Origin of the sequence: Bartonella bacilliformis KC583 (assembly GCF_000015445.1) — a bacterium.
In the GTDB taxonomy this organism is placed as follows: Bacteria; Pseudomonadota; Alphaproteobacteria; order Rhizobiales; family Rhizobiaceae; genus Bartonella; species Bartonella bacilliformis.
Genome location: NC_008783.1, coordinates 947,058 through 1,004,728, shown reverse-complemented (window position 1 = coordinate 1,004,728; position 57,671 = coordinate 947,058). Strand labels below are relative to the sequence as shown.

Below are 57,671 nucleotides of genomic sequence, written 5' to 3'. Positions count from 1 at the left end.
AGGGTAGCTGTTTGTTGTTCAGGAGAGGTTCTTAAGCGAGAACTTTGCAATAGTCCCTGTTCTTCTAAAACAGGATAGACCATGGAGGTTAGAAGAGAATTAATTTGTTCAAGATCATGTATAGTGTTAAGATGAAGGTTAGATGCTTCCACGTTTAGGGCCTCACCTTCACGTAAGCGTTTAAAATATTTTAAGCTTGTTTCTTTTTCTAAATTACGTAACCGGTCTTTTTTCTGTACCAACAAATGTGCAGTATGGGTATCACGTGAAACAAGAACATTAAATGCAATGTGTGCATTATCCAAAACAATGGTGTGGAAGTGAAGCAAGTCATTCCAGCTGTCAGTGGTGAATTCTAAGCCTTTTTGCTGTTTCTTTTTAACAAGTGTCAGCATATGGATAATAATATCTCCTGCTTGATCTAATTTTATACATGCACTTAAGAGCTCTTGTGTGCGAAGAGCTTTTTGATCAGATAGTTTTTGTCTGGCAAGCTGTGCGAGATATAGTTTAATTGCGATATGTTTTTTATCTAAAATGGTATTGAGTTGGTTGAGCTCATGTATGACCGCAGGATCAGAATTGTTGTAAAGTCTTATAATTTTTTCCAGCATTATATCAACAAGATTACAAATATGGATTACTTCACGCGTAACATTAGAGAGTGCTAACGTTGGGCGAGTTAGCACACTATCATCAAGAGCTGTTTGATTAGCTAGATCAAGAGTATTATCGGTTTGCGGTGTTTTTGTACTCATATGGACGATGATTGTGGTCAGTTTTAAAATCCATTTTGATAGTGGAATGCCAGCAAGAAGAATAAGAATATTAAAAATAATGTGAGCATTGATGACTTGAGTAGCAGCATTGTCGCCAAGCCATGCAGTTGGTGATTGAAAAAAGAGGAATAAGACCAGGATCACGATTGAACCAGCACCGCGCATTAGTAAATTACCCAATGGGATAAGACGGGTATCAGGAGCGGCATTACGTGTTAGAATTGGTGCAATAAGAGAAGAACCCAGATTGACGCCTAGGACCATCACGATACATAATTGAGATTGAATCAAGTCATAATTAGCAAAATTAACGAGCAAAATAATTCCTGCAATGGATGAATGTAAAAAATACGTTAAAGCTGCTGCTAACAAAAAAGCCGAAATAGGGTCTGTTGAGAGATAGCTAATGATATTAGGTAGGATCGCACTATCACGTAGAGATTCTGTCGTAGCGCTTGTCATTTGTAAAGATAGAATTAAAAGTCCAATACCAATAATGATACGCCCCATTTGGCGCCAATTATGTTTTTCAGTTGTCATAAAGATGGAAGTGCCAATCAAAAGACATAAAGGGACAACGAGGGTAAGATTATAAGAGAGAATTTTAACAACAAGGGCTGACCCTAATTCTCCTCCACGTACTGCCATAAGCCCTGCTAAACTAGAAACAAAACCAGAGCCAACAAAAGAGCCAACAAGGAGTGTCACTGCTGTCGAGCTTTGTAGGATCACGGCCATGAAAAGTCCAAAACTTACAGAGAAAAATGGATTAGACATGACGTGACGTAATTTAGATTTGAGTTTGTCACCATAGGCACGCTCAACTCCTGTTCTTACCATGCGTGTAGACCAAAGCAGTAAAGAAACAGCGCCTGCAAGATGAAGGAGTATCAGCGAGCCATTCATGATACTTTTTCTTTCTTTTTTGTTTGAATGTAGGTTTATTCAAAGGATTAATATCAGAGGGGCTTATTATTTTACTTTGTTTCAAATGCATGAATAAAGTCGTAACCACTTGGATTTTGAAAGATTTTTAGACCAAAATCAGGGAGGATAGAATAAAGATGATCAAAAATATCAGCTTGAATTTGTTCATATTCTGCCCAAATAACTGTGTTGGTAAAGCAGTAGATTTCCAAGGGTAAGCCATCCGGTGTTGGAGGTAATTGCCGTGTCATGAGAGTCATATTTTTTTTGATGTGAGGATGCTCTCGTAAATAAGATAAAATATAAGCACGGAAAGTTCCAATATTCGTCAAACGTCGGGTATTGGCGGGGACATTTGGGTTTTTACTCAGTTGGGTATTCCATTTTTTGATTTCCGGTATTTTTTTTGCAAAATAGTTTTCTAATAAGTTAAATTGCGCAAGGTATGCTTGCTCTTCTTCTGTATGAAAGCGGATACTCGATTGATCAATGAATAAAGGTCGCTTAATGCGTCTGCCACCTGATTCTTGCATACCACGCCAGTTTTTGAAAGGATCTGTAACCAGCTTACGAATGGGAACTGTAGTAATTGTTTTATCAAAATTTTGAACTTTGACGGTATGCAGGGCAATTTCAATGACATCACCGTCTGCACCGAGATTTGGAATTTCAATCCAATCGCCGACGCGTACCATATCGGTAAATGAAATTTGGATGCCTGCAACAAGAGAAAGCAGTGTATCTTGAAAGATCAGAAGCAAGACAGCTGCCATCGCACCAAGACCAGAAAAGAGGATAAGGGGCGAGCGATCGATCAACGTGGCTAGCATTAAAACAGTAGCAACAGCAAAAAGTGCAATTTTAGCAATTTGAATATAACTTTTTATCGGTTTTAATCGTGCTGCTGGTTGTTGTTCGTAAAGAGTGTTGATGACATTGAAAAGAGCAGAAATTGTTAAGACAACAATAAAAATAATAAAAGCATTGGAAACATTGCGGATAATAGTACCGAGCACGTTGGGCAATGTTGGTATAAAATTAACACCGGTTGAGATAATAAAAGCTGAAGCAATACTCGCTATGTACCTAATAGCACATTCAGTATCATTGGTTGTACTCTCGGGGAGAAAGGAAGAGAGCCGTTTTTCTCCATGAATGAGAAGTTTTCGTGCTAAAAGATTAACTAAAAATGCAACAAAAGTGAGAACAATTAACCAAGCAATAGTTTCTAGCAATGGATATTTAACAAAAAAATTGGTCACTTTTTTATCTCCATTTTTGAATTATTCTCGGTGGATTATTGAAAATTTGGCAAACTCTCAAGAGAGGTATTGGCATTATGTTCCAAAGTCGTTAAACATGCAAAAAAGAATTTTAAGAATTTGTGAAAGATGATGCGTTTTCCCCCTGATTTCCTTGATGAGATCCGCACAAGATTGCCAATTTCAACAGTTATTGGTCAAAGGGTGACATTTGATCCCCGAAAAAGCAAGTCCTCACGAGGAGATTTTTGGTGTTGTTGCCCATTTCACGGTGAAAAAACTCCAAGTTTTCATTGTGATGATCGTAAAGGCTACTACCATTGTTTTGGTTGTGGTGTGAGTGGTGACATTTTTAATTTTCTTTGTGAACTTGATGGATTACAATTTTCAGAATCTGTAGAACGCTTAGCTGATTTGGCTGGTATGAAATTACCCGTTCTTGATCTACAAAGTTATAAACGTGAAATGCAAAAAGCAGATCTGTATGATGTTATGGCAATAGCTACAGATTTTTTTCAAAATAATTTGTATGATAAGGGAGGAGCACAAGCACGCCAATATCTTGATGAACGTGGTATAACACCAGAACTTGCAAAACGTTTTCGGATTGGTTTTGCGCCAGCAAAGCGCACAGCCTTGAAAGAGGTTTTGAGCGCACGTGGTGTTTCAGTTAAGCAGATGGAGGATTGTGGTCTTCTCATATCAGGTGAGGATATTGCGGTTCCCTACGACCGATTTAGAAATCGTATTATATTTCCTATTCAAGATTTACGCGGGCGCGTTGTCGCTTTTGGAGGACGTACGCTAGATCAAGATGTCCAGGCAAAATATCTCAATAGTCCTGAAACGGTGCTGTTTCATAAGGGAAATATACTTTATAACGCAGCTTCTGCTCGCAAAAATAACTCCTTCACGAGTGGAGAAAAAGCACCTTCCATCCTTGTTGTTGAAGGTTATATAGATGTTATCAGTTTAATTAAGGCTGGTTTTGAGAAAGTGGTTGCTCCTCTGGGGACAGCGTTAACAGAGGCTCAAATTGAGCTTTTGTGGAAGATGAGTTCTGATCCAATTTTATGCTTTGATGGGGATGATGCTGGTTTAAAAGCTGCTTTTCGTGTTGCCGATCGTGTCTTGCCTCTTTTGAAAGCAGGGCTGTCTGTGCGCTTTATTTTGTTGCCACAAGGACAAGATCCTGATGAGATTGTTCGTGTTGGTGGTGCAAAATTTTTTGATTCTTATGTGCAAAAATCAATTCCGCTAATTGAACTTTTATGGTTGCGTGCCACTTATGGAAAGCGTTTTGAAACACCAGAAGAGCGAGCAGCGTTAGAACGAGAACTGAAACAGGAGATCTTTAAGATTAAAGATGAGAGTGTACGTCGTTATTATTTGCAAGATATAAAAAAGCGACTTTTTGATTTTTTTCGTTCATCTTTTTCAAAAAAGAAGAGTACAGAAGGGTACAGTGAAAATCAAAAAAATGGGATATTTCAGGGAAAAATTTTTTCTGCTTTAGAAAATTCCGACATGGTGCGCACTTCGTCACACTCTATTCCTTTACGAGAAGCAGTTATTTTGCTAGTTTTAGCACACTATCCTGATCTTTGGCATGAAAATTTTGAAGTTCTTGCTGAGTTAGAATTGAAAAATACTCAATTGATGAATTTTCATCAATCTATGTTAGAAATTCTTGGTAGTCAGTGTCTTCTTGCTGAAGAGACGATGATCATAGCTTTAGAAAAAAAAGGACAAAAGATTATTTTAGAGCATATGATGAATCTTGTACAAAAGGTTGGTATGCGTACTTTCTTCGCTAGAGCTCCTATAGAAGATGCTCGTTCTGTGTTGAAACAAGCTATCTACTTGCATCTTCAAGAACACCACCTACATAAGAGATTGCAAGATATTGAGGAGCAACTCTTGAATAATCCTAGTAGCGAAATTTTTGATCTGTTGCGTGAAACAAAGGTTGAATTAGAGCAGACACACGCAACAGAAGCTTTAATTGAAGGATTTGGCTGTTGGTTTAATGAAAGAACAGACGAGAGTGAGGAAAATAAGATAAAATGATTCGCTTTTTAAAAGAGAATCAGTCACCAAAGCCTCATGATAGGATTAATCTATTGTGGAAATAGTATTTTAAAGAATGGTGACTAAATTTCAGGAATAATCAAAAAGTGACTCTTAAGCTATGTAGTGTAAAGGTTGTCTCAGAAAGGCTGAGAGTACCGAGGGAAACTTTTGAAGTTTTTCAATATTTTTATGCAAATAAGAGTGTATATGAAGATGTATTCATTTTCAGTAAGAGATTACCTTAAGAAGATGAAACATGATTGATGCGCTAAGTGAGAATGCAAAAGAATTTGATCACACGAAGTCTGTGTAGTGGTCAAGTTGGAGTGACAGTATGGCAAAGGTTAAAAAGAAAGACAATCTAGAAGTAATGGGTCAAGGAAGCTTAGACAATGCTCCTCTTGATTTTTCCGATGACGCCATCAAAAAAATGATAAAGCTTGCCAAAAAAAATGGCTACGTAACAATGGATGAATTAAATGCGGTTCTTCCCTCTGATGAAGTTACATCCGAACAAATTGAAGATATATTGATGATGTTTTCTGAGATGGGTGTTAACGTTGTAGACGATGAAGATGAAATAGAAGCTGAGCATTATGAAGGGGAAATTACGGTAGAAGGTGGTGATTTGGTAGAGGCCACTAGCCGTGAAGTTGCGACGATACCTAAACGTGAAGCAACAGATAGAACAGACGATCCGGTGCGTATGTATTTGCGTGAAATGGGAGCAGTTGAGCTTCTTTCTCGTGAAGGGGAAATTGCCATTGCTAAGCGCATTGAGGCAGGACGTGAAACAATGATTTCGGGGCTTTGTGAAAGTCCTTTAACATTTCAGGCGCTTATTATTTGGCGTGAAGAATTGAGAGAACAGCGTATCCTTCTTCGTGAAATTATTGATCTTGAAATGACTTACGCTGGACCAGAAGCCAAGCAAGCCCCAATTATTGAGCGGAGTGAAGTAGAAAAAATTAAAAAAGAAGCATCCCCGTCTGATAAAGATGACGTGGACATTATTGCAGAGGATATAGGTGCTGAAGATGATGAAGATGATGAGGTTAATTTGTCATTTGCAGCAATGGAAAATGAATTATATCCTCAGATTATGGAAACTTTGAACTTTATTGCTGAAACTTATGTCAAATTGAGGAAATTGCAAAATCAGCATGTTGAAAGTAGTTTAGCTGCTTGTAAAGCAAGTGATCTCTCTTCTGCTCAAAAGAAGAAATCTACTCAATTGAAATCTGATTTGATTCAAGCAGTAAAATCTCTTTCCCTGAACCAAAATCGTATTGAAGCCTTAGTTGAACAACTGTATGATATTAATAAAAGGTTGGTTCATAATGAGGGTAAATTAAAGCGGATTGCGAATAGTTATGGAATTGGGCACGAAGATTTTCTAAAAGAATATCAAGGCCGTGAATTGGATTCAGATTGGGTTAATTATATTGCAACTTTACCAGGATCTGGTTGGAAAGAATTTTCAACTCGTGAAGTTGAGGTCATTCGTAATTTGCGTAGTGAGATACAAAATCTTGCGCAAGAAACTGCTATTTCGATAGGAGAGTTTCGTCGGATTGTTACCCAAGTACAAAAGGGTGAGCGCGAAGCGACGATTGCTAAAAAAGAAATGGTAGAAGCGAATTTGCGTCTTGTTATTTCAATTGCAAAAAAATACACAAACCGTGGTTTGCAGTTTCTTGATCTTATTCAGGAAGGTAATATCGGTTTGATGAAGGCCGTTGACAAATTTGAATATCGGCGTGGATATAAGTTTTCAACTTATGCAACATGGTGGATTCGTCAAGCAATTACGCGTTCAATTGCTGACCAGGCACGTACCATTCGTATTCCTGTTCATATGATTGAAACTATTAACAAAATTGTTCGTACATCGCGCCAAATTTTACATGAAATTGGGCGCGAACCTACACCAGAAGAATTATCCAGTAAACTTTCTATGCCTTTAGAAAAAGTGCAAAAAGTTCTTAAAATTGCGAAAGAGCCTATTTCACTTGAAACGCCTGTTGGTGATGAAGATGATTCTCATTTAGGGGATTTCATTGAGGATAGAAATGCTTTATTGCCAATTGATGCAGCTATTCAGGCTAATTTGCGTGATACAACAACTCGCGTACTCGCTTCATTAACGCCACGTGAAGAGCGTGTTTTAAGAATGCGTTTTGGTATTGGGATGAATACTGATCATACGTTAGAAGAAGTTGGTCAGCAATTTTCAGTCACACGTGAGCGTATCCGTCAGATTGAAGCAAAAGCACTTCGTAAATTGAAGCATCCTAGTCGTTCACGTAAATTGCGTAGTTTTCTTGATTCATAATGTAATGAAAGCGTGCTTTTTTATGGTCAGTTATCCTTAAATCAGCTGTAAAAGATTGTATATTTTCAATTTTGAATGATTGAAGCAGTTCACGTTCATCTCTGGAAAGTTATATTTGTTGGTTTATTGATGAAAGTGAAGATGTTCAGTTACATCACTCGGTCGGTATTATGAAATTTCAAATAGTATATCAAACACAATTTTGCGCGTAGGAAAATTAAAATTCATGAAGGTGGTTTATTGAAACTAGCTTCAATGCTTTACTTCTTCCAACGTATCACGAGCATTTTATCGAGAGAGCCTGTAACTTGATAAGGAATGTTTCAAAAAAATCAGAGATTGAATGTGTTTCAGTCGATAGCAAATGTTACAGTGACAGTAACACTATAGTTCAATTCACCACTTGAAAAATGTGTATCCGCATAGCTTGCAGTTTGTGCTCTGCTGATAAGGCGTGGCATGAGATGAGGAGGATCATTACTTTCATTAATCTCAATAATTTTCCCCAATTTCACACTGGCTGCGTGAGCTAGAGTTTCTGCTTTTTCAATAGCTTCAGCAATAGCTTGTTTACGCGCTGCTGTATAAAATGGTTTTGTATCAGTATTAGTAAAGGTAATGTCTCTAACAGAATTAATACCGAGCGCCATTGCTTGGTCAAGTATCATGCCAGCATTTAAAAGATCACGGATGCGCACTGTCAAAGAATGTGAAACTTGATAGAGGTTTTCATCACCTCTTTGTTCTTGATGTTTATCAGAATTGATGTAATGAATAAATAAATTTGATGTTTGTATATCCTTTTCTTGAATACCCTCCTTTTTAAAAGAATCAATAATGTTATTTATAGATTTATTATTGGCTTCTAATGCTTTTTGAGCTGTTTTATTATGTGTAATAACGGCTAAATTCATAATCGCCATATCTGGAGTTGCTTGGCTTTCACCGGTTGCAGTAACAGTAATAGTGGAATTTTTTATTGTGCTTTTTTCAGCGTATACAGACAGAGAGCTGGTTAACAGTGCCAGAATTGTCAATATAGTGATTTTTGTCCAATAGATATTAAAAAGTTGGGAAATTGCTTTTGTCATATTCATTCGTCTCATTTGTGTCTTCATTACTTTCTCATTTTCAGGAATTATTGTAAAGTAATTAGGGCGCTGAAAGAAAAAAAGCGAGAGGAAAGAAAAAAATATGAATTATAATTGAGGCAATCTCTTGTATTATAAAGTATTTTAGTTTAGAGAGAAGCAGTCTTGTGGGGCCTGTAGCTCAATTGGTTAGAGCCAGCGGCTCATAACCGCTTGGTTGGGGGTTCGAGTCCCTCCGGGCCCACCATTTTCTTTAGGGAGAATTTTCTAGTCTATAAGGAAAAATTCTCATATGCGCTAGAGTTTGATAGATCTGCTTAGAGCTAATACTAAAGTTATATGTATTACTGCAGTAGTCCGTTGCTTATATTCACTCTCTGAGATAAAAATTTTCATTTAGACAGCAAAAAACATTAAGATTTTAATTCTACGACAGATGTACGACGTGTAACTTTTTTGATTTGTTCGATACCTATCAGGATATCTTCTTTTGTTGGGTAACCTATACTGGAAAAAGCAATTTTCTGCTCATCTGTTGAAATTAAACGCCAATACCACTGATTGTGGACACCCCGAAACACCTCAAAATACATGTTTTACCTCATAAACAACAACTAGCTTGCAGGATAAGCACTCAGTTTCTAACATGAGTGCCAAACACGCTTTCAATGAAAGATCAACATCCCCCTTAAGTTTTTCTTGGTTTGCAAGAATACATTTCGCAATATATGTCAGTGTTTCAAAAAGAAAACAATATTTTGTGCTATTGAGTAGATTGTTGGAAAATTATAGCAATACCGCCTTCTTCCTAAATAGAAGGAGGCTTCTCTTGATCATGGTGTGCAGATACGCTCAAGCTTTCATGACAAAATAATAAAGCGTATTAAGCTCTATCAATACAGCAAAAATTTTTTATATTGATAGAGTTTAAGTTCTAGTGTTTTTTGTAATAAAATCTTATTGATTAGCTGTAGTATCTTTATGCGATATGCTTCGAATAAGGAGCTCTATAAACAAACTAAGAGCATAAGAATTTGCCATATTTGCTTTCATATTGACCAGGGAAGCGATTGCTTTTGGATTAAGATTATTCGATATACTCTGTGCCAGTGGATATTTTTGCAATTTTTCATAAGATTTTTTAAGTTTATTTTGATTGAGTATATCACTGTAATCGCTGTTAGTAAGAATATCTTCAATCGTTTCAATTTTTTTAATAAAGTAATTCCAGTCAAATTCACTTCTGGTATATTCAGTATCAAACATTTTTCCTTGGCCTGTTAAAAGCCAATTAATATTGACTCCATATAATGTCCGATATGCTTGTAATACACTAAGATTAGGTTCTCTTTCTCCTCGCTCATAAAAAGCAATGGAGTTCTTTGTCATGTTAAAATTTTTAGCTAATGTTTCACGTGATGGATCGCCTAAAGCGAGGCGAATGTGACGCAAACGCTTTCCAAATACGGTTTTTGCTTCAGTTTCAGGACGTGCCACGAATTATCTCCCTCAGTAAGTATGGTATGAGCTTTATACCAATAAAACTACACATTGTATTAATATCTCATTACTCAATGTCAATGTCTTTTAGTCCTTTATTTTTTTTAAATTCAATAAATATAGAGTGAATTTTCATTTTTTATTCTAAGAATAATATTTGAATTGAAAGGAATATAGACTTACTAATTCTATTTTCTTGATTCTTTTTAAGGGAGAGGCGTATGAATTTTCTATGTGCATACTATTTTATTATTGATAGATGTAGTTTTTGATTTAAAAAATAGATTCCAGAAGATGAATTTTGAGGAATAATTATGGTCCTATTCAGATATTTTAAATGGGCTTTTTCCTTCACAATTATTGGTGTTTGTTTAGGTGGGGTTATTGGTTGGTTCGAAACGAACAGCATTATTGGGATTCTGAAATATTTTTTCATTTGTTGTACCTTAGGAATTTTAGAAATTTCTCTGTCTTTTGATAATTCTATTGTTAATGCACGGATTCTTGGAAGAATGAACCAGCTATGGTCGCGTCGTTTTTTGACGTGGGGCATTATAATAGCAGTGTTTGGTATGCGGATCATTTTCCCACTGTTGGTTGTTGCTTTTGCTGCTTGGATTAGTCCAATTGCAGCAGTCAAATTAGCAATATGGGAGCCAGATCAATATGCTACGATTTTAACGGATTCTCATGCAGGGATTGCAGCTTTTGGAGGAACCTTCCTCATGATGGTTGGTTTAAAATATTTTTTTGATCCTGAAAAAAAAGTACATTGGCTGCCTTTTATAGAAAAACCAGCTCAGAAACTTGGTTTTCTCGTAGGGATTGATATTGCAATTGTTTTAATTTTGATATTATTTTTTTCAGGACAAGTTGTCACAGCAGATAAGCTGACTGTTTTACTAGCTATGCTTTATGGGCTTTTGACATTTTTAGTAGTTGGAGCAGTTGGTGCGTTTTTAGATTCTAAAGAAATGACCTTGACCACGACTGCTAAGGGAGGGCTAGGCTCATTTCTTTATTTAGAAATTTTGGATGCTAGTTTTTCTTTTGATGGTGTTGTTGGCGCTTTTGCTTTTTCACATAACCTTTTTATCATTGCCATAGGTCTTAGTATTGGCGCATTTTATGTACGTTCTATGACAGTCATGCTTGTTGAAACAGGAACATTATTGCGTTACCGTTATCTGGAACATGGTGCTTTTTATGCGATCTTAATTCTTGCAGTTATTATGTATATGCAAATTATTATGCCGGTACCTGAAATATTAACAGGATTTATTGGTATATTTGTGATTGGAATGGCATTTTATTCCTCCCTTCGTTTCAAACATGATTTTTCAAGCAAACATGTTGTATCTAAGTGATATGATATGAATTTATTTTGTTTCTGTAGTTGTTAGGAGAGGATTTTAGTAAATCATTAAAAGTTCTACACCGGCTTCATGCATAGTTTTAAGCATGATATTAAGTGACCCATTGACATCAATACCAGCACAAGCATTTAACACGACACTGACTTGAAAACCACATTGTACAGCGTGAAGTGCAGAAAATGCAACACAGAAGTCAGTTGCTAAACCGCACATAATCAATTTTGTAAAGCTATGTTCTTTGAGGTAATTTTGTAAGCCTGTTGGCGTTTTTTGATCATTCTCAAAAAAAGCAGAATAGCTGTCAATTTTCCGGTTATGGCCTTTGCGGATGATAAGCTGTGCTTTATCAATGTTGAGAGATTGATGAAAATCCGCTCCCTTTGTTCCTTGTACGCAATGGTCAGGCCAGAGTATTTGAGGACCATAATCAAGATTAATCATATCATAAGGGGATTTATCAGGGTGGGAAGAAGCAAAGCTGAGATGCCCTTTTGGATGCCAGTCTTGGGTTAAAATGACATGGTCAAAACGGGTTATGAGATCGTTGATAGTTGGTAGAATAGTATTGCCTTGTAGTACTGCAAGTGCTCCACCTGGAAGGAAATCATTTTGAACATCCACAACGATTAAAGCTTTCTTTTCCATCAATCTATTCCTGTAGGCAACTTATTTCTTTCAGTAGTTTTAAGGCTCTGTTTCGTTTTGAAGCTATAAGATGACTTGATTCAAGTTCAGAACTCTCCAATATCAGGTCGTAAAAGAGAGATATAGATAAATTTTGGATGATATTGCTTATTTTTTACTAATTGCAATTACATACCACTATCTGTCAATGTTTAATGAGTAGGAGACATGGTGTAATGTTCATAAGATAGAAGAGAATAAGAAGTTTAGTTGCTGCGTAATTATCTGTTGATTTGCAGGATAGTTTAAGCTGATTGATACACCTTTGTATATAAGATCAGGAGAGAGGCTAGTTCTTTAGCACATTTCAGATACAAAAAAGAAAGCCTTTTTTGCATTGAGGGATGTTTTTTCGTATTTGAAATTATGAAGGGCTTGTGAGATGAGAGAAGAAAATGTATCAATATGGTGCGAAGCTGTTCGTGCCTGTAAAGATTGTTTATCGCAAAATTTGAGACAAGCAAAAACAGTGTTCTTGGAATTCTAATTTCTTTAATCACATAATATCAAAAGGAAACTTATGGCACGCCAATTTATCTACCATATGGATGGGGTCAGTAAAGCTTACGGTAATAAAAAAATTTTAGAGGATATTCATCTGTCCTTTTATCCGGATGCAAAGATTGGCATTTTGGGACCAAATGGTGCAGGTAAATCGACTATTTTACGCATTATGGCTGGATTGGATAAAGAATACACGGGGGAAGCATGGCTTGCTGAGGGGGCGCGTTGTGGTTATCTTCCGCAAGAGCCTGTTCTTGATGAAAATAAGGATGTGTATGGCAATGTAATGGAAGGCGTTGCAGATAAGCAGGCGATCATAGATCGCTATAATGAATTAATGATGAATTATAATGATGAAACAGCTGATGAAAGCGCTAAACTTCAGGATATTATCGATAGCCAGAATCTTTGGGACTTAGAAAGCCAAGTGAAAATGGCTATGGCCGCTCTTAATTGTCCACCAACAAACGAGAGTGTAACAAAACTTTCAGGCGGTGAAAAGCGGCGTGTTGCACTTTGTAAATTGCTTTTATCAAAACCTGATTTATTGCTTTTGGATGAACCTACAAATCATTTAGACGCAGAAACGACGGCTTGGCTTGAAAAACATTTGCGTGAATATCCAGGTGCGGTCCTTTTGATTACGCACGATCGTTATTTTCTCGATAATGTAACAGGTTGGATTTTAGAATTGGATCGTGGCAAAGGCATTCCTTATGAGGGGAATTATTCTGCTTATTTGGATGCTAAAGCTAAACGTATGGCGCAGGAGGGTCGTGAAGAGGTTACTCGTCAGCGTGCGTTATCACGCGAAAAAGAATGGATTTCCTCTAGCCCAAAAGCACGTCAAGCAAAATCAAAAGCTCGTATCAAGGCTTATGATGAATTGGTTCAGGCTGCGCATGAACGTCGCCCTGGTGATGCACAAATTATTATTCCTGTTGGTGAAAGATTAGGCCAGGTTATTATTGAAGTTGATCGTCTGTCAAAAGCCTATGGTGATCGCGTGTTGATAGATTCTCTCTCTTTCAAGCTTCCTGCCGGTGGGATTGTTGGGGTCATTGGTGCCAATGGTGTAGGGAAATCTACTTTATTTAAGATGTTAACAGGGCAAGAACAACCAGACTCAGGGAAAATACGCATTGGGGAGACAGTTCAGATAAGTTATGTTGATCAGAGTCGTGATACGTTGCAGGGTGAGAAGACTGTTTGGGAGGAAATTTCTGGCGGCAATGATATTATCAAGTTAGGCAAATATGAAATGAACAGTCGTGCTTATTGTGGTGCTTTTAACTTTAAGGGTGGGGACCAGCAGCAAAAAGTGACTGATTTGTCAGGTGGGCAGCGTAATCGTGTACATTTGGCTAAGCTTTTAAAAGAGGGAGGCAATGTTCTTCTTCTCGATGAACCAACCAATGATCTTGATACGGAAACATTAGGTGCATTGGAAGACGCTTTAGAAAATTTTGCTGGTTGTGCCGTTATTATATCGCACGATCGTATGTTTCTTGATCGATTAGCAACGCATATTTTGGCTTTTGAAAGTAATGGTCATGTGGAATGGTTTGAAGGTAATTTTGCTGACTATGAAGCAGATAAGATTCGCCGTCTTGGCCCAGATGCGCTTAATCTTAAGCGTGTGAATTATAAGCCACTCACACGCTAATATTCTTCTTCTTGTATAAGCTATTTAAATTTAAAAAGTATCGATATGTTTGTGTCGTCTAAATTTTTCAAAAAGCAAATTATATTCCATGTTGCCAGTGTCTCTTCATTGCATGGGAGATGAAAAGAGAACAAGTTTTGATCATGGCTTTCACAAAGTAAATAATCTATTGTTTTATTGGATCGATGGTGTGTGAAAGCAATTATTATTAGTCAAACTGTTATGGTTAGCATTTATATATGGTTATGCGGTTGACATGCTGATGCACTATTCTTGGAATAAAGTGCTTGTGTAGTAAAATATGGTATTGAGGATTTTCATTTTTATATTTTGAAGCATACTAATTCAGTTTGCGTGATTTACCGATTAATTAGGATTTGATTCGTAAAAACTTCTTATTGTTTTTAATTATTATAGCAAAAGATTTTTTTGTAAAAATTATAATATAAATTCCAATAAGCAGAAAAATCTTATGGATATATTTTAAAACAAAATTGCTTCAAATTGGGCCGGGTTTAGTATTTTTTGCCTAAATTTTTTCATTTTTACAAGATTAGTAATAATTTTTACTTTTTTTTTGGAAAAAATGACAAGAATTTCTTGTTGTTTAAAATATTTTATTCCATAGCAGGGGTGTCTCATCGATGATCTAGAATCGATGTGATCAAGGACAATCAGGGAGCCTCTCCCCCCCCCCCCCCGCGTGGATCCCTGAGAGTTTTTGGCCCGACTGAAATTTTTCAGTCGGGTTTTTTTATTTCAATCAATAATCTACTTCATGATTACACGAATTCTTATGTCACTGAGAAAAGCATTAAGAGTCAGTGTTGTATGACACGTTATGTATAAAATGCATCGAGAATGGTTTAAAAACCAGTATGAGTCATTATTTTTAGGGGTTAAGAAAATATAAAAACATTTTATGTGTGATGTGCAGACTTGTGTTTGTAGTATTTAGGACAAAAAATGATAAAATTCTGTTGGCATCGTATTATTTTTCTCATTTTATTTTTTTTATTAGTTTTTGCTGTTAGTTTTTTGGCTTATCAATCTGTAAAAAAGATGATTTTTTCTCACCAGATAGTAATAACAAAAGGTATACTTTCAGAAGATCTGGCGACGTTTTTTTCAGGTGTTGCAATGAGCTTTTCTAAAATAGATACTCAAAAAAAACAAAGTGTTGTTGACCAAGCACGTCGGGATGCAATTTTTGCTGTTCTTGCGAGTGGTCAGAACAATGAACAAGCACAAAAATTTGGTAAAACTGTTACTGCAATTGCATTAAAAGCAATTTCTCGTTCTTCTGTTATAGATACTAATTTGTAATCATATTTTGGTCATTATTTGAAACTGATTTAAGAGTATTTTCGTTCTGTTGCTATTTGAAGAATCTTCTTATTCTATTAAGCCTATAGTGAAAATGGTCAGTGAGTTTAATCATAAAATAATATGCAAACAGAAGTTTTTTTAATGGTATCATGAATATGCAAAGTGCATAAATTAAGCACTAGCAATGTGTGCTCTATAATTTTTAAACATGATATGGATTATGAAATAAAAAAGTGGATACCGTTTTTAATAAAACATTGTTTAAAAGTTAAAATCTATTTAGCTTTATAAAATGATAATATATTTTAGGCCACCAGCTTGAAAATACTAAATTGTGCGTAAAACCACTGTTTATAGTGTCACAAAAATAAATAAACAATCAACGAATGTGATCAATTCTTTTACTACAATATATAAAATATTTTTAGCATCTATTTTCACGTTATGAAAAATGTTTTATAAATATCAGATCAGTCGGCTGGGCAGCCGCGCTTGTCTCATGTTAAGATAGGTGAGGAAAGTCCGGGCTCCATGGAAAAACGGTGCCGGGTAACACCCGGCGGGGGTGACCCTAGGGAAAGTGCCACAGAAAGCAAACCGCCTATTTTTATAGGTAAGGGTGAAAAGGTGAGGTAAGAGCTCACCGCGCACGCAGTAATGGGTGTGGCAAGGTAAACCCCACCGGGAGCAAGACCAAATAGAAATGACGTGCAAGGTTTGGCTTGCAGCCAGTTTCCAGGTGAGTCATTTGGGTAGGTTGCACGAGGCGGATGGTAACATCCGTCCTAGATGAATGGTTGCCATGTAAAGTATAAGCTTTACCATACAGAACCCGGCTTATAGGCCGACTGATATTTATTTATACGGTGTTTATATAAGTTTCTTTGAAGGCTTGTTTTTTGTTTTTGAATTACGCGCTTAAGAGGAGATGATTTTAAAAATCATAATATTTTTTTAAGTATAATGAGCTAACGTAGCATGTTGGATCAATTTTAGCTTTAAATAGACATGAAAGTTAAAGTTTTGATTATGATGATGTTATCTACCATTGATGGCTGTTGATCTGCAAAAACATAAATCAAGATTGGGTTATTGTGATAGAACGAGATAACGGAACTAAACGCCATATTCCAGTATTATTAGAGCCGGTTTTGGCTGGGCTTGCGCCATTGTCTGGTGCAACAGTGATTGATGGAACTTTTGGTGCTGGTGGTTATACGCGTGCTCTTTTGAATGCAGGTGCGAATGTTACTGCTCTTGATCGTGATCCGCATGCAATCCGTGAAGGAAAACCGCTTGTCGATCAATTTTTTCCACGTCTTCGTTTAGTACAAACAGAGTTTTCACAGTTGGATCGTGTGATTGAAGAAAAGGTAGATGCAGTTATTCTTGACATTGGTGTTTCTTCTATGCAGCTTGATGAGGCTGAACGAGGATTTTCTTTTCAAAAAGATGGTCCGTTAGATATGAGAATGGCACAGACGGGTTTATCTGCAAGCGATGTTGTGAATCACTTAAAAATAGATGATTTGATTCAGATATTTAGGATATTAGGAGAAGAGCGTCATTCAAGCCGAATTGCAAAAATGATTGAAAAGCGTCGTCGTATTCGCCCTTTTTTGCGTACACGTGATCTTGCTCATGAAATTGAGGTTTTAATAGGTCGTAAACCAGGAGATCGTATTCATCCTGCAACACGTGTATTTCAGGCTCTTCGCATTTACGTTAATGATGAGCTTAATGAACTTACACGCGGTTTATTTGCTGCTGAGCGGGTTTTAAAAGCAGGGGGGCGTTTGGGAGTCGTAAGTTTTCATTCACTTGAAGATCGCATAGTGAAAAAATTTTTTTCTTTTTGTTCAGGAAATCGTAAAGGATCACGCTATCTTCCAGAAGTAGAATCTGCTCCAGCGACGTTTTTTCCTTTATTTAAAGGTGGAAAAACTGCAAGTGAAGAGGAATTACAGAAAAACCCTCGTGCACGTTCTGCAAGGTTGCGTATAGGCATCCGTACTCAGGTAGATGCAATGGAAGCAGATATGAAATTGTTTGGCTTAAAAGAAATTGCTAATTTTGAAAGCAATAAATAATGATAGTTTTTCGTACATTGGATGTCATTTTCGTCATAATCATGATTTTTATGGCAGCTATTACGTACAAAGTAAAATATGATGTTCAAAAACAAATTGGTGAAGTGCTTCGTATTGAACATGAAATTGCAGTAGAAAAAAATACGGTAAAACTTCTTCGTGCTGAATGGGCTACGATGATAGAGCCCTCACGTATGGCAATACTTGCAGAGCGTTATAAAAAAGAACTAAATTTAGAGATTATACAACCTCGACAAGTTGTTGAATTAGAAGATATTCCAGTACGTTTGCATGATCCAATTGAAGAATTAATCAAACAATATGATTTTGAAGAAAATAAGCCTTTCCTTGTTAATAATCGTATCTTTCCCATGAATGGTGTTGTTCAAAAAGGCATGCGGTAATGAAATTATTGCGTCTATTTTTTCGGAAAAAAAAGCGCTTAAACAGTCAAGTAAATAATTTAGATTTTTCTATCCGTCGTTCACGTTTGATTTTTTCGTTAATATGCGTTCTTATTTTTTATAGCATTATGGGAAAATGCCTTATTTTTTATGGGCTTGAAGATGATCGCATTGAAGAAGCAAAAGGTCCAGGAACACTGCAATTAGCTACTCGACCTGATATTATTGATCGTAATGGGCGTTTATTAGCAACCGATATCGCAACCTACTCGCTTTTTGCTGAACCACGGCGCATTATTGACGTGGACGAAACAATAGAATTGATTTCAACGGTTTTACCGAAGCTTGATTTTCAGGAAATTTACAAGCGTTTAAAGAGCAAATCTGGTTTTTCTTGGATTCAACGTGGGTTAACCCCAAAACAAAAACAGCAAATTATGGCACTTGGTATTCCAGGTATTGGTTTCCGCACAGAAATACGTCGTTTTTATCCAGGTGGTTCTGTTGCTTCGCATATTCTTGGCATGGTTAATGTTGATAATCAGGGCATAGCGGGGATGGAGAAATATATTGATGACGCTGGTTTAAGTGTTCTGCGTACTTCTGGTCTTACAACGGATATGTCATTGAATCCTGTTCAACTTTCGATTGATGTGCGTGTTCAGACAATTGTGCGCGATGAACTCATAAAGGCGATGAAGATTTACAAAGCGCTTGCTGCGGGAGCTGTTATTTTAAATATTCATACCGGTGAAGTTTTAGCTATGGCGTCTGTTCCTGATTTTGATCCTGGAAATCCTGTTGATGCTCTTAAAAGTGATCGCTTAAACCGGATAACAGCTGGAGCTTTTGAAATGGGATCCATTATCAAAAGTTTCACGACAGCGATGGCGCTTGATTCAGAAATTTTTCACCTAAACAGTGTCATTGATGCGTCCAAACCACTTCAAGCAAGTAAGAACTATTTTATTCACGATTTTCATGGAAAGAATCGCCCATTAAAATTATGGGAGATTTTTATTTATTCCTCTAATATTGGTTCTGCTAAGGAAGCATTAGCGGTAGGGGTTGATGGACATCGCGATTTTTTGAAACGGTTTGGTTTATTAGATCGTATGAAAGTAGAATTGCCTGAAGTTGCTAATCCTATTTTGCCACGTCAGTGGCGTGATATTAATTCTATGACAATTTCTTTTGGGCACGGTATAGCCATAACGCCATTACAAACGATAGTAGGTGCAGCTGCTTTAATGAATAATGGTTGGTTGATTGAACCGACATTATTAAAACGCACTGAAGCGCAAGCTATGAAATATGCCAAACAGGTTCTTCATCCTCAAACAAGTCAAGAGATGCGCTATCTTTATAAATTGAATAGTGTCATTGGTTCTGGACGTAACGCACAAGTAGAAGGGTATCGTATTGGTGGGAAAACAGGGACGGCTGAAAAAATTGAAAATGGAAAATATTCTAAAACAAAAAATTTTAATAGTTTTCTTGCTGCTTTTCCTATTGATAATCCTTCTTATGTTGTTTTAACAATTATTGATGAACCACAACCTGGAGAGGGAAAACGTTTAGCAACAGCTGGAATGAATGCAGCACCAGTGCTTGCCAATATTATTCGCCGTTCAGCTAGTTTTCTTGGAATAAAATCAGATTTCAAGAAAGAATATGAGACGATTTTTGATGGTTTAGAATTATCAAAAGAACAATAGTGAAAAAATCATACCTTATAAATGTGAGAAAATATGTTTCTTGGAGCATTATTTACAGAATGTGTTGATGATAATAATCTTGCCTCAATTAAAATTACAGGGATCAGTGCAAATTCTCGGCAAATATTGCCGGGTTATGTTTTTGTTGCTCTTCAAGGAAACAAGGGTGATGGCAGACATTATATAAATGATGCTATAAAGCGGGGTGCGCGGGTTGTGGTTACAGATTTTGATTTTGTTGCCGAAAATTTATCCGTTCCAGTTTTGCAGGTTTCAGATGTACGCCATAACTTGGCTTTAGCAGCTGCACGTTTTTATAGTACTCAGCCGGAAACTGTTTTGGCTGTTACGGGGACTAGTGGTAAAACATCGGTTGTTTCGTTTATTCGGCAAATTTGGCAACATGTTGGATTTTGTGCAGCTAGTATTGGCACAGTAGGTGTTGTCTCTCCTAAGCGAAATGATTATGGTTCTCTAACAACTCCTGATCCGGTGATGTTACATCGCCTGTTATATGAACTTGCTGATGAGGGTGTGACGCATGCAGCGCTTGAAGCTTCTTCACATGGTCTAGATCAAAGTCGGCTTGATGGAGTAAATTTAGCAGCAGCTGCTTTTACTAATTTAGGGCGTGATCATATGGATTATCACGCGTGTGTAAAAGATTATTTGCGTGCTAAGATGAGGTTGTTTGATACATTGTTGCCACCGGATGCACCTGCACTTATTATGGCCGATGATGGTTATTCACAAGAAGTAATTAATCATGTTACACAAGCAGGTCGCCGGGCTTTAACAATTGGGCGTAAAGGGCAATTTATCAAAATTAATCGTATTGAACATCGACGTTCAAAACAATATGTTGAGTGTCGTATAGAAAATGATGTTTACACGTTTGATTTGCCGCTTGTAGGACATTTTCAGGTTACTAATGCGCTCATGGCTGCAGGTTTAGCAATTACAACAGGGAGTTCTTCAGATAAGGTCTTTAGCTCTCTTAAAAAATTGAAGGGAGCACCTGGTCGGCTAGAGTTAGTTAGCAAGACGAAAGACAATGCATCTGTTTATGTAGATTATGCTCATAAGCCAGAAGCTTTAGAGCAGGTGTTGCTTGCTGCTCGTCCTTTTACTCCAGGGCGTTTGATTGTTGTTTTTGGTTGTGGTGGTGATCGTGATCAAGGGAAAAGGCCATTGATGGGAAAAATTGCAGTTGATAAGGCTGATATTGTTATTGTCACGGATGATAATCCTCGTACTGAGGAGCCAGAAAAAATTCGACAGGATATTTTACAAGCAGCACCAGGGGCACTGGAAATAGCAGATCGTAGTGAAGCAATTTATTATGCCGTGGGGTTACTTGAGGCTGGAGATACATTAATTATTGCAGGAAAAGGTCATGAAAATGGTCAGGTTGTAGGACAGGAAACACGTCCTTTTTCAGATCGTTTAGAAGCAATTTCTGCTTTGAAGGAATTGAATAAATGACAGTGTTGTGGGATCAAAAAATACTGCTTTCTGCAATGGATGGTGTTGCGATTGGGTGCTTACCAGAGAGTTTTCCTGGGGTTTCGATTGATAGCCGAACTCTTGTAAAAGGTGATATTTTTTTCTGTATTAAAAATCGTCTAGATGGACATGATTTTGCTGCACAGGCTCTTGCAAGAGGCGCAGGAGCTCTTGTCATTGCGCAAAATCGTTTAGATGACATGAAACAATTATCGGCTCCACTTATTGTTGTTCCTGATGTTTTGAAAGCACTAGAACAGCTTGCACAAGAAGCACGTAAGCGTTCCAAAGCTAAGATTATAGCGGTGACAGGTTCTGTTGGAAAAACGACAACAAAAGAAGCTCTTAAGAAAGTCCTTCAAACTGTTGGAAAAGTTCATGCTAATATTGCTTCTTTTAATAATTGCTGGGGTGTCCCGCTGACTTTAGCACAGATGCCTTTAGATAGCGATTATGGTATCTTTGAAATTGGTATGAATCATAAAGATGAAATTCGTTCTCTCGTAAAATTGGTGTGTCCGCATGTCGCTTTGATTACTCATATTGCTGCTGGACATATAGAATTTTTTAAGAATCTTGAGGAAATTGCAGATGCAAAAGCTGAAATTTTTGAAGGGCTGGATAATAAGGGAATCGCTATTTTAAATGCAGATAGCGATTTTTTTTCTTACTTAGTTCAAAAGGCAGAACAATGCAATGTGAAAAAGATTTTGAGCTTTGGTGAATCGGACTGTGCTGATTATCAAGCAAAGGAGATTTGTCTTTTAGAAAATCACTCTTGTATGACTGTACGATTTTCTGGGCGAGATGTGATGATTAAAATTGGTGCTCCTGGTCGACACATTGTGGATAACAGTTTAGGAGTTATAGCAGCTTGTGATGCAGTTGGTGCTGATTTATCACGTATCGCGCCTGCTTTGAGCCATTTTTCTCTTCCACAAGGTCGTGGTACCCGTTATCGATTATCTCTACCAGATGGTGAAGAATTTCATTTGATCGATGAAAGTTATAATGCCAATCCTGTTTCTATGCGTGCTGCCCTTAATCTCCTATCTATAGGACCAGTGGGTGCCTGTGGTCGACGAATTGCTGTTTTAGGAGATATGCTTGAATTGGGAGTTTATAGTGAAGAGTTTCATCGTGCTTTAGTAAAGCCAATATGTACTTCTGGTGCTAATCCAGTTTTTTTATTTGGCAAGGAAATGAAATTTTTAGCTGTTGATCTCTCTTCTTATGTTGAGGTTCATTATGCAGAGCATGTTGAGGAAATTTTACCACTTATTTTTACTGAAATTTCAAAGGGGGATCTCATTATAGTGAAATCATCCCACAGCACTCATTCGTCGCATATTGTAGCTGCATTTCTTGACCGCTATAAAGTTATATCTCTATAATTTAAAAGGGATTTTTATACTATGATGCTATTTTTCTCTTCGCTTTATGATTGGCTTCCAGGTGTCAACGTTTTTCGTTACATTACGTTTCGCACTGTGGCGGCGATGCTAACTTCGGGTTTAATAGTTTTTTTATTTGGTCCTAGCATTATTTCTTCCCTAAAAGTAAGACAGGGTAAGGGACAACCCATTCGAGCTGATGGGCCTCAAACACATTTTAAAAAAGCTGGAACACCCACTATGGGTGGATTGATGATTTTAAGTGGGGTTGTCATATCAGCACTGTTATGGGGTAATTTATTCAATATTTATCTTTGGGTATCTTTGTTTGTCATGCTTTTTTTTGGGGCGATTGGCTTTTATGATGATTATCTTAAAGTGACAAAGCAAACAGATAAGGGGTTTTCTGGTAAGGCACGGTTAAGCTTAGAATTTTTAGTAGCATCTATTGCTTCTTTTATTATCTTACAAGTTGGTTCACCGGGATTGGCTTTACCTTTTGTAAAAGAATATTTTATTAATTTAGGCTGGTTTTTCATTCCTTTTTCTGCTTGTGTTGTCGTAGGGCTTGGTAATGCTGTTAATTTGACTGATGGCCTTGATGGGCTTGCCATTGTCCCTGTGATGGTTGCTTCTTTATCTTTTGCTCTGATCGCTTACCTTTCTGGTAATATAAATTTTGCTGATTATCTACAAATCCATTATGTATCGGGGGTAGGTGAATTGGCAGTTTTATTAGGAGCAGTTTTTGGTGCAGGCCTCGGGTTTTTATGGTTTAATGCGCCTCCAGCAGCTATTTTTATGGGGGATACTGGTTCATTGGCGCTTGGAGGGCTTTTAGGGATTGTTTCTGTTGCAACGAAGCACGAAATTGTTCTCATTTTTATTGGAGGGCTCTTTGTTTTGGAAACATTATCCGTTATCATTCAAGTCGGTTGGTTTAAGTTGACGAAAAAGCGTGTATTCCTTATGGCACCGATTCACCATCATTTTGAAAAAAAAGGCTGGACCGAAAGTCAGATCGTGGTACGTTTTTGGATCATTGCGATTGTGTTAGCGCTTATTGGTCTTTCAACACTTAAGTTGAGATAAGATCGTGATTTCTGTTGAGTGTTATAAAGGTAAAAAAGTTGCTCTATTTGGATTAGGGAAATCAGGTTTGGCAACAGCACAAGCGCTCATCTCTGGTGGGGCAGAAGTCATTGCGTGGGATGATAATCCTGCTGGTGTGGAAGCCGCTTGTAAAGAAAATATTGCAACGAGGGATCTTCATCATGAGGATTGGTCAGAATTTGTTGCATTAATCTTAGCACCTGGAGTGCCTTTATTTTATCCAAAGCCCCATTGGGTTGTTGATAAAGCACGTCAAGAAAATGTAGAAGTCATTGGTGATATTGAATTATTTGTCCGCGCGCGGAATCATTTTTTGCAACAATATGATTTTTGCGATTGGGATGTTCCATTTATTGCTATTACTGGTACAAATGGTAAATCGACGACCACGACTTTGCTTGTTCATCTTTTAGAACAAATGGGTTATGATGTGCAGATGGGGGGGAATGTTGGAACAGCGATATTAACACTGAAGCCATTTGTTAAAAAACGTATTTATGTTATTGAATGTTCATCATTTCAGATTGATTTAGCACCTTCTCTTCAACCAACTATCGGTATTTTGTTGAATCTAACACCGGATCATATTGATCGTCATGGTACCTTTGCTCATTATGCTCAGGTAAAAGGGCTTTTAGTTTCTAGAGCGTCCCATGCTTTAATTTCAGTTGATGATGCGGCCTGTAAAACTTTGTATCAACAACTTGTGGACGAGAAGCATCAAGTTGAGGCTATTTCTAAGAAACATTTTGTTGAAAATGGTTTTTATGTAGAAGGAACACAACTTTTTTCTGTTCGTCATGGGCAGCGCCATATGCTTGTTGATCTTGCTGCTGTTACCTCATTACGCGGTAGTCATAATGCACAAAATGCTCTTATGGTTTTGGCAACATTGCAGGCATTAAAAATTACTGATCCACACTTAGAGAAGCATTTAGTCAGTTATGCAGGGCTTGCGCATCGTATGCAGCAGGTGCGTAAAATTGGATCGGTTTTGTTTATCAATGATAGTAAGGCTACCAATGCAGATGCATCAGCTGTTGCTCTTGCTACCTTTGATGATATTTTTTGGATTTTAGGAGGGAAAGCAAAAGAAGGTGGAATTGGTGCTTTGAGAAAATTTTTTCCTAAAATCCGTAAAGCTTATTTGATTGGGGAAGCAGCAGAAGATTTTGTTCGCGTTATTGGCTCTTCTTTTCCTATTTCCATGAGTTTAACCTTAGAGAATGCTGTGCGTGAAGCTGCTATTGATGCGTCTCATGAAAAGGTGAAAGAGGCAGTTGTTTTATTGTCCCCAGCGTGTGCAAGTTATGATCAGTTTAAGAATTATGAAATGCGTGGAGAGGCTTTCATATCTTTTGTTATGCAGTTAAATAAACACGAATTGTAAAAAATATTCTGCGTTAAGAAACTGGAATCTTTTTCAGTGTAATTCAATTTTTGAGGTACTTGTCAAAAAATAAAGGACTATACCTCTGTAAATAGAATTGTGAAAAGGATAAAGTGAAGATGATGTTTACTCGCGCAAATCGAGATCCGATCACGAATTGGTGGTGGACGATTGATCGTTCTATCCTTGCTGCTTGTTTAATCTTGATGGGAATTGGCATCATGTTGTCTTTTGCAGCCAGCCCTGCTGTTGCAGAGAGAATAGGGATTAATGATAGCTTTTATTTTGTGCGTTGGCATATCATTTTTTGCATTCCCGCGTTTTTTACCATGATGACTATTTCTTTTTTTTCGCCTCGCAATATTTGCCGTCTATGTGCTCTTTTATTAGTTGTAACGCTTATTCTTATGGTTACAACTTTATTGTTTGGTATTGAAGTTAAAGGAGCACGACGTTGGATTTCTGTGTTTGGTGTTTCTGTACAAGCTTCAGAATTTATGAAGCCGGCTTTTATCGTTATGTCTGCTTGGCTTTTTTCAGATCAGGTAGGACGTCGTGGTATTCCTCATTATACATTAGCCGTTACACTTTATGCCATTTGTTGCATCCTTCTTATTTTACAACCTGATATTGGTCAAACGCTTTTAATTAGTGCAGCATGGGGTGGTTTGTTTTTTGTTGCAGGTTTACCTCTTACTATTGTTTTTCTATTTCTTGTTTTAGGTATTTTGGGAGGTTTTCTAGCCTATTTTTTTGTTCACCATGTGCGTGAGCGCATCAATGGTTTTTTGACAGGTGAAGGTGATACATTTCAGGTTGATATGGGGCGTGAAGCCATTTTGAATGGTGGATGGTTTGGCCAAGGGCCAGGTGAAGGTACGATTAAACGTATTCTTCCTGATGGTCATACAGATTTTGTTTTCTCTGTGGCGGCTGAGGAATATGGTATTATTTTTTGTTTATTGATTATGGCAATTTTTGGTTTTATCATTACACGCTCACTTTATGTAGCATTAAACACGCGTGACTCATTTACATGTTTGGGTATTACTGGTGTATCAATGGTAATTGGTTTGCAATCAGCAATTAATATGGCAGTTAATTTGCATTTAATACCTCCAAAGGGTATGACATTGCCATTTATTTCTTATGGTGGCTCATCTATGTTGGCGATTGCTATTTCGATGGGTATTTTGCTCAGTTTAACACGCCGCTGGCCAGAAGCACGATTTTCAGTCTTTGTTCCACCTGCCGTTTCGGACGTTATTCATGACAAATAAAAAAGTTGTTGTTTTAGTTGCTGGTGGTACAGGTGGGCACCTTTTTCCCGCAGAAGCGCTTGCTGTTGAGTTAAGGCAGCGCGGATATGATGTGCATTTAGCAACAGATGAAAGAGCTAAGCGTTTTGTACGTCATTTTGATGAAAAGCATATCCATATAATTTCATCAGCAACATTGGTACGACATCACCCTTTTGCACTTATAAAAACATTTTGGCTTTTGCTGAGAGGAATGGTTCAGTCATGGATACTTTTTCGTAAATTGCGTCCTGTTCTTGTCGGTGGATTTGGTGGTTATCCCACTGTTCCTCCAGTTTGGGTTGCTGCTTTAACCGGGCGTGTAACATTTATTCACGAACAAAATGCTGTTATGGGGCGTGCTAATAGGGTGTTAGCAACTCGAGTGAATGCAATAGCAAGTGGTTTGTTGCTAGAGAACAAAATACATATTCATAAAACATTTGTTACGGGCAATCCTGTTCGTGAAGCTATTCTTAAGGCAGCAGAAATTCCTTATTGTGCTTCCACTAGTAAACAACCATTTTATTTTTTGGTCTTTGGCGGTAGTCAAGGGGCTTCTGCTTTTTCACGCATTGTTCCTGAAGCTGTTAAGTTGCTTGATCATGATATACGTGAGCGTTTGCATATTGTTCAGCAAGTTCGTGGTGAAGAGATAGATTTGGCAAAAATTTACCAAGATATGGGAGTGCAGGCAGAAGTCGCCCCTTTTTTTGATAATATGGTTGAACATATTGCTCGCTCTCATTTTATTATGTCGCGTGCTGGTGCTTCAACAGTTTGTGAAATAGCTATCATTGGTCGGCCAGCTTTACTTATTCCGTATCCGCACGCTCTTGATCACGATCAAGCAGCAAATGCGGCTTTGCTTGCTGCAAGAGGGGGAGCACAAATTATGTTAGAAAAAGATTTAAACGCACAGATACTTTCTTCTCTTTTAACAAAATTTTGTTGTGAGCCGCACTCATTAGAACAACGAGCATTGGCTGCAAAAAAAGTTGGAAAACCTCAAGCAACCAGAGTTCTTGCGGATATGGCTGAAGCGTTAATTGTAGGAAGATCATTATTAGACATGAAAAGGGAGTTTTTTGATGAAAATACCACTTAATATCGGCCTTATTCACTTTGTAGGCATTGGTGGTATTGGTATGAGCGGAATTGCTGAGGTTTTGCATAACCTTGGTTATAAAATTCAAGGATCTGATCAAGCTAACAATACAAATATTGAGCGTTTACGAAGTAAAGGGATCAACGTTCATATAGGTCATCAGGCTAAAAATCTAGGGGAAGCAGAAGTTGTTGTTATTTCCACTGCGATTAAAAAAACAAATCCTGAATATATAGCTGCCAAGGAAAAGCATTTGCCAGTTGTTAAGCGTGCGGAAATGCTTGCTGAATTGATGCGTTTTCGCCAAGCAATTGCTATTGGTGGTACACATGGCAAAACAACCACTACGTCAATGGTAGCTGCGCTTCTTGATGCTGGTAATTTTGATCCGATGGTGATTAATGGCGGCATTATCAATGCTTATGGAACCAATGCACGCATGGGGAACGGTAATTGGATGGTGGTTGAAGCTGATGAGAGTGATGGTACATTCTTAAAATTGCCTGCTGACATTGTTGTAGTGACGAATATAGATTCTGAGCATTTAGACCATTATGGGAGTTTTGATGCTGTGCGTGAATCTTTTCGACAATTTGTAGAAAATGTGCCTTTTTATGGTTTTGCTGTTATGTGCCTTGATCATCCAGAGGTTCAGACATTAGCTAGTCGGATTGATGATCGTTGGGTAATCACGTATGGTGCAAATCCACAAGCAGATGTTCGTTTTCTTAATTTTTCAATGAAAAATAAAAAAGCACATTTTGATGTTCTTATTCGATCACGAAAGACAGGTATACAAACTGAACTAAGAGATTTGGTTTTGCCGATGTCTGGAAAGCATAATGTTTCTAATGCTACTGCAGCGATTGCGATTGCTCATGAGCTTGGAATTTCAGATGAAGTTATTAGAAAAGGATTAGCAGAATTTGGAGGGGTAAAGCGGCGTTTCACCCAAACAGGAAGTTGGCGTGGTATTGATGTATTCGATGACTATGGGCATCATCCCGTTGAAATAAAAGCTGTTTTACGTGCAGCTCGTGAGAGCACAAACGGGCAGGTAATTGCAATTGCTCAACCGCATCGTTATTCGCGTTTGTGCAATTTATTTGATGATTTTACTACGTGTTTTAATGATGCTGATACAATCATGATTGCACCGGTTTATGCAGCAGGTGAAGAGCCGATCACTGGTTTTGGTTCTAAAGAACTTGTAGAGCACATACAAATGGCAAGCCACTGTGATGTGCGTTTGATTGATGATCTGGAAGATGTTGTTTCGATTGTATCTACAGTCGCTAAGTCTGGTGATTATGTGGTTTTTCTTGGTGCTGGTAGTATTACACAATGGGCTTATGCATTGCCTAAGCGGTTAGCGGAGCTTGATAACAATGATGAATTTTCAGCCAATTGACGGTAAAAAACTGTTAGCCTGGTTGCAGCCGGTGTTAAGTGATATAAAGGGAAAAATAACGCCCAATGTCGAAATGCGCAAGGTAACGTGGTTTCGCACGGGTGGGTTGGCTGAGCTTTTTTATCAGCCTGCTGATGAAGATGATTTAGCTTTATTTTTTAAAGTGTTACCTGAATTCGTTCCTGTAACAATTGTAGGGATAGGTTCTAATCTTCTTGTGCGTGATGGGGGAATTCCTGGTGTTGTTATTCGTCTTTCAACAAAAAGTTTTGGGCAAATAAAACAGGTTTCTTCAACACGGTTTTTGGTTGGTGCTGCTACAGCGGATAAGCATTTGGCATCAGCAGCTTTAGAAGCAGAGATTTCTGGTTTTCATTTTTATCATGGGATTCCAGGTGGCTTGGGAGGGGCATTGAAAATGAATGCTGGAGCTAATGGTGTTGAGACGGCTGAGCGTGTTGTTGAGGTTTATGCACTTGATCGTAAGGGAGAGCGTCATATCTTAAATTTGAGAGATATGAATTATGCTTATCGTCATTGTAATATTCCTGAAGGTCTTGTGTTTACCGCCGCTTTGCTGGAGGGAGATGTAGGGAACAAAGATGATATTCGTGCAGCTATGCATGAAGTTGCTCTTCATCGAGAAACAGTGCAACCCATTCGTGAAAAAACAGGTGGATCAACTTTTCGCAATCTTGAAGATATTTCTGCATGGAAGGTTATTGATGAAGCAGGGTGCCGTGGTTTGCAGATAGGTGGTGCTCAGATGAGCGAAATGCATTGTAATTTTATGATTAATATGGGTGAAGCTACAGGTTATGATCTTGAAAAATTGGGTGAAACAGTGCGTGCTCGTGTTTTCAATCATTCAGCCCATCATTTAGAGTGGGAAATACAGCGCATTGGTCAATTTGAGCAAGATCGTATCGTTCTTCCCTTTGATCAATTTCATTGATTTATTCACATCATTAAAAAATTGAGTCATTTCAAAGAGATAAGCAGAATTTTCTATTAAAAATCAATAAATTAATAGAAAAGCTCTTGCTTCATTCTCCTGATTCTGATTCATTAGAAAAAATCACTAGATTGTTGATTCAAAATGATAAATCTAGTTTTTTCTAATATATAGTGATTGGTTGTTTTGCAGGGTATATATATAGTATCTAAAGAAGGATAAGTATCATGACAGGTAAGCATGTAACCGTTTTGATGGGAGGGTGGTCATCTGAGCGGTCTGTTAGTTTATCTTCAGGTACTGCTTGTGCAGATATTTTGGAAGCACAGGGGTATAATGTCGTTCGTGTGGATGTCGATGATCGTATTGTTTCTGTTCTTGAGGAATTGCGGCCGACTACTGTTTTTAACGCATTGCATGGGCCATTTGGTGAGGATGGTTGTATTCAAGGTATTCTTGAATATTTAAAAATTCCTTATACGCATTCTGGAGTGATGGCATCAGCCTTGGCAATGGATAAAGGGCGTGCAAAAATTATTGCTGCCAGTGCTGGTGTTTCTGTTGCTCCTTCTTGTGTGATGAGCCGCTTTAGTTTGGGAGCAGAACATCCTATGAAGCCCCCTTATGTAATTAAGCCTATACGTGAAGGATCAAGTTTTGGTGTCGTGATTGTGGGGAGTGATGAAACTATGCCACTTCATGACATTATGAATAATGAGTGGGTTTATGATGATGAGATAATGGTTGAAAAATATGTTCCAGGGCGCGAGCTTACCTGCGCTGTTTTAGGGGATGAAGTCTTGGATGTTTGTGAAATCGTACCCAAAGAGTGTTTCCAGTTTTATGATTATGACTCAAAATATAAGTCTGGTGGTTCTCTTCACATTTGTCCTGCAAAACTTTCATCAAATATTTACCAAAATGTGCAAAGAATGTCTTTGGCGGCACATCAAGCTATTGGTTGTCGGGGTGTTAGTCGTTCTGATTTTCGTTTTAATGAAGAAACAGGGGAATTAATTTGGCTTGAAATCAATACGCAGCCAGGTATGACATCGACTTCTCTTGTTCCTGATATTGCAAAAGCGAGTGGTCGTACTTATGGCGATATTGTTAAATGGATAGTGGAGGACGCATCGTGTATGCGCTGAATGTTGAGAAAACAGGTTTTCTGAGAATATTATCAGTGACGGTTTTGCAACGTCTTTACCGTCGCGTATTCTGGTTTTTATTTAAGTGTGTTGCTGGTATTGATGTCCCTCGCCATGCAGGTTCTCTTGCTGTTTTTTCTTTTTTCTTTCTTTCGATACTTTATAGCATTTCATCTGGTGGTTATATGAACCATTTCATGAAAGTCGCAATATCGAATTCTGGCTTTTTAGTTACTCATGTTGATATGAGTGGCAACAAACGTATGATGGAACAGGATATTTTAAAAGTTTTGGGGCTTGATGAATATCCATCAATGATTAGTTTTGATATTGATAAAGCCCGTTTTATCTTGGAACAGCAGCCTTGGGTGCGATTAGCTGATGTTCAAAAAATTTATCCTGATCGATTACGTATTTCATTAGTAGAGCGTGAGCCATATGCGATTTGGCAGCATAATGGCGAAATGAATATTATTGATGATACCGGGTATGTGATTGCACCATTTCAAGCAGGTCTCGTTCAGAATTTGTCATTCGTAGTTGGCCAGGGTGCGCAAAAGACAGCCAAATTATTTATTCAAGCGCTTTCAGTATATCCGCAACTACAAAATCATGTTCGTGCTTATGTGCGTGTAGGTGATCGACGTTGGGATCTTTTTTTAGCGAATGGGATGCGTATTATGTTGCCTGAAAATGGTGCTATTGAAAGGCTTGCTTCTTTTATTGAACAGGGTGTAGCAGAAGATCTTTTTTCGCGTGATATTTCAGATATTGATTTGCGTCTTTCTGATCGAATAACAGTTTCTTTATCGGATGAAGCATTAACACGTCGTCGTGCTGTTGTATTGGAAGAAGAGCGTCTTTTGAAGATGCTGAAAGCAGGGAGTGTATAATGTTTCTCAGCTTACCTCATGGAGGATGGCGCAAAACGCGTTTTCTAACAGTTCTTGATGTAGGTTCAAGTAAGATCGTTTGTCTTATTGCCTGTTTGCATCCTTTAGAACATGCACGGCATTTGTATGGTCGTACGCATTCTATAGAAATTTTAGGTTTTGGTATGCAGCGTTCATGTGGCATTAAATCTGGTGTCATAATGGATATGGTTGCAGCAGAGCGATCAATACGTTTGGCTGTTGATGCAGCAGAAAAGATGGCTGGTTTGGTGGTGGATTCAGTGATTGTGAATTTTTCCTCAAGTTGTTTAAAAAGTAGCTTTATTAATGGTACAGTGTGTTTAGATGGGCATGAAGTGACTCCATACGATGTACGTATGGCATTAGCAGATGTTTCTCGCAAAGCTTTTGATGCTGAACATCATATTGTGCATACAGTTCCAGCTTTTTACGCATTAGATGGCAATAAAGGGATTGTTGATCCTATTGGGATGATAGGAAAAACACTCGGTGTGAATGTACATGTTGTAACAGCAGAAACAGCACCTTTGCGTAATTTAGAAACTTGTATTAACCGTGCTCATTTGAGCGTTGAAGCAATGGTAGCAACGCCTTTTGCTAGTGGTCTTTCAGTTTTAATTAATGATGAGGCGCGTTTAGGAGCTGCATGTATTGATCTGGGTGGTGGAACGACAACACTTTCAGTGTTTTCTGAAGGAAAATTCGTTCATACGGATGTTCTTCCAGTTGGAGGGCATCATGTAACTCTTGATGTTGCGCGTGGTTTTTCTATGTCTATTGAAGAAGCAGAGCGTTTAAAAATTGTATATGGTTCGACGTTTTCAATGAGTGCCGATGATCGCTGTATGATTAATGTATTAGAAATCGGCAATGGACATCATGAAACCGAGTATCCACGCGCTGTTCTTGGTCGTATTATTCGTGCGCGTGTTGAAGAAATATTGGAGATGATGCGTGATCGTTTAAACCGTTCTGGTTTTGGGCACATCATCGGTAAACGTGTTATTTTGACTGGGGGAGCAAGTCAGTTAACAGGACTGCCAGAGATGGCACGTAATATATTGGGAAGAAATGTTCGTATAGGACGGCCTTTAGGTATTTCTAGGCTTCCTTCCTTTGCAAAAGGGGCGACATTTTCATCTGCTGTTGGATTATTAATTTATCCTCAGTTAGTGGGTTTTGAGAAAAAAACAGTTCAAACTGCAGTCAAATATTTATCGACAGGTAGAGGTAAGTATTTTCAACGTGTTGGTCAGTGGTTGCGTAAGACTTTTTAAGTAAATTTATTTTAGAAATATTAATTTCCATCGCTTTGGCTTGCGGTGTTTTATAGGAAGGAAAAGAAAATGACAATTAATCTGCACCGGCCAGATATTGCTGAATTAAAGCCGCGCATTACCGTTTTTGGTGTTGGGGGTGGTGGTGGAAATGCCGTAAATAATATGATTAATGCGGGCCTTCAAGGCGTTGATTTTGTTGTTGCCAATACGGATGCACAGGCTTTAGCTATGTCAAAAGCTGAACGTGTAATCCAGCTTGGCGCAGCAGTGACAGAGGGATTAGGAGCTGGTGCTTTACCAGAGGTTGGGCAAGCTGCTGCAGATGAATGTATTGATGAAATCATTGATCATCTTGCAGATTCTCATATGGTTTTTATTACAGCAGGTATGGGAGGAGGCACAGGAACGGGAGCAGCGCCTGTTGTTGCTCGTGCAGCACGTGAAAAAGGTATTTTGACCGTTGGCGTTGTGACAAAGCCTTTTCAGTTTGAAGGTGCGCGTCGCATGAAGACAGCAGAGGCTGGCATAGAGGAGTTACAAAAATCCGTTGATACATTGATTGTTATTCCTAACCAAAATTTATTTCGCATTGCCAATGAAAAGACAACATTTGCTGACGCCTTTGCTATGGCTGATCAGGTTCTTTATTCTGGGGTTGCTTCTATTACAGATTTGATGATTAAAGAAGGCTTAATTAATCTAGATTTTGCTGATGTTCGTTCTGTTATGCATGAAATGGGTCGTGCAATGATGGGCACTGGTGAGGCATCTGGTGAAGGGCGTGCTTTAGCTGCTGCTGAAGCTGCTATTGCAAATCCTCTATTAGATGAAACCTCTATGTGTGGAGCTCGTGGTCTTTTGATTTCCATTACTGGTGGCCGTGATATGACTCTATTTGAAGTAGATGAAGCTGCTAATCGTATTCGCGAAGAAGTTGATGCTGATGCGAATGTTATCTTTGGTGCTATTGATGATGAGTCGCTTGAGGGTGTTATTCGTGTATCGGTTGTTGCAACAGGTATTGATCGTTTGGCTAGTGATGTAGTTCAGCCTTCTCATTCTAAATTTCAGAAATCCGTATCTTCAGTTCGTAAGAACGACTCTGGAATAAATCAGACAGCTTCTCATCCTCAGTCATCACAATTGCGTTCTGAATCAATGGTTGAGACAATTGAATCTCTTGAAGTTGAAGTGAGCCAGAGTCAGCCGGTTGAAGAGATGTTTTCTCCAAAGAGCCAAATTTTTGCTAAACCTACAGATACAGCTTCTACCTCAAGTAGGAGTGCTGCTACTTATCCTTTTGGACATGGACAAAGTGATATTTATGGGAAGATATCAAATGCATCACGTATACAGGTTAACAGCATTCCTCAGCAGTCTACGGCAGCGGCGGTGAGTATGGAAGCAACGGCGCATGTTCTTAGTGAAATGACTAACATTGTAGAGCAAAGTGAGGAAAAGCAAGCCCAAATTCAGCCTTATATAGCGCCAGCACGTATGCCTGAGTTGAAAGATTTTTCTCCTTTTACTCATGGTCAAGGGATACATTCTTCTGGTTTAGAACAAGGACCACGTAGTCTCTGGCAGCGTTTAAAGCAAAGCTTAACATACCGTGAAGAAATTGAGCCGGAAGCTCGATTAGAGCCTGCTGTGAAACCTCTCCAGAATGAAGAGTCTCACATTTACAATAAAAACGTGCAAAAAGTGTCTTCTCAGGATTCTTCTGTTTACGCTCCACACCGTTCTACAAAGTTACAGTCACGTGCGCTACAAGACCAGCGTGCTTTTGTAAACGAGGAAGATCAATTGGAAATACCAGCATTTTTACGTCGCCAAGCGAATTAATGAATAAAAAATGAAAGAGAGAAGATTTTTATATTTTTTATAATGAAACAAAGATTTTTGATTCCTAGAAGACATATTGAGCTTTTATAAAGGTTTTTATAATCTTTATTGTGAACCCGTTTGTAATAAATGGGTTTATATTTATTATTGAAGATAATTTTTTAGAGATTTTATTCAAATCTTCAAAAACTGTAAAAAACCCATGAAGTGATTTAATGCAGTGGTGAAAAAATATCAATCAACTTTGAAAAATGCAGTGACATTTGAAGGATATGGTGTTCATAGTGGCAATGTATCTGTGGTTAGGATTTATCCCGCTGATATCGATAGTGGTGTTATTTTTAAGCGTTGCGGAATAGATAAAAGTGAACAAATATTGCGAGCACATGCATCGCAGATAGGAGAAACTGAATTATCAACAACACTTAGGTCTGGGGATGTAAGAGTTGAGACTATTGAACATTTGATGGCAGCAATTGCTGCTTATGGTTTGGATAACCTTGTTATTGAGGTATCGAGCAATGAGGTGCCGATTTTAGACGGGTCCTCATGGCAGTATTGTCAAGCTTTTGAACAAGTTGGTATTGTGCAGCAGCCAGCATTGCGTTCTTATTTTATCGTAAAAAAACCAGTGCGGACTGAAACAAAGAGTGGTTTTGCAGAGTTTTTACCGTTTGATGGATGTCGTTTTGACGTTATGATTGATTTTTCTTCACCTGCTATTGGCAAACAACATCTTAGTTTTGATCTCACCTCACAAGGGTTTCTAGATGATTTATCACGTGCACGTACTTTTGGTTTTGTTAAAGATATAGAGAAATTATGGGCTTCTGGAAAGGGATTAGGTGCTTCTTTAGAAAATTCTCTTGTCATTGGTCTTGATAATCAAATCATTAATCCAGAGGGTATGTATTTTGATGATGAGTTTGTTCGACATAAAATGCTTGATGCAATTGGTGATACTGCTTTACTTGGAGCACCTTTTATTGGGTTATTTCGCTCATACTGTAGTGGACATGCGCTTAATTCGCAGTTAGTGAAAGCCGTTTTGGCAGATGAATCATGTTATGAGAAAATTACTTTATAAGTAAAATAAAAGAAAATTTAAAAATTTTTCTTTAATATATTTGATTTTTAAGAAGAAAATTGATCTAAAAACGCTAAATGCACTAATGACTTTTTATATGATGTAACATAAAGCTTTTTAATGTATGGCTTTTATTACAAGATAGTATTTTCGTGAGGCTAGGGAAATTATGACGAAATCTAGTGTATATGTTGGAAATATAGTCCATAGGAAATCTAACATTGTGCGTAAGATCTTAATTGGAGTTTGTGGGGGAGGAATTTTCTTATTGGCAGGCTGTTGGTTCAAAGATAAAAATGCTCTTGATCCAGCTGTACATGTTTTAAAAATCGATTCGCCGGATGTAGTGTATGCTCAAGCTCTTTCTCATTTTCATTCAGGGAAATTGGATGAGGCATTGAAGAAATTTTCTATTATTGAAGAACAACATGCTTATACTGAGTGGGGTCGTAAATCTTTGATAATGAGTGCTTCTACAAATTACCGGCTTGCTAAATATGATGATGCAATTAGTGCGGCACAACGTTATATTACTCTTTATCCGACTGCAGGTGATGCTGCTTACGCTTATTATCTGGTTGGTCTTTCTTCTTTCCAGCAGATCTCTCATGTTACGCGCGATCAACAAGATACCAAGCGTGCTATTGCTGCTATGCAACTTCTCATAGAACGTTATCCAGAATCTGATTACGTCAATGATGCTAAAGCTAAAATACTTTTTGGTCGAGAGCAGTTAGCTGGCCAAGAAATGCAAATTGGTCGTTATTATGAAAGAGGTCAGCAATATTTAGCAGCCAGTAGGAGGTTCCGTACGGTCATTGAAGAATATTCAGATACAAAGCAAATTGAGGAAGCACTTTTCCGGTTAACAGAAGTGAGTTTTGCTCTTGGTTTAATTGAGGAAGCGCAAACAGCTGCGGTTATGTTAGAGCGTTATTATCCCGAAAGTAGCTGGTATAAATTTGCTAGTGATTTGTTAAAAAAGAATAATATGGTGCCACGAGAGCATAAATCTTCTTGGATCTCACGTGCTTTGAGTGGTGATAAAAATAAGGCGTATTGATTTTATATGCTGGTGCAGCTTTCGATTCACGATATTGTTTTAATCGAAAAGCTCGATGTTAATTTTTCAGCGGGCTTATCGATTTTAACCGGGGAAACGGGGGCGGGGAAATCTATTTTACTTGATTCTTTATCCTTATCTCTTGGTGGGCGTGGAGACGCTTCGCTTGTGCGTCATGGTGCCGTACAAGGGCAGGTGATAGCTGTTTTTGATGTTCCCATTTCACATCCTGTGCGTCAGCTGATACGTGAAAATGGTTTCGATGATGAAGGTGATATAATTTTACGACGTGTACAATCAAATGATGGTCGTAGTCGTGCTTTTATTAATGATCAAGTGGTCAGCATTTCTTTAATGCGCAATGTTGGTCGTATGTTGGTTGAAATTCATGGCCAACATGATGATCGTGCGCTTGTTGATGCTAATACGTATCGTCAGTTATTAGATTCTTTTGGCCAGCTTGACGGTGATGTAAGCAATTTACGTAAATGTTATCAGATATGGCGTGAATTGGAACAACGTGTGCAACAACAGCGTGTTAAAGTAGAAAATGCTGCACGTGAGGCTGATTATCTTCGTGCGAGTGTAGAGGAACTTGATAAGCTTGAGTTTAAAATTGGTGAAGAAGAAGAGCTGTCTTTACGCCGTTCAGATATGCTTAAATTAGAAAAAATAGCGACGGATATAAAGGAAGCCAATGATCTCTTTAATGGTCAAAAATCACCAATTCCTGTTCTGTCAAATTTAATGAGACGGTTAGAGCGAAAAATTGATGAATCGCAAGCGTTAATTGAACCTATCGTAAAATCCATTGATGATGCATTGTGCGCGCTCGAAATAGCGCAAGAAGGTATTGAAACTACAATGCAGGCATTAGATTTTGATATCAGTGAATTAGAACGTATAGAAGAGCGTCTTTTTGCACTTCGGGGATTAGCGCGCAAATACCATATTTCTGTAGATGAATTAGCTCAGTTGCGAGATAAAATGAATACGGATCTTGCAGATTTTGATACTGCTCAGATCACATTGGAGCATCTAGAAGTGGAAATGCAGGAAGCACAAAAAAATTATGACACATTAGCACAAGCTCTTTCTGTAAAACGCAAGGAAGTAGCACGTCGTTTATCTGAAAGTGTTATGATTGAGTTACCAGCTTTGAAATTAGAAAAGGCAGAATTTATTGTTAAAATACAAAGTGATGCTGAAAAACGTAGTGCAGATGGTATAGACCGTGTTGAATATTGGGTGCAGACAAATCCTGGAACACGAGCTGGGCCCATGTTAAATGTGGCTTCTGGTGGTGAGCTATCTCGTTTTTTATTGGCATTAAAAGTTGTATTAGTTGATTGCGGGTCAGCACCTACACTGATTTTTGATGAGATAGATACAGGCGTAGGTGGAGCTGTTGCAGCAGCAATTGGCCAACGGTTGCTACGTTTATCAAAAGATGTTCAGGTTTTTGCTGTTACACATGCGCCACAGGTAGCCTCTAAAGCGCATAATCATTTTCTTATTTCAAAAATTGAAGAGAGTGATGGAAGGCATTTTGTTACGGACATTCGTAAATTGGAAAAGCATGAACGTGCAGAAGAAATTGCACGTATGTTAGCAGGGGAACAGATCACTGAAGAGGCACGTGCAGCAGCACAAAAGCTTTTAGCGCAGATATAATGATTATCATTGATAAATGATTGATAGTGATACAGGTAAGCATATATTTTTAGATTTTTGTTGCTAAAAAAGTGGAAATTTGTGCTGATTATAGCGCGTGATTAGAAGAGAATTGATGGATAAGGATGCGAAAAATTTAACTGCTCTCGAAGCAGAGCGTGAGTTAGAGTGGCTAGCAAAAGAAATTGCGCGTCACGATGTGCTTTATAACAATCATGACCAGCCTGAAATTTCTGATGCACGATATGATGCTCTTCGTCGTCGTAATATAGAAATTGAGACTCTATTTCCTGAATTGGTTCGAGCAGATTCTCCTTCATATAAAGTTGGTGCTCCAATTTCTGAAAGATTTGAAAAATCTGTTCATGCACAGGCGATGTTATCCCTTGATAATGCGTTTAGTTCTGAAGATGTTCATGAATTTGTTGAGCGTGTTCGTCGTTTTTTACGACTTCCAGTGACAAAAACATTGGAGATGACAGCTGAACCGAAAATTGATGGTCTGTCTTTGTCTTTACGTTATGAAAAAGGAAAGCTTGTGTGTGCAGCAACCCGTGGTGATGGGTATGTAGGCGAAAATGTTACTGTGAATGCACGAACACTTTCTGATATTCCTCAGGTTTTACAAGGTGATTTTCCTGATATTCTTGAGGTTCGTGGTGAAGTGTATATGAGACACAGTGATTTCCAAGACCTTAATGTGGATCAACAAGAAAAAGGAAAGTTGGTTTTTGCTAATCCTAGAAACGCTGCTGCAGGTTCTTTGCGTCAGCTCGATACGCGAATGACTGCTCGTAGAAAACTTAAATTTTTTGCTTATGGTTGGGGTGAAGTGAGTGAAATGCCAGCTAAAAGCCAAATGGAGATGGTAAAGAAGCTAAAAGAATATGGCTTTGTTATCAACCCATTAACAAAAGTTTTTAAGGCAGTAGAAGACCTTATTTCATATTATCATTTTATCGAAGAAGGTCGTCAACATTTAGACTATGATATTGATGGGGTTGTTTACAAGGTTAATGATTTGCTGTTGCAAACGCGTTTAGGGAATGTGTCTCGTTCACCACGGTGGGCGATTGCACATAAATTTCCAGCAGAAAAAGCAATGGCGCTTCTAGAAAATATTGACATCCAAATAGGTCGAACAGGAGCATTAACGCCCGTTGCGCGTCTCGCACCTATTACGGTAGGTGGAGTTGTGGTTACTAATGCAAGCTTGCATAATGAAGATTATATCAAGGGGCTTGGGAGTAAAAGTGAATCTATTCGCGAAGGGCGTGATATCCGTATAGGTGATACAGTCATTGTACAGCGTGCGGGTGATGTAATTCCCCAGATTATTGATGTTATAATTGAAAAGCGTCCAAAAGGTGCGTCTCCTTTTGTTTTTCCCTCTCTTTGTCCTGCTTGTGGGAGTCACGCTGTTCGTGAAGTGGGTGAAGCAGTGCGCCGGTGTACAGGTGGGTTGATTTGTCCAGCGCAAGCGATTGAACGTATTCGTCATTTTGTTTCGCGCAATGCTTTTGATATTGAGGGGCTTGGTGAAAAACAGGTAGAATTTTTCTTTCATGCTCAAGATGAGACACTACGTATTCACTCACCAGCTGATATTTTTACTTTACAAAAACGCCAAGAAAAATCTCTAACACGGTTAGAAAATATGGAGGGGTTTGGAACTCTTTCTGTTCGCAAACTTTATGATGCTATTAATGCTCGCCGAAAAATTCCTTTAAGCCGCTTTTTATTTGCATTAGGAATTCGTCATGTTGGAGAGGTCAATGCACGGCGTCTTGCACGGGCCTATCAAAATTATAATGCTTTTGAGACTGTAGCGATGACAGCACTAATGCCATGCAATAAGGAAGATAAAGGCAATGAGGAGTGGTTAGAACTGACGAGTATCGAAGGGATTGGAGTTCGTGTTGGTAAAGCGATTATTGATTTTTATCAGGAAACTCATAACCGTGATGTTTTATCGAGTTTGCTTCAAGAAGTAACACCTCTTCCTGAGGAGGCCGCAGTAGCAGATTATTCTCCTGTTGCAGGAAAGACGATCGTTTTTACAGGAACTTTGGTGCATATGTCACGTGATGAAGTAAAAGCGTTGGCAGAACGATTAGGAGCCAAAGCATCTAGTTCCATTTCTAAAAAAACTGATCTTCTGGTTGCAGGGATAGGAGCCGGATCGAAATTAACGAAAGCAAAAGAGTTAGGCATTGAGATTATGGATGAAGAAAGTTGGCTTCAATTAATTAATGAGCATCATATTTAAGTTTTTTGCAAAATAACATTGATGATATGTTTATGCATTAATGCTATTTGGCTATGTGGTACACCATATAAAATTCTGGTAATTTTTTAATTTTTCTCTTTAATATCAGCTTTTTTATTTCTCATTTCTGTGAAGTTATCGTATTTTGAAAAATTAAAAACTGTTTCTCAAAAAAATGTTTTTTGAATAAAGGAAATGCATATAAATTTTATTTGATCAAAGAGGCATTGTCGCTTCTTTCAGCCATTGTCTATCTTCTTTATTTAGATAAGGCGCACTGACTTCATAAATGTGGGTATGGTAATCATTAAGCCATTGTCGTTCTTGTATAGTTAAAAGTTCTGGTAAAATTAACCGTCGATCAATAGGACAATTTGTCAGTGTTTTAAATGACAGCATGTCTATATCGCCAGCAATAATTGTTTGTGCTGGTTTTACAATCATCAAATTTTCAATACGAATACCGAAAGCCCCTTCGCGATAATAGCCAGGCTCATTAGAGACGATCATTCCAGGGATAAGTTCTTGGCTGCCACGACATGAGAGATTTTGTGGTCCTTCATGAACAGAAAGATAGGAGCCAACTCCATGGCCAGTCCCATGTGCATAATCAAAACCAGCTTTCCATAATTCAATACGTGCTAAAACATCAATATCTTGTCCGCGTGTTCCTTTTGGAAAGCGCGCTGTTGAAAGGGCAATCATACCTTTGAGAACAAGAGTAAAACAGCGTTTTTCTTCTCCTCCAACATGATCTATGGCTACTGTACGGGTGACGTCTGTCGTGCCATCACGATATTGTCCACCGGAATCAACGAGATAAAGTTCACCAGCATTTAGTAATTTATTTGTTTCAGTCGTTACACGATAATGAATAATCGCGCCATGTTCCCCCGTTGCTGAAATGGTATCAAAGGAGAGATCTTCGAGTTTTACACCCATTTCTTGCGCGGTTATTATGCGAAATTCTTCTAATTTTTGGGCAGCAGAAATTTCACTAATTGTTCCTGATATTTGTTTATCTAACCAAGATAAAAAACGGATAAGTGCTAAGCCATCACGTAAATGTGCTTTGCGTGCTCCATTCAGCTCTGTGTTATTTTTAATAGCACGTGGTAAGGAAGCAGGGTCAGAAAGTGTAATGAAAGGACTGCCTCTTTCCTCAATAACGGTACGCAGTTTTTCACAAGTAAGCGTTGGATCTAAGGCAAAAATCGTTCCTGCTTGAACGTGGTCTTTGATTGTTGGAATGAGTTCTTCTGGTTCACATAATCTTGCATGGCGTTTTAGATATTCTCTCTGTTCCACACCAAGTTTTTTGCCATCAATAAATAGGATTGGCATTTCTTTAATAGGAATGAGCGCAAAACAAAGGGCAAAAGGTGTGTTGGAAATGTCATTGCCACGTATGTTAAATGTCCATGCAATAGAGGCAGGATCTGTGAAAATAAATGCGTTTGCGCCGGCCTGCTGTATATCTTTGCGAATTAATGCTAGCTTCTCATCAGTATTACGTCCTGCATATTCGAGAGGATGAAGCGATAAAGCAGATTGTGGTAAGGGTGGTTGATCATGCCAAATGAGGTCAATCAGATTTGTTTTGCTTTCTATAAGTTTGCCATTTGCTTGTTCTAATGCTTTTTTTAGCGTCGCTGTGGCAGAAATAGTGTGAAGCCACGGATCAAAGCCGATAGAAAGTTTTTGCCCATTTTTTTCAAGCCATTGTGATGGTGAGCAAGTTGTCAAATCTTCATAGTCAAAAATATGAGGATCTGTCTGTTGGCGAACTTGGAGTGTATAACGCCCATCTGTGAATATGATAGCTTTATTTTTTAAAATTAGTGCTATACCAGCTGATCCAGTAAAGCCAGTTAGCCAGCTAAGGCGTTGAGCATGCAGGGGGATATATTCTCCTTGATGTTCATCTGTACGTGGTACCAGAAAGCCATCTAATCCAAAGTGATTAAGCTGTATGCGAAGAGCGGAAATACGTTCTGCAGCGTAGGTTGGATTTGTTATCGCTTCAAAAGATTGATACACAACGACATTCTTTTCTTTTATTGTAAATGTAAAGTAACCCACCCTTGGCGGTGGTATGTTTCAATATGTTTTAAGCCTTGCTGTACATAAGCTTGTAAAACATTGTCATGTTGTTCTTCGAGAATTCCAGACAAGATAATAGATCCATTTTTTTGCAGTGCTTTTACCATTTCTTCTGCAAGTTCAATAAGAGGGTTCGCTAGGATATTGGCAACAATGAGATCAAAAGGCGCACACGGTACAGTCTCTTTATCATCATAGTTAAAACCTGACGCTGTAACGGCTGTGACATATTTTTCTACGCCATTAAGCTTAATATTGTGTTGTGCTACTTGAATAGCAATTGGATCAATATCAGATGCAAGTACAGGAATAGGCTTGAGCATAGCAATAGCAATGGCTAATACGCCACTGCCAGTGCCAAGATCAAGAGCATTTTGTGGATTTTCATTTTGCACGACTTTGGTAATCATTTCTAAACAACCAGATGTTGTTCCATGATGGCCTGTACCAAAGGCTTGACCAGCTTCAATTTCAATGGGAAAAACATTGGAAGGAATTTTATCCCGGTCATGATGTCCATGAAGGAAGAAACGGCCAGCATGCACGGGTTTTAGCTCTTCAAAGCTCTTTTTTACCCAATCAATGTCAGGTAAAATTTCTATATTAATTTTACTTAGATCCAAAGATAGAATGCGTGCAAAGTCTCTACGAACATTTTCTTGATTATTTTTATCAACATAAAGTGAAAGTTCATAAAGAGCCTTTTCTTCGTCTATTTCAGCAAGAACAAGAGGATATCCTTCTTCATCAAAAGCATTTTCTATGAGATTATAAAAATGCTCGGCTTCTCTTTTATGAGCAGCACAATATAGGCGAATTTGTTGTGACATATTATTTTTCTATGAAGTTTTTTCAATTAGTTTGAGGCAAGTTTCCTAAGCCGTGTAATAGCTATATCATCTTTTAATTCGTCTTCTTCGGCATTATAAGGGATAATACCAGCTAATTTTCCACCTTTTTTAAGCAAAAAGATTGCAGATGTATGATTGTAGGTATAGTTATCATCATTTGTTCCAGGGATTTTTTCAGCAACGATATTGAAAGAATTTACCATTGCATGAACTTTTTCAGGATCTCCACTGATCCCGACGACTTTATCGGTAAAATTGCTTAGATATTCGCGGAGTATTTCCGGAGTGTCATGTTCAGGATCAACCGTAACAAACCATATGCCTAATTTATCAGCGTTGGGGCCAATTTCTGTGAGCCACCGGCTAAGATCAGCAAGCGTAGTTGGGCAGCTTTCAGGGCACGTCGTGTAGCCAAAGAAAAGGACAGCAGGTCTACTGCGAATATCGGCTTCAGTAACGATTTCTCCATTGGAAGAAGTGAGTGTAAAATTATCCCCTAAAGGTTTATTTTTCAATGCATCATAAATAAAAACACCAGCTAAAAATACGACACTTAGGCCTAGGATATACAACACATTTTTCATCACTTCACTTCCTTGCAAGGCTAAAAAATGATAACATTGGCAAGTTAGTTTTGCAATCTTTGTTTCAGTATTGAAAAATAGATATTATGAGTATTATAAAAGCATATCATACCATGCAATCGTGTATTATAATTGATGATTGAGAGTATGGGAATGGTTTTTAGTCAATTTTGTCAATCTAGTTGATATGCTTTTCATGTTCATTCGTATAAATACAGCTGGCTAAGGTGGATGAATATTCAGCAGGATTTTCAATTCCGTGATAGTAAACCTCGCATTCATACAACAGCACGATTGCGTGGCTGTAAATTAGGGCCTTATGTAGAAGTTAATGAGCGCGTTCTTTTACATGATGTAAGCGTTGGTGATTTTTCTTATTTTGAATGCAATAGTGAGGCTGTTTATAGTGACATTGGGCGTTTTTGTTCTATAGCATCTCATGTCTGTATAAATGCATTAGAGCATCCAATGGAACGGCTGACAACACATAAGATGACTTATCGCCCTAATGAATATTTCTATCATATGGCTTTGGATCAGGGCTTTCGTGTGAAGCGTCGTGCAAAGCGTGTGATTATTGGGCATGACGTATGGATTGGACATGGTGCTGTTATTATGCCTGGAGTGACAATTGGTTACGGTGCCATCATTGGTGCTAATGCTGTAGTAACGAAAGATGTTATGCCTTATGCAATTGTTGCCGGTGTTCCTGCAAAGCTTTTGCGTATGCGTTTTCCAGATGATGTGATCCAGGAACTTTTGAATATGACCTGGTGGGATTGGCCGCTGAGTAAGATTTATAATGCATTGTCTGATATGCAAAATTTGCCAATTAAAACCTTTATTGACAAATGGAAATAATATTAAAGTGAAATAATAGAAAAATACTTTTTCTCTAAAAAGAAGATTTTTACTGTGTTACATTAAGCTTTGGTAACAAAATTGTCGAGAACACGTTTCTCTCCAGCTTTTTCAAATGAAATGGTTAGTTTATTATCCTCTATTGCTAAAATATGACCATAACCAAACTTTATATGAAAAACTCGATCATTAATGACAAAAGTTGATGGTATATTCGATACTGATTTAGTGGTGGTTTGTTTTTCAATATTTTTTGTCTGACGAGGATGGGTGAGCCCAAAACCTAAATCATTATCACCATAATTGATTTGTTGTGTGTTAACATTTGATCGTCTTCCCCAATTATTGCGTGTTGCTTCTGTTTGGTTTTGTTGTGCACGCTGCCACCCTGGTGTTGAATAATTATTGTGAAAAGGGTCCTGCTTTCTAAAGCGCGGTTGGCCATAACCACCATAAGATGTTTCAATATCTGCTACTTCTATATGTTGTTCAGGTAATTCATCAAGAAAACGAGAAGGAAGCGTAGATTGCCAAAGTCCATGAATGCGTCGATTGGATACAAACCATATATGCAAATGTTTTTTTGCTCTTGTTATGCCTACATAAGCAAGCCGCCGCTCTTCTTCCAGTCCTAAACGACCACCTTCATCTAATGAGCGTTGATGAGGAAAGAGTCCTTCCTCCCAACCAGGAAGAAAGACTGTATCAAATTCAAGCCCCTTAGCTGAATGAAGGGTCATGATATTAACGGCATCCATATTTTCATTGCTATCGGCATCCATAACGAGTGAAACATGTTCTAAGAAGCTATGAAGATCTTCAAATTTTTCCATAGAGCGGATCATTTCTTTCAGATTTTCTAATCGTGTTGGTGCTTCTGGAGAACGATCTTCTTGCCACATGGCTATATAGCCTGAATCATCAAGAATTGTTTCAGCAAGTTCTGTATGTGGTGTGTGTTTTAGCATATCTTGCCAGCGATGGAAATTTTCAATAACGCTTCGCAAGGCACTGCATGCTTTGGGTTTTAGATCGTCTGTTTCAATAATTTCAGCAGCTGCTGCAAAAAGGGGGATAGCGCGTGCACGTGCACTATTGTAAAGATGGCGTAGCGCTGCATTTCCTAAACCACGTTTAGGTGTATTCAGAATGCGCTCAAAGGCTAAATCATCAGCTGGTTGAACGACAACACGCAGATAAGCCATAGCATCTCGTATTTCCATTCGTTCATAAAAGCGTGGACCACCAATAACACGATAATTAAGACCGAGTGCAACAAAACGATCTTCAAATTCGCGCATTTGAAATGATGCTCTTACCAAGATAGCTATCTGATTTAAGGAATGTCCACTTTGTTGTGTTTGTTCTATTTCTTTCCCAATAGCACGAGATTCTTCCTCTGAATCCCATGCTGCATGAATTTTTACCTTTGTTTCTTCGTTATTGCTTTGGTCAGAAAATAGTGTTTTTCCTAATCTTCCTTGATTATGAGAAATAAGATGAGAAGCGGTTTTTAGAATATGCGATGTGGAACGATAGTTACGTTCTAGACGAATGATTTTTGCAGGAGGAAAATCCTTTTCAAAGCGCAATATATTATCAATTTTAGCACCACGCCATCCGTAAATGGATTGGTCATCATCGCCAACACAACAGAGATTGACTTGTGATTTTGTAGAGCTTTGAGCTAAAAGGCGAAGCCAAAGATATTGTGCTGTATTTGTATCTTGATATTCATCTACAAGAATATAGCGAAACTTATCTTGGTATTCACGAAGAATATCTGGATTATGTTGAAATATGTGGATAGGGTGCAGCAAAAGATCACCAAAGTCACAGGCATTGAGACTTTTTAACCGGTTTTGATAGCTGTGATAAAGCTTACGTCCTACACCATTACCGAAAGAGTGAGCGTCGCTTTCTGAAATATGTTCTGGTGAAAGTCCTTGATTTTTCCAAGAATCAATCATCATTGCAAGGCTACGCGCTGGCCAACGTTTGTCATCTAAGTTTTCAGCTTGAATGAGCTGTTTCAGAAGACGAAGTACATCATCATTATCAAGGATTGTGAAGTTGCTTTTTAAATCAACCAGTTCTGCATGGCGACGCAAAATTTTTACACCAGTTGAATGAAATGTTCCAAGCCAAGGCATACCCTCAACAGTTTTCCCGACAAGTTCACCAATACGAATTTTCATTTCATTTGCTGCTTTATTGGTGAAAGTAACAGCAAGTATTTGTCTGGGGTAGGCAAGGCCGAGATGCAAAATATGAGCAATGCGAGTTGTGAGAACACGGGTTTTTCCAGTACCAGCACCTGCAAGAACTAAAATAGGTCCCTCTGTATTTATAACTGCTTGTTGCTGTTCTGGGTTAAGCTTTTTCAAATAGTCGGATTCGTATTGTATTTGTTCTTTTGCTTCTATAGCATTACCTGTCTCAGAATTATCTTCAGACCTGTAAAGAGGCTCTTCATCATCGAAAAATGGTATATGATTGGAAAAGTCATTCATTATATTTTGTGTATTATTTTTTTGATTTGAACGCTAGGTCTAAAATTTTTTTTCTTAGAAAAACCGCAATTCTTACAGTTGAACAGGAATGTAAAGATTGCGGAATAGGAAAAAGATATTAAAGCTTGCTGTATGAGCATGCTATAAAGTGCTTGCAATATGCAATGAGACCTAAAACATTATCATACATAGTTTTTTCTATCAATATCAATGCTTATGGAAGCTCTTGTTGGTAAGAGATATTTTAGGAATTTTCTTTTAAAAATACACTTACAGAGAAATCATCAATATGAATGAATATTTTTGAAAGATTACTTTAATCAACCAATAATAGAACCGCTTGTTATCACCTTATTTTCATTCACTATTTGACAGACGATTTTGATCAAGGAATTTTTGAGCTTTTAGAGCTTCTTTTTTATTCAACAGTTTTTCAGATTTTGTTTGCCCAAAACGATAACGATTTTCTTCCGCATGAACCATTCGTTCAGTACGCTTTTTCTGTTTTCGAAATTGGCGAAGATTAATCAATGTGGCCATGACAATTCACTTATTTTTTTCGAAAAGAATCTAAAGAAACAATATCAGCACTTTGTTTGGTATCACTGTTGGAGGGATCTTTATCTATTTTTTTTGTAAACAGATTTTCTTCTTTTTGTTCATTTGAAAGAGTAGTAGGTGTATGCAGAGCATTTTCTGAATTTTCACTTTCTCCAGAAATAAGATTTGAGGGCAGATCAAACGCTGCTTCGAATGCTGCAACAGGGTCATAAAAAACTTGGATAGAAGAGAAAGGAATAACCAGTTTTTCAGGAATTTCTTCAAAAAAAAGTGTCACTTCAAAGGAAGTTTCTGATACACTTAAATCTTTAAATTGATGCTGCAATACAATCGTCATCTGATCAGGGTAGCGGTTTTTGAGTCGATCAGAAATTTGCACTTCTGGCGCATTTGTTAAAAAGGTAATAAAAAAGTGATGATTACCTAGGGGGCCAGCTTGAGAAGTTTCTAATAAAACTTTTCGGATAACTCCACGGAGCGCATCCTGAACGAGAATGTCGTAACGGATTTGATCTTGAACCATCGAAGTTTATTTCCTTTATTTTATAAGGTAACTTAGTACGAGCAACATATGAAATGAAATATTCATTTAAGTTAGCAATATTTTTTCCACTATGCACCTTATTAATAAGAGAAAGTATGAATTTTTCGATAAATAATGTCTAACAGGTTAAAAATAATGCATGAAAAAGTGAAGGCTTCTGTTGCCAGGTGCCTTCGAACCCCGCTTAACCTTGCGACAGATTAAGACTTAGTTTGAAACATTCGCACCGCTTAAGCGGCGAGACGTGCTTCCGCATAGTTGTCATTTGCAACTACTCATTTAGTCCGATAACGGTGGTACAATGCCGAGTAAAAGAGCAATCTTTACACTCTTGTCGATCCTATTTCGCCCCCGCCAAAGTATAATTCCTTCAATTATACTTTGGTGGAGGCGCCGGGTACCGCCCCCGGGTCCAATGAGCTTATTTCATTGTCCATTTATTACCATAGCTAGAAAACCAGCTTTCTAAGTATAGAGGAAGAATAGTTTTTGGGGAAGGGGGGTTGTTAATATTTTAAATCCTCTAATTACCCTAAAAACTTTACGATGCGGCTGTGCAATGTGGTCGCTAATTATTTGGAGGTGGTATAAAATGACAAATGATCTAGCAGATATTAAATTATATGATCCTAAGCCTGACGAAGATGCAGTAAGACGGCTCAGGCGTCGTTTAGCTTTAGTTATGAGAAATAAAGATGCATCGTTAGTTTCTGCATCGGATAAAAAAGAGCTGGAGCGTGTTGAGAAATGGACTCAAAAAGCGTTAGGCGTTAATGAAAAAAATGCTAAAAGTGCTGTTTCAAAAGTTGCTGAAATGATGTCAGGAGATAATAGAAAAAGTCGTGTGACTTTTTACTATTGTGTAGCCAAACAATTGAATGTGCTAGATAAAATTTAAATGATTTTGCAAACTGAATTTTCTGTATAATGATCATAAAAAAAGCCCAGATTTCTGGGCTTCTTTCGTTTAGTATTTACCATAGTAGGTTTTAATGAATGTCATCACCTTGAAGGTACCCTTCTTTTCGGGCATCAGGCATTAAGAAAACTGCAATAAATGCAATAATCATTATACCGGTTACGTAAAAATAGAACAGAGATTCATAACCCATGTTTTTTAACCAAAGTGCTACAGATTCAGCGGATCCACCAAATATTGCATTAGCAATAGCATAAGAAAATCCAACTCCCATTGCTCGGACTGAGGAAGGGAACATTTCTGCTTTCACGATACCAGAGACAGAGGTATAAAAGCTTATAATGCATAGCATTCCGATAATAGTTATCAGGACAACCCATGTGTTATCAGTATTGCCAATTATTTGAAGTCCAGGAATTGTAAAGATAATTGACAAACCACTCCAAATGAGGAGAGAAGTTCTTGTTCCAATCTTATCAGCTAGGGCACCAAATGCTGGTTGAAGCAACATAAATACAAACAATGCAGCAGTCATCAAAGTTGTGGCTGTGTGGTTATCAAGCCCCGTAGTCGTAATAAGATATTTCTGCATGTAAGTTGTATAGGTGTAGAACGTTAATGATCCTCCAGCTGTAAAACCAATAACTAGGAAAAAAGCCTTTCGGTGATTGCGCAGAATCCCTCTAAGGCTACCGGCTTGTTCTTTGGAACGGCTTTCTTTTGTTGTTGTTTCATGGAGAGAACGACGTAGATAAATTGCAACAATTGCTGCTAATCCACCAATAGCAAATGGAATGCGCCAACCCCATGCTCTTAACTGATCTTCTGTAAAATAAAGTGCTAGAATGAATATAACAAGACTAGCGAGAAGCTGTCCACCAATCAGTGTAGTGTATTGAAAAGAGCTAAAGAAACATCGGCGATTTTTGATAGCAATTTCGCTCATATAAGTTGCTGTCGTTCCGTATTCACCACCAACTGATAGTCCCTGAAGCATTCTGAGTAAAAGCAAAAGAAATGCTGCTGTTACTCCAATGGTTTCATAGGTAGGAAGTATAGCGATTAGGAATGAACCGCTACACATCATAATGACAGAAATGAGCATTGAGCGTTTACGACCGTAACGATCAGCAATGAAACCAAAGAGCCATCCACCAATTGGGCGCATAAGAAAACCGACAAAAAAGACACCCGCAGCTTTTAAAAGTTGCGCAATAACGTCACCATCTGAGGGAAAAAATTGTGACGCAAAATAGATCGATGTAAAGGAATAGATGTAAAAATCATACCACTCTACTAAATTACCTGATGCACTAGATACAATGGATAAAACACGCTTCTTTGAATCGTTTGGTGCTAAAGTTTTTTCATTTCCCATAAAATCATCCCTATTATATTTATCATTTTTACCATTTACTTAAACACTCGATTCTTTTACAACATTTTGTCTTTTACGTCATCACAATTTAAATGGTATAGTAGCAATTTCTTAATGAAAAATTCTTTGCATGGGTTTATTTAAATTGTGTTTTTATTAATTTCTAAAGTTTCTATTTTTTGTAATTAGATAGAATCAGTCATAATATTATTATGAAAGCTTATCTTGATCTTTTATCTCATGTTTTAAATAATGGCACCGATCGCTCAGATCGAACAGGTGTTGGAACACGATCAGTTTTTGGATATCAGATGCGGTTTAACTTGCAAGAGGGATTTCCTCTGTTAACGACAAAAAAATTGCATTTGCGATCAATTATTTATGAACTGTTGTGGTTTCTTAAAGGTGATACAAATATTGCGTGGTTAAAGGAACATGGCGTATCCATTTGGGATGAATGGGCTGATAAAGATGGGAATCTTGGTCCTGTTTATGGTTATCAGTGGCGTTCTTGGCCTTCATCTGATGGGCGTTATATTGATCAAATTAGTAATCTTTTGGCTATGATTAATCACAATCCTAATTCACGCCGCTTGATTGTGACAGCTTGGAATCCAGCATTAATAGATGAAATGGCGCTACCGCCTTGTCATTGTTTATTCCAATTTCAAGTCGCTAATGGTAAATTATCCTGTCAACTTTATCAGCGTTCGGCAGATATTTTTTTGGGCGTTCCATTCAATATTGCTTCTTATGCTTTGTTGACGATGATGATTGCTCAAGTTACGGGGTTGAAAGTAGGGGATTTTATTCATACCCTTGGTGATGCTCATCTTTATTCTAACCATTTTGAACAAGCAAAGCAGCAATTATCGCGTACACCGGGTATTTTGCCATTGATTCGCATAAATCCAAAAGTAACAGATCTTTTTTCTTTTCAATTTGAAGATTTTGAGTTGCTTAATTATGAAGCTCAACCACACATCAAGGCACCGGTAGCAGTATGACCTTTCCAGTTTATTTGATTGCAGCTGTTGCACAAAATGGTGTTATCGGTCGTGAAGGTCAGATGCCTTGGCATTTGTCAACAGATTTGAAGCGTTTTAAGGCTTTGACTTTAGGCAAGCCCGTTATTATGGGGCGCAAGACTTGGGATTCTCTTGGTCGTCCTCTACCAGGGCGCACAAACATTGTTATTACCCGCAATCGCACGTTCACAGCTGAGGGAGCTGTGGTTACAGGTTCTTTATCTCACGCACATGATATTGCACAAAAAGTAGCGTCTCAATCTGGTGCAGATGCAGTTTTTATTATTGGTGGTGGTGAGATTTTTAAAGAAGGGTTACATATTGCTGATAAAATATTCTTCACAGAAATTCTAGCTTCTATCGAAGGGGATAGTTTTTTTCCTGTTTTTGATAAAGAAAACTGGACTATTGTGGAAACACAGTATATTCCAGAGCAGGATAAAGACAGTCATCCAACACGCTTTGTGATTTATGAGCGGCATTGATCGTTTAAGATTGTTAAAAGTAGCTGATTGACTGCATGGTGAGCGAAGAAGACTCTATAAGTAGTTGGCTTGCATGCTTGAGTATTTAATTAAGGACACACTAATTTAAAGAGGTGATAATGCCTTGGACAAATCAAAATGGCGGTGGCCCATGGGATGGCGATAAAAGTAAAGCCAGTGGTGATAAAAACGCACCACCTAAGAATCCTTTTGGTTCCGGTGGTAAAAACGGCGGTAGTAGCGGTCCTGATATTGATGATATTTTACGTAAAGGGCAGCATCATCTTAAAAAAATTGGTGATAGTGGTATTTTCATCATACTGTTTTTTCTTGCATTGCTTTTTTGGCTTTTTCAATCTGTTTATATTATTCAGCAAAATGAACAAGCGGTAGAGTTACGTTTTGGGGTGCCTAAGGAGGGGATTGTTAGTGATGGTCTGCATTTTCATTTCTGGCCAATTGAAACTTATATGAAAGTGCCCTTAACTGAAAAAACAATTGCAATTGGCAGTTCATCTGGTCAAATACAGCAAAGTGAAGGTTTGATGCTTTCGAGCGATCAGAATATCGTGAATGTTAATTTTTCTGTGTATTATAGGATTTCCAATCCAAGCCAATTCTTGTTTAATGTAAATGACCAAGAAGGAACAGTTCGTCAGGTTGCAGAGAGTGCAATGCGTGAAGTAATTGGTTCTCGGCCGGTTGATGATGTTTTACGTGACAAAAAAGAAGAAGTAGCTGATGATGTTAAAAAGATTATTCAGTCGACAGTGAATAAATATCAGCTTGGTGTTGATATAAATCGTGTATCGATTAGTGAGGCTGCTCCTCCTACTAAAGTTGCTGCTGCATTTAATTTCGTTCAACAAGCAGAGCAAGCGCGTGGGCGGATGATTGAAGAGGGTAATCGTGTACGTTTTACTAAGATTGGTTTAGCTAATGGTGAAGCTTCTCGTACACGGGAAGTCGCCAAAGGTGAAAAAGTACAGATGATTGAGGAAGCAACAGGGCGTGCTGAGCGTTTTGCAGCTATAGCTCGTGAAGCTGCAATTTCACCAGAAGCTGCTCGCTATCGTATTTATATGGAAACAATGGGTCGTATTCTCTCTTCACCCAATAAGTTAGTTTTAGATCAAGTAGATTCTCCAGCCGTATCTTATTTACCGCTTAATGAATTGTTGCGTAGTGCATCAGAAAAAGCAACCATAACATCAGAACGTCCTGCATCGCGATTGGGTTCTGATATTTCTGGAGGGCGTTGATTATGCAGCAGTCTCGTTTCTTTTTTCTTTTGGGTACTCTAGTGTTCGTTTTAGTTTCTTTGTGGGCATCTGTTTTTATTGTTTATCCTCGTCAGCAGGTAGCAGTTAAACGCTTCGGACAAATTGTTAACGTAGAGCTTAATCCTGGGATTTATTTTAAAGTTCCTTTTTTTGATCAGACAGTTATTATTGATAATCGATTATTGCGTTATGATTTACCTACTCAGTCTGTGCAGGTCCGTGGTGGTGCCTATTATGAAGTAGATGCATTCTTTATATACCGTATCGCAGATCCTAAATTGTTTCTGCAGCGTATTGCATCAGGGCGGCCACAAATTGCTGCACGTGAAAATCTTGCACCACGTTTTATTGACGCTTTACGTGCTGTTTATGGGAGACGAGAATTCAAAGCAGCATTATCAGATGAGCGTGGAGCAATGATGGCCGAAGTCCAGCGGCAATTTTCTGTAGATGCCGGCTCATTAGGTATTTCTATTGTTGATGTACGCATTCGCAAAACCGATTTGACTGATGCTGTGTTAGAAGATGTATATCGACAAATGGCAGCTGAACGTGAGGCAGTAGCAGAACATATTCGTGCTCGTGGTCAGCAAGAAAGGGATCGGATTATAGCAGAAGCTAATCGTGAATATGAGGAAATTGTAGCGGCAGCAAAGCGTGATGCTGAAATTACTCGTGGTGAGGGTCAAGCTGAAAGTATCCGCCTTTTACTAAATGCAAGGAAAGCCAATCCATCATTTTATGATTTTTGGCTAGCAATGGAGCAATATAAGAACTTAGAGAGTACATCGATGGTGATTTCACCCAAAGAAGATTTCTTTTTCTATTTTCGTAATTTGTCGCAAAGTAAATAGAATATCTGCATAAACTTTTGATAGAAAACAATAATTAGTAATTGCTAGTTCATAAATGAAAGAATAGATTATGGATGAGCTTTTCTATTAAAGTTTTTGTCCATGCTTTCTTTTTTTCAGATGAAGATGGTATAGTGTTGTAAGGTGGGACGCTGGTTGTATAAATCAATTTAATAATTTTTTGATCATAATATTGGTCAAACGTATGTCTCAGGTAAAAATATGTTGCTAAAGCGTTTTTATACAATAATTACCGTCTGTGTGGTTTTATTTTTGTCAGGGTCAATCAGTTGGTCCAGTAATATTTTACAGAAAAATGCACCGTTATCAGTTTCTGATTTAGCGGCTGCGCTTTTAAATACAGTCGTGAATATTTCTATAGTACAAAAAGTTGATGGCACTGAGCAGGGTGAACATACTCTTGTGCCTGCTATTCCCAAAGGTTCACTATTACAAGAATATTTTAATGATTTTTTTGTGCCAAAAGATGGTGAGAAAAACAGCCAGTTACGAAAAATGCGTTCTCTAGGATCAGGTTTTGTAATTGATGCGCAAAAGGGGCTTATCGTTACAAATTACCATGTTATTGCTGATGCTGATGATATTGAGGTTAATTTTTCTGATGGTACAAAGCTAAAAGCAAAATTGCTTGGGAAAGACAGTAAGACAGATTTAGCTTTGCTGCAGGTGAAACCAGAAAATAAAAAATTAACAGCTGTGCGTTTTGGTGATTCAGAAAAGGCACGTATTGGTGATTGGGTTATGGCTATCGGAAATCCCTATGGGTTTGGTGGTAGTGTAACGGTAGGAATTATTTCTGCACGCAATCGTGATCTTAATGCTGGTCCTTATGATAATTTTATTCAAACAGATGCAGCAATTAATCAAGGTAATTCAGGAGGACCACTCTTTAATGGAAACGGTGAGGTAATCGGGATTAATACAGCTATTGTTTCTCCTTCTGGTGGATCGATAGGTATTGGTTTTTCTATACCATCTGCTATGGCTATTTCTATTATTAATCAATTGCGTGATTTTGGGGAAGTAAGGCGTGGTTGGTTGGCTGTCCGGATTCAACCAATAACAGATAATATTGCGAAAAGTCTAAAATTAGACAAAGCTATTGGAGCGCTGGTTGCAGGTAAAATAGAAAATACAGGGGTGGATAATAGCCAGTTACATGTTGGTGATATTATTCTTCGTTTTGGGAAAACTGAAATTAAGAATGCACGTGATTTGCCGCGTTTAATAGCAGAAAGCTTAGAGGGGCAGGTGGTGGACGTTACAATTTTACGTAATGGAGAGGAAAAAGTAGTAAAAGTTAAGCTTGGTCGTTTGGCTGAAACAGATTCGAATGAAAATACGGTAGAAAAGTTTAATGATAAAAAAGGCGATGTTACATCAGAGAATGTAGCAATGGAATTCATGGGAATGAGATTATCCGTACTTACGGCTGATTTGCGCCAACGTTATTCAATCGTTGATAAAGTCAATGGGCTGGTTGTAACATCCGTTATAAAGAATAGTGAGGCTGATAAAAAGCGTATTCGAGTTGGTGAGGTAATCATTGATATCAATCAAAGTGCGGTTACTACAATTGATGATGCCAAAAAACGTTTTCATAAATTACGTGAAGCTGGGCGTAAAAATGCTTTATTTATTGTTGCTCGCCCAGATGGAGAATTGCGGTTTGTAACGATTCAAATGGATTGATTTTTTTAATAAGTCTTTCTTTTATTTCTATGAAATAGAATTTTTATGGGTTTTATTAATGTATTTTTTGTTATGATTAAGATGACTTTTTTAGTATTTTTACGTTTCAAATATCAGCTTGATAAGAAAATATGTTTATGCAGTGTTCATTGAAAAAGAATGTTACTATTCATGGCTAGTGCTTTGATATCTTGATATAAAGGAATATCTTCGCGCAACTCTGCTTCATCAGCTAAGTGGTCAATGTGGTAGGGTTTATATTTTAAAGTAAGAACTTTTGTGTTGGATGTTTGTTCTTGAAGCAATATTAAAAGGTTGTACTTCAATATATTTTTAGATTTAAAGTCATTATATTGCTTTTTTCTTTTTTCAAAAGATAGAGAAACATTGCAGTAAAAAGCTTCCATGGAGTGCATGGATACTTCTCAAATGGCAAAATTTGAGGAGAAGAGCTCTATCTTTCTATATTATGCTTTAGGCTCAGTAATGAATGCTGCAATAACTTGTTGATTGATAGTCATAAAGGTTTTCGTTCATGACACACAGAACGGTTACATTGATAGCTGGTCCAACTGCAAGTGGAAAATCAGAGCTTGCATTGAAAATGGCGCAGGAAAGGAATGCTGTTATTATCAATGCTGACTCAATGCAAGTGTATGATGTGTTGAATATTTTAACGGCAAGACCAACAAAAGCTGATACTATGATTGTTCCGCACTATCTTTATGGTTATGTAAGTCCTACTCTTAGCTATTCAGTAGGACAGTGGTTGTGTGATGTTGCTAAGCTTTTAAGTACAAT

General features: G+C 37.9%; 45 protein-coding genes, 1 tRNA gene, 2 other RNA genes and 1 pseudogene (2 of these 49 cut by a window edge). 34 read left to right on the top strand and 15 right to left on the bottom strand.

Going from position 1 to position 57,671, the window contains the following annotated elements; translation table 11 throughout:
* Together BARBAKC583_RS04685 and BARBAKC583_RS04680 are read right to left on the bottom strand one after the other, a co-directional pair.
* Window positions 1–1,685 carry the 5' portion of a Na/Pi cotransporter family protein gene (locus BARBAKC583_RS04685; RefSeq protein ID WP_005767465.1) on the bottom strand. The gene continues 4 nt to the left of window position 1, outside the view, so only the first 1,685 of its 1,689 coding nucleotides appear in the window; its start codon is at window positions 1,683–1,685; its stop codon lies beyond the left edge, outside the window.
* Window positions 1,686–1,756: 71 nt separating this feature from the next.
* Window positions 1,757–2,968 (bottom strand): mechanosensitive ion channel family protein, encoded by a 1,212-nt coding sequence (locus BARBAKC583_RS04680; RefSeq protein WP_005767464.1) that lies wholly within the window; start codon window positions 2,966–2,968, stop codon window positions 1,757–1,759.
* A 132-nt stretch (window positions 2,969–3,100) separates the two neighbouring features.
* Here BARBAKC583_RS04680 and dnaG point away from each other — a divergent pair, with 132 nt between their 5' ends.
* Window positions 3,101–5,038, top strand: coding sequence for a DNA primase (gene dnaG, locus BARBAKC583_RS04675; RefSeq protein WP_035453153.1), 1,938 nt, complete (start codon window positions 3,101–3,103; stop codon window positions 5,036–5,038).
* 337 nt (window positions 5,039–5,375) lie between these two features.
* Window positions 5,376–7,376 carry an RNA polymerase sigma factor RpoD gene (rpoD, locus tag BARBAKC583_RS04670; RefSeq protein WP_005767462.1) on the top strand — a complete coding sequence of 667 codons (2,001 nt, stop codon included), beginning with the start codon at window positions 5,376–5,378 and terminating at the stop codon, window positions 7,374–7,376.
* A gap of 350 nt (window positions 7,377–7,726) precedes the next feature.
* Here the strand turns inward: rpoD and BARBAKC583_RS04665 are convergent, their stop codons facing one another.
* Entirely contained in the window at window positions 7,727–8,467 is a 741-nt protein-coding gene (locus tag BARBAKC583_RS04665) for an SIMPL domain-containing protein (protein ID WP_005767461.1), read from the bottom strand.
* A gap of 170 nt (window positions 8,468–8,637) precedes the next feature.
* On the opposite strand from BARBAKC583_RS04665, the gene BARBAKC583_RS04660 reads away from it, so the two are divergent.
* Window positions 8,638–8,714, top strand: a tRNA-Ile gene (locus BARBAKC583_RS04660).
* A 166-nt stretch (window positions 8,715–8,880) separates the two neighbouring features.
* On the opposite strand, the gene BARBAKC583_RS04655 is transcribed toward BARBAKC583_RS04660, so the two are convergent.
* A complete protein-coding gene (locus BARBAKC583_RS04655) occupies window positions 8,881–9,060 on the bottom strand; it encodes a YegP family protein (RefSeq protein WP_005767459.1) in 180 nt (59 codons plus the stop codon).
* A gap of 364 nt (window positions 9,061–9,424) precedes the next feature.
* The gene (locus BARBAKC583_RS04650; protein WP_005767457.1) at window positions 9,425–9,964 is read right to left on the bottom strand and encodes a helix-turn-helix domain-containing protein; all 540 of its coding nucleotides are present in this window, start codon (window positions 9,962–9,964) and stop codon (window positions 9,425–9,427) included.
* A gap of 317 nt (window positions 9,965–10,281) precedes the next feature.
* Between BARBAKC583_RS04650 and BARBAKC583_RS04645 the strand changes: the two genes are divergently transcribed.
* Window positions 10,282–11,334 (top strand): DUF475 domain-containing protein, encoded by a 1,053-nt coding sequence (locus BARBAKC583_RS04645; RefSeq protein WP_005767454.1) that lies wholly within the window; start codon window positions 10,282–10,284, stop codon window positions 11,332–11,334.
* Window positions 11,335–11,379: 45 nt separating this feature from the next.
* On the opposite strand, the gene pncA is transcribed toward BARBAKC583_RS04645, so the two are convergent.
* Window positions 11,380–11,988, bottom strand: coding sequence for a bifunctional nicotinamidase/pyrazinamidase (gene pncA / locus BARBAKC583_RS04640; RefSeq protein ID WP_005767452.1), 609 nt, complete (start codon window positions 11,986–11,988; stop codon window positions 11,380–11,382).
* A 559-nt stretch (window positions 11,989–12,547) separates the two neighbouring features.
* Here pncA and ettA point away from each other — a divergent pair.
* The 22 genes from ettA (at window position 12,548) to ligA (ending at window position 41,193) form a co-directional block, all read left to right on the top strand.
* Complete coding sequence (gene ettA / locus BARBAKC583_RS04635; RefSeq protein WP_005767450.1) at window positions 12,548–14,197, top strand: energy-dependent translational throttle protein EttA; 1,650 nt, start codon at window positions 12,548–12,550, stop codon at window positions 14,195–14,197.
* A gap of 966 nt (window positions 14,198–15,163) precedes the next feature.
* Window positions 15,164–15,523 (top strand): hypothetical protein, encoded by a 360-nt coding sequence (locus tag BARBAKC583_RS04630; RefSeq protein ID WP_005767447.1) that lies wholly within the window; start codon window positions 15,164–15,166, stop codon window positions 15,521–15,523.
* 473 nt (window positions 15,524–15,996) lie between these two features.
* Window positions 15,997–16,382, top strand: an RNA gene (rnpB, locus tag BARBAKC583_RS06720) — RNase P RNA component class A.
* Between the two features lie 238 nt (window positions 16,383–16,620).
* On the top strand, window positions 16,621–17,616 hold the full coding sequence (gene rsmH, locus BARBAKC583_RS04625; protein ID WP_005767445.1) for a 16S rRNA (cytosine(1402)-N(4))-methyltransferase RsmH: 996 nt from the start codon (window positions 16,621–16,623) through the stop codon (window positions 17,614–17,616).
* Window positions 17,616–18,020, top strand: a complete 405-nt coding sequence (gene ftsL / locus BARBAKC583_RS04620; RefSeq protein ID WP_005767442.1) for a cell division protein FtsL — start codon at window positions 17,616–17,618, stop codon at window positions 18,018–18,020. Before rsmH ends, ftsL begins: the two co-directional genes overlap by 1 nt.
* Entirely contained in the window at window positions 18,020–19,738 is a 1,719-nt protein-coding gene (locus BARBAKC583_RS04615; RefSeq protein WP_005767440.1) for a peptidoglycan D,D-transpeptidase FtsI family protein, read from the top strand. The genes ftsL and BARBAKC583_RS04615 overlap by 1 nt, the downstream gene beginning before the upstream one ends.
* Window positions 19,739–19,771: 33 nt before the next feature.
* Complete coding sequence (locus BARBAKC583_RS04610) at window positions 19,772–21,223, top strand: UDP-N-acetylmuramoyl-L-alanyl-D-glutamate--2,6-diaminopimelate ligase (protein WP_005767438.1); 1,452 nt, start codon at window positions 19,772–19,774, stop codon at window positions 21,221–21,223.
* Window positions 21,220–22,638, top strand: a complete 1,419-nt coding sequence (locus BARBAKC583_RS04605; protein WP_005767436.1) for a UDP-N-acetylmuramoyl-tripeptide--D-alanyl-D-alanine ligase — start codon at window positions 21,220–21,222, stop codon at window positions 22,636–22,638. The genes BARBAKC583_RS04610 and BARBAKC583_RS04605 overlap by 4 nt, the downstream gene beginning before the upstream one ends.
* Before the next feature lie 21 nt (window positions 22,639–22,659).
* Window positions 22,660–23,730 carry a phospho-N-acetylmuramoyl-pentapeptide-transferase gene (gene mraY / locus BARBAKC583_RS04600; protein WP_005767435.1) on the top strand — a complete coding sequence of 357 codons (1,071 nt, stop codon included), beginning with the start codon at window positions 22,660–22,662 and terminating at the stop codon, window positions 23,728–23,730.
* Window positions 23,731–23,734: 4 nt separating this feature from the next.
* Window positions 23,735–25,141 carry a UDP-N-acetylmuramoyl-L-alanine--D-glutamate ligase gene (gene murD, locus BARBAKC583_RS04595; protein WP_005767434.1) on the top strand — a complete coding sequence of 469 codons (1,407 nt, stop codon included), beginning with the start codon at window positions 23,735–23,737 and terminating at the stop codon, window positions 25,139–25,141.
* Between the two features lie 122 nt (window positions 25,142–25,263).
* Window positions 25,264–26,421 carry an FtsW/RodA/SpoVE family cell cycle protein gene (locus BARBAKC583_RS04590; protein WP_172952867.1) on the top strand — a complete coding sequence of 386 codons (1,158 nt, stop codon included), beginning with the start codon at window positions 25,264–25,266 and terminating at the stop codon, window positions 26,419–26,421.
* On the top strand, window positions 26,411–27,547 hold the full coding sequence (locus BARBAKC583_RS04585; RefSeq protein WP_005767430.1) for a UDP-N-acetylglucosamine--N-acetylmuramyl-(pentapeptide) pyrophosphoryl-undecaprenol N-acetylglucosamine transferase: 1,137 nt from the start codon (window positions 26,411–26,413) through the stop codon (window positions 27,545–27,547). Before BARBAKC583_RS04590 ends, BARBAKC583_RS04585 begins: the two co-directional genes overlap by 11 nt.
* Complete coding sequence (gene murC / locus BARBAKC583_RS04580; protein ID WP_005767428.1) at window positions 27,531–28,958, top strand: UDP-N-acetylmuramate--L-alanine ligase; 1,428 nt, start codon at window positions 27,531–27,533, stop codon at window positions 28,956–28,958. Before BARBAKC583_RS04585 ends, murC begins: the two co-directional genes overlap by 17 nt.
* Complete coding sequence (murB, locus tag BARBAKC583_RS04575; protein ID WP_005767427.1) at window positions 28,936–29,913, top strand: UDP-N-acetylmuramate dehydrogenase; 978 nt, start codon at window positions 28,936–28,938, stop codon at window positions 29,911–29,913. Before murC ends, murB begins: the two co-directional genes overlap by 23 nt.
* A 227-nt stretch (window positions 29,914–30,140) precedes the next feature.
* Window positions 30,141–31,061 (top strand): D-alanine--D-alanine ligase, encoded by a 921-nt coding sequence (locus BARBAKC583_RS04570; protein WP_005767425.1) that lies wholly within the window; start codon window positions 30,141–30,143, stop codon window positions 31,059–31,061.
* Window positions 31,028–31,954, top strand: coding sequence for a cell division protein FtsQ/DivIB (locus BARBAKC583_RS04565; RefSeq protein ID WP_011807385.1), 927 nt, complete (start codon window positions 31,028–31,030; stop codon window positions 31,952–31,954). Before BARBAKC583_RS04570 ends, BARBAKC583_RS04565 begins: the two co-directional genes overlap by 34 nt.
* Window positions 31,954–33,252 carry a cell division protein FtsA gene (gene ftsA, locus BARBAKC583_RS04560; protein ID WP_005767421.1) on the top strand — a complete coding sequence of 433 codons (1,299 nt, stop codon included), beginning with the start codon at window positions 31,954–31,956 and terminating at the stop codon, window positions 33,250–33,252. The genes BARBAKC583_RS04565 and ftsA overlap by 1 nt, the downstream gene beginning before the upstream one ends.
* Before the next feature lie 69 nt (window positions 33,253–33,321).
* Window positions 33,322–35,100 carry a cell division protein FtsZ gene (gene ftsZ, locus BARBAKC583_RS04555; protein ID WP_005767417.1) on the top strand — a complete coding sequence of 593 codons (1,779 nt, stop codon included), beginning with the start codon at window positions 33,322–33,324 and terminating at the stop codon, window positions 35,098–35,100.
* A 220-nt stretch (window positions 35,101–35,320) separates the two neighbouring features.
* Window positions 35,321–36,187 (top strand): UDP-3-O-acyl-N-acetylglucosamine deacetylase, encoded by an 867-nt coding sequence (gene lpxC, locus BARBAKC583_RS04550; protein WP_005767415.1) that lies wholly within the window; start codon window positions 35,321–35,323, stop codon window positions 36,185–36,187.
* A gap of 169 nt (window positions 36,188–36,356) precedes the next feature.
* Window positions 36,357–37,250 carry an outer membrane protein assembly factor BamD gene (locus BARBAKC583_RS04545; RefSeq protein ID WP_035453042.1) on the top strand — a complete coding sequence of 298 codons (894 nt, stop codon included), beginning with the start codon at window positions 36,357–36,359 and terminating at the stop codon, window positions 37,248–37,250.
* Window positions 37,251–37,256: 6 nt separating this feature from the next.
* The gene (gene recN, locus BARBAKC583_RS04535) at window positions 37,257–38,924 is read left to right on the top strand and encodes a DNA repair protein RecN (RefSeq protein WP_005767411.1); all 1,668 of its coding nucleotides are present in this window, start codon (window positions 37,257–37,259) and stop codon (window positions 38,922–38,924) included.
* A 115-nt stretch (window positions 38,925–39,039) separates the two neighbouring features.
* Window positions 39,040–41,193 (top strand): NAD-dependent DNA ligase LigA, encoded by a 2,154-nt coding sequence (gene ligA / locus BARBAKC583_RS04530; RefSeq protein WP_005767408.1) that lies wholly within the window; start codon window positions 39,040–39,042, stop codon window positions 41,191–41,193.
* A 216-nt stretch (window positions 41,194–41,409) separates the two neighbouring features.
* Here the strand turns inward: ligA and BARBAKC583_RS04525 are convergent, their stop codons facing one another.
* From BARBAKC583_RS04525 to BARBAKC583_RS04515, 3 genes are read right to left on the bottom strand one after another with little or no spacing between them, the layout of a single operon-like run.
* Window positions 41,410–43,233, bottom strand: a complete 1,824-nt coding sequence (locus BARBAKC583_RS04525; protein ID WP_005767406.1) for an aminopeptidase P family protein — start codon at window positions 43,231–43,233, stop codon at window positions 41,410–41,412.
* A gap of 17 nt (window positions 43,234–43,250) precedes the next feature.
* Window positions 43,251–44,126, bottom strand: a complete 876-nt coding sequence (locus tag BARBAKC583_RS04520; RefSeq protein ID WP_005767404.1) for a 50S ribosomal protein L11 methyltransferase — start codon at window positions 44,124–44,126, stop codon at window positions 43,251–43,253.
* A 26-nt stretch (window positions 44,127–44,152) separates the two neighbouring features.
* Window positions 44,153–44,731 (bottom strand): SCO family protein, encoded by a 579-nt coding sequence (locus BARBAKC583_RS04515; RefSeq protein ID WP_005767402.1) that lies wholly within the window; start codon window positions 44,729–44,731, stop codon window positions 44,153–44,155.
* 231 nt (window positions 44,732–44,962) lie between these two features.
* Here BARBAKC583_RS04515 and BARBAKC583_RS04510 point away from each other — a divergent pair, with 231 nt between their 5' ends.
* Window positions 44,963–45,592 (top strand): DapH/DapD/GlmU-related protein, encoded by a 630-nt coding sequence (locus BARBAKC583_RS04510; protein ID WP_005767400.1) that lies wholly within the window; start codon window positions 44,963–44,965, stop codon window positions 45,590–45,592.
* Window positions 45,593–45,654: 62 nt separating this feature from the next.
* Here the strand turns inward: BARBAKC583_RS04510 and BARBAKC583_RS04505 are convergent, their stop codons facing one another.
* From BARBAKC583_RS04505 to ssrA, 4 genes are all read right to left on the bottom strand, one after another.
* A complete protein-coding gene (locus BARBAKC583_RS04505; protein ID WP_005767398.1) occupies window positions 45,655–48,105 on the bottom strand; it encodes an ATP-dependent helicase in 2,451 nt (816 codons plus the stop codon).
* A 357-nt stretch (window positions 48,106–48,462) separates the two neighbouring features.
* Window positions 48,463–48,645 (bottom strand): DUF4169 family protein, encoded by a 183-nt coding sequence (locus BARBAKC583_RS04500; protein WP_005767396.1) that lies wholly within the window; start codon window positions 48,643–48,645, stop codon window positions 48,463–48,465.
* Between the two features lie 10 nt (window positions 48,646–48,655).
* Window positions 48,656–49,189, bottom strand: a complete 534-nt coding sequence (locus BARBAKC583_RS04495; protein ID WP_005767394.1) for an SspB family protein — start codon at window positions 49,187–49,189, stop codon at window positions 48,656–48,658.
* A gap of 167 nt (window positions 49,190–49,356) precedes the next feature.
* Window positions 49,357–49,711, bottom strand: a transfer-messenger RNA (tmRNA) gene (gene ssrA, locus BARBAKC583_RS06705).
* A gap of 91 nt (window positions 49,712–49,802) precedes the next feature.
* Between ssrA and BARBAKC583_RS04490 the strand changes: the two genes are divergently transcribed.
* The gene (locus BARBAKC583_RS04490; protein ID WP_005767392.1) at window positions 49,803–50,108 is read left to right on the top strand and encodes a DUF2853 family protein; all 306 of its coding nucleotides are present in this window, start codon (window positions 49,803–49,805) and stop codon (window positions 50,106–50,108) included.
* A 91-nt stretch (window positions 50,109–50,199) separates the two neighbouring features.
* Here the strand turns inward: BARBAKC583_RS04490 and BARBAKC583_RS04485 are convergent, their stop codons facing one another.
* Entirely contained in the window at window positions 50,200–51,507 is a 1,308-nt protein-coding gene (locus BARBAKC583_RS04485) for an MFS family transporter (RefSeq protein WP_005767390.1), read from the bottom strand.
* Between the two features lie 212 nt (window positions 51,508–51,719).
* Here BARBAKC583_RS04485 and BARBAKC583_RS04480 point away from each other — a divergent pair, with 212 nt between their 5' ends.
* The 5 genes from BARBAKC583_RS04480 to BARBAKC583_RS04460 all read left to right on the top strand — a co-directional run bounded on the left by BARBAKC583_RS04480 (window position 51,720) and on the right by BARBAKC583_RS04460 (window position 56,870).
* Window positions 51,720–52,514, top strand: coding sequence for a thymidylate synthase (locus BARBAKC583_RS04480; protein ID WP_005767388.1), 795 nt, complete (start codon window positions 51,720–51,722; stop codon window positions 52,512–52,514).
* The gene (locus BARBAKC583_RS04475; RefSeq protein ID WP_005767386.1) at window positions 52,511–53,020 is read left to right on the top strand and encodes a dihydrofolate reductase; all 510 of its coding nucleotides are present in this window, start codon (window positions 52,511–52,513) and stop codon (window positions 53,018–53,020) included. The genes BARBAKC583_RS04480 and BARBAKC583_RS04475 overlap by 4 nt, the downstream gene beginning before the upstream one ends.
* A gap of 119 nt (window positions 53,021–53,139) precedes the next feature.
* Complete coding sequence (gene hflK / locus BARBAKC583_RS04470; protein ID WP_005767384.1) at window positions 53,140–54,282, top strand: FtsH protease activity modulator HflK; 1,143 nt, start codon at window positions 53,140–53,142, stop codon at window positions 54,280–54,282.
* Window positions 54,283–54,284: 2 nt separating this feature from the next.
* Complete coding sequence (gene hflC, locus BARBAKC583_RS04465; protein WP_005767382.1) at window positions 54,285–55,157, top strand: protease modulator HflC; 873 nt, start codon at window positions 54,285–54,287, stop codon at window positions 55,155–55,157.
* Between the two features lie 222 nt (window positions 55,158–55,379).
* Entirely contained in the window at window positions 55,380–56,870 is a 1,491-nt protein-coding gene (locus BARBAKC583_RS04460) for a Do family serine endopeptidase (protein ID WP_005767379.1), read from the top strand.
* Window positions 56,871–57,016: 146 nt separating this feature from the next.
* Here the strand turns inward: BARBAKC583_RS04460 and BARBAKC583_RS04455 are convergent, their stop codons facing one another.
* Window positions 57,017–57,277, bottom strand: a complete 261-nt coding sequence (locus BARBAKC583_RS04455; protein ID WP_005767377.1) for a hypothetical protein — start codon at window positions 57,275–57,277, stop codon at window positions 57,017–57,019.
* Window positions 57,278–57,405: 128 nt separating this feature from the next.
* Here BARBAKC583_RS04455 and miaA point away from each other — a divergent pair.
* Window positions 57,406–57,671, top strand: a pseudogene (miaA, locus tag BARBAKC583_RS04450) (tRNA (adenosine(37)-N6)-dimethylallyltransferase MiaA); it runs 606 nt beyond the window's last position.

What these genes read in the sequence shown, in the direction of transcription:
- ligA (WP_005767408.1), top strand. Translation starts at nt 39,040, where the DNA reads ATGGATAAGGATGCGAAAAATTTAACTGCTCTCGAAGCAGAGCGTGAG.
- BARBAKC583_RS04665 (WP_005767461.1), bottom strand. Translation starts at nt 8,467, where the DNA reads ATGACAAAAGCAATTTCCCAACTTTTTAATATCTATTGGACAAAAATC.
- BARBAKC583_RS04610 (WP_005767438.1), top strand. Translation starts at nt 19,772, where the DNA reads ATGTTTCTTGGAGCATTATTTACAGAATGTGTTGATGATAATAATCTT.
- ettA (WP_005767450.1), top strand. Translation starts at nt 12,548, where the DNA reads ATGGCACGCCAATTTATCTACCATATGGATGGGGTCAGTAAAGCTTAC.
- BARBAKC583_RS04480 (WP_005767388.1), top strand. Translation starts at nt 51,720, where the DNA reads ATGAAAGCTTATCTTGATCTTTTATCTCATGTTTTAAATAATGGCACC.
- BARBAKC583_RS04485 (WP_005767390.1), bottom strand. Translation starts at nt 51,507, where the DNA reads ATGGGAAATGAAAAAACTTTAGCACCAAACGATTCAAAGAAGCGTGTT.
- BARBAKC583_RS04605 (WP_005767436.1), top strand. Translation starts at nt 21,220, where the DNA reads ATGACAGTGTTGTGGGATCAAAAAATACTGCTTTCTGCAATGGATGGT.
- BARBAKC583_RS04645 (WP_005767454.1), top strand. Translation starts at nt 10,282, where the DNA reads ATGGTCCTATTCAGATATTTTAAATGGGCTTTTTCCTTCACAATTATT.
- mraY (WP_005767435.1), top strand. Translation starts at nt 22,660, where the DNA reads ATGATGCTATTTTTCTCTTCGCTTTATGATTGGCTTCCAGGTGTCAAC.
- BARBAKC583_RS04615 (WP_005767440.1), top strand. Translation starts at nt 18,020, where the DNA reads ATGAAATTATTGCGTCTATTTTTTCGGAAAAAAAAGCGCTTAAACAGT.
- BARBAKC583_RS04455 (WP_005767377.1), bottom strand. Translation starts at nt 57,277, where the DNA reads ATGGAAGCTTTTTACTGCAATGTTTCTCTATCTTTTGAAAAAAGAAAA.
- murC (WP_005767428.1), top strand. Translation starts at nt 27,531, where the DNA reads ATGAAAATACCACTTAATATCGGCCTTATTCACTTTGTAGGCATTGGT.
- BARBAKC583_RS04505 (WP_005767398.1), bottom strand. Translation starts at nt 48,105, where the DNA reads ATGAATGACTTTTCCAATCATATACCATTTTTCGATGATGAAGAGCCT.
- BARBAKC583_RS04515 (WP_005767402.1), bottom strand. Translation starts at nt 44,731, where the DNA reads ATGAAAAATGTGTTGTATATCCTAGGCCTAAGTGTCGTATTTTTAGCT.
- BARBAKC583_RS04585 (WP_005767430.1), top strand. Translation starts at nt 26,411, where the DNA reads ATGACAAATAAAAAAGTTGTTGTTTTAGTTGCTGGTGGTACAGGTGGG.
- hflC (WP_005767382.1), top strand. Translation starts at nt 54,285, where the DNA reads ATGCAGCAGTCTCGTTTCTTTTTTCTTTTGGGTACTCTAGTGTTCGTT.
- murB (WP_005767427.1), top strand. Translation starts at nt 28,936, where the DNA reads ATGATGAATTTTCAGCCAATTGACGGTAAAAAACTGTTAGCCTGGTTG.
- ftsL (WP_005767442.1), top strand. Translation starts at nt 17,616, where the DNA reads ATGATAGTTTTTCGTACATTGGATGTCATTTTCGTCATAATCATGATT.
- dnaG (WP_035453153.1), top strand. Translation starts at nt 3,101, where the DNA reads ATGCGTTTTCCCCCTGATTTCCTTGATGAGATCCGCACAAGATTGCCA.
- BARBAKC583_RS04490 (WP_005767392.1), top strand. Translation starts at nt 49,803, where the DNA reads ATGACAAATGATCTAGCAGATATTAAATTATATGATCCTAAGCCTGAC.
- BARBAKC583_RS04510 (WP_005767400.1), top strand. Translation starts at nt 44,963, where the DNA reads ATGAATATTCAGCAGGATTTTCAATTCCGTGATAGTAAACCTCGCATT.
- BARBAKC583_RS04590 (WP_172952867.1), top strand. Translation starts at nt 25,264, where the DNA reads ATGTTTACTCGCGCAAATCGAGATCCGATCACGAATTGGTGGTGGACG.
- BARBAKC583_RS04570 (WP_005767425.1), top strand. Translation starts at nt 30,141, where the DNA reads ATGACAGGTAAGCATGTAACCGTTTTGATGGGAGGGTGGTCATCTGAG.
- BARBAKC583_RS04520 (WP_005767404.1), bottom strand. Translation starts at nt 44,126, where the DNA reads ATGTCACAACAAATTCGCCTATATTGTGCTGCTCATAAAAGAGAAGCC.
- recN (WP_005767411.1), top strand. Translation starts at nt 37,257, where the DNA reads ATGCTGGTGCAGCTTTCGATTCACGATATTGTTTTAATCGAAAAGCTC.
- BARBAKC583_RS04495 (WP_005767394.1), bottom strand. Translation starts at nt 49,189, where the DNA reads ATGGTTCAAGATCAAATCCGTTACGACATTCTCGTTCAGGATGCGCTC.
- rpoD (WP_005767462.1), top strand. Translation starts at nt 5,376, where the DNA reads ATGGCAAAGGTTAAAAAGAAAGACAATCTAGAAGTAATGGGTCAAGGA.
- ftsA (WP_005767421.1), top strand. Translation starts at nt 31,954, where the DNA reads ATGTTTCTCAGCTTACCTCATGGAGGATGGCGCAAAACGCGTTTTCTA.
- BARBAKC583_RS04545 (WP_035453042.1), top strand. Translation starts at nt 36,357, where the DNA reads ATGACGAAATCTAGTGTATATGTTGGAAATATAGTCCATAGGAAATCT.
- BARBAKC583_RS04630 (WP_005767447.1), top strand. Translation starts at nt 15,164, where the DNA reads ATGATAAAATTCTGTTGGCATCGTATTATTTTTCTCATTTTATTTTTT.
- pncA (WP_005767452.1), bottom strand. Translation starts at nt 11,988, where the DNA reads ATGGAAAAGAAAGCTTTAATCGTTGTGGATGTTCAAAATGATTTCCTT.
- BARBAKC583_RS04475 (WP_005767386.1), top strand. Translation starts at nt 52,511, where the DNA reads ATGACCTTTCCAGTTTATTTGATTGCAGCTGTTGCACAAAATGGTGTT.
- BARBAKC583_RS04655 (WP_005767459.1), bottom strand. Translation starts at nt 9,060, where the DNA reads ATGTATTTTGAGGTGTTTCGGGGTGTCCACAATCAGTGGTATTGGCGT.
- hflK (WP_005767384.1), top strand. Translation starts at nt 53,140, where the DNA reads ATGCCTTGGACAAATCAAAATGGCGGTGGCCCATGGGATGGCGATAAA.
- BARBAKC583_RS04460 (WP_005767379.1), top strand. Translation starts at nt 55,380, where the DNA reads ATGTTGCTAAAGCGTTTTTATACAATAATTACCGTCTGTGTGGTTTTA.
- BARBAKC583_RS04500 (WP_005767396.1), bottom strand. Translation starts at nt 48,645, where the DNA reads ATGGCCACATTGATTAATCTTCGCCAATTTCGAAAACAGAAAAAGCGT.
- BARBAKC583_RS04565 (WP_011807385.1), top strand. Translation starts at nt 31,028, where the DNA reads ATGGATAGTGGAGGACGCATCGTGTATGCGCTGAATGTTGAGAAAACA.
- ftsZ (WP_005767417.1), top strand. Translation starts at nt 33,322, where the DNA reads ATGACAATTAATCTGCACCGGCCAGATATTGCTGAATTAAAGCCGCGC.